The sequence below is a fragment of the Corallococcus caeni genome, assembly GCF_036245865.1.
Taxonomy (GTDB): domain Bacteria; phylum Myxococcota; class Myxococcia; order Myxococcales; family Myxococcaceae; genus Corallococcus; species Corallococcus caeni.
The window spans coordinates 1944449-2000670 of record NZ_BTTW01000001.1 but is presented as its reverse complement, the minus strand read 5'-3'; the positions used below and the strand labels follow the sequence as shown (position 1 = coordinate 2000670).

At 70.4% G+C, this 56222-nt stretch carries 49 protein-coding genes (2 of these 49 running past the window's edge); 14 read left to right on the top strand and 35 right to left on the bottom strand.

All coding sequences use genetic code 11. The features are described from left to right. From AABA78_RS07985 to AABA78_RS07975, 3 genes are all read right to left on the bottom strand, one after another. On the bottom strand, nucleotides 1-191 hold the start of the coding sequence (locus AABA78_RS07985) for a hypothetical protein (RefSeq protein ID WP_338262349.1). It extends 949 nt beyond the left edge of the window; 191 of the gene's 1140 nt are visible here — the first part of the coding sequence; the start codon lies at nucleotides 189-191; its stop codon lies beyond the left edge, outside the window. Nucleotides 192-323: 132 nt separating this feature from the next. Beyond that, entirely contained in the window at nucleotides 324-1280 is a 957-nt protein-coding gene (locus AABA78_RS07980; RefSeq protein WP_338262348.1) for a GNAT family N-acetyltransferase, read from the bottom strand. Nucleotides 1281-1323: 43 nt separating this feature from the next. After that, on the bottom strand, nucleotides 1324-1995 hold the full coding sequence (locus tag AABA78_RS07975) for a hypothetical protein (RefSeq protein ID WP_338262347.1): 672 nt from the start codon (nucleotides 1993-1995) through the stop codon (nucleotides 1324-1326). Nucleotides 1996-2163: 168 nt separating this feature from the next. On the opposite strand from AABA78_RS07975, the gene AABA78_RS07970 reads away from it, so the two are divergent. After that, nucleotides 2164-3219 carry a DUF481 domain-containing protein gene (locus tag AABA78_RS07970; RefSeq protein WP_338262346.1) on the top strand — a complete coding sequence of 352 codons (1056 nt, stop codon included), beginning with the start codon at nucleotides 2164-2166 and terminating at the stop codon, nucleotides 3217-3219. 89 nt (nucleotides 3220-3308) lie between these two features. Here AABA78_RS07970 and AABA78_RS07965 read toward each other — a convergent pair whose 3' ends face one another. The 17 genes from AABA78_RS07965 to AABA78_RS07885 all read right to left on the bottom strand — a co-directional run bounded on the left by AABA78_RS07965 (nucleotide 3309) and on the right by AABA78_RS07885 (nucleotide 22720). Next, nucleotides 3309-3749: a cytochrome C oxidase subunit IV family protein gene (locus AABA78_RS07965; RefSeq protein ID WP_338262345.1), complete on the bottom strand. Its 441-nt coding sequence runs from the start codon at nucleotides 3747-3749 to the stop codon at nucleotides 3309-3311. Between the two features lie 10 nt (nucleotides 3750-3759). Next, nucleotides 3760-4422 (bottom strand): cytochrome c oxidase subunit 3 family protein, encoded by a 663-nt coding sequence (locus AABA78_RS07960; protein WP_171421749.1) that lies wholly within the window; start codon nucleotides 4420-4422, stop codon nucleotides 3760-3762. Continuing rightward, nucleotides 4415-6091, bottom strand: a complete 1677-nt coding sequence (locus AABA78_RS07955; RefSeq protein WP_171421750.1) for a cytochrome c oxidase subunit I — start codon at nucleotides 6089-6091, stop codon at nucleotides 4415-4417. The genes AABA78_RS07960 and AABA78_RS07955 overlap by 8 nt, the downstream gene beginning before the upstream one ends. Continuing rightward, nucleotides 6075-7121, bottom strand: a complete 1047-nt coding sequence (gene coxB, locus AABA78_RS07950) for a cytochrome c oxidase subunit II (protein WP_120530157.1) — start codon at nucleotides 7119-7121, stop codon at nucleotides 6075-6077. Before coxB ends, AABA78_RS07955 begins: the two co-directional genes overlap by 17 nt. Next, nucleotides 7118-7993, bottom strand: a complete 876-nt coding sequence (locus tag AABA78_RS07945) for an SCO family protein (protein ID WP_338262344.1) — start codon at nucleotides 7991-7993, stop codon at nucleotides 7118-7120. The genes coxB and AABA78_RS07945 overlap by 4 nt, the downstream gene beginning before the upstream one ends. Before the next feature lie 40 nt (nucleotides 7994-8033). Beyond that, nucleotides 8034-8525 carry a hypothetical protein gene (locus tag AABA78_RS07940; RefSeq protein WP_338262343.1) on the bottom strand — a complete coding sequence of 164 codons (492 nt, stop codon included), beginning with the start codon at nucleotides 8523-8525 and terminating at the stop codon, nucleotides 8034-8036. Next, nucleotides 8522-9721, bottom strand: coding sequence for a hypothetical protein (locus AABA78_RS07935; protein WP_338262342.1), 1200 nt, complete (start codon nucleotides 9719-9721; stop codon nucleotides 8522-8524). The genes AABA78_RS07940 and AABA78_RS07935 overlap by 4 nt, the downstream gene beginning before the upstream one ends. Next, nucleotides 9718-10278: a c-type cytochrome gene (locus AABA78_RS07930; protein WP_338262341.1), complete on the bottom strand. Its 561-nt coding sequence runs from the start codon at nucleotides 10276-10278 to the stop codon at nucleotides 9718-9720. The genes AABA78_RS07935 and AABA78_RS07930 overlap by 4 nt, the downstream gene beginning before the upstream one ends. Then, nucleotides 10275-10820 carry a DUF3341 domain-containing protein gene (locus tag AABA78_RS07925; RefSeq protein ID WP_171421919.1) on the bottom strand — a complete coding sequence of 182 codons (546 nt, stop codon included), beginning with the start codon at nucleotides 10818-10820 and terminating at the stop codon, nucleotides 10275-10277. Before AABA78_RS07925 ends, AABA78_RS07930 begins: the two co-directional genes overlap by 4 nt. A 4-nt stretch (nucleotides 10821-10824) precedes the next feature. Further along, nucleotides 10825-12264, bottom strand: a complete 1440-nt coding sequence (nrfD, locus tag AABA78_RS07920; protein WP_171421920.1) for an NrfD/PsrC family molybdoenzyme membrane anchor subunit — start codon at nucleotides 12262-12264, stop codon at nucleotides 10825-10827. A 5-nt stretch (nucleotides 12265-12269) separates the two neighbouring features. After that, nucleotides 12270-15482, bottom strand: coding sequence for a TAT-variant-translocated molybdopterin oxidoreductase (locus tag AABA78_RS07915; RefSeq protein WP_338262389.1), 3213 nt, complete (start codon nucleotides 15480-15482; stop codon nucleotides 12270-12272). Continuing rightward, nucleotides 15479-16141: a cytochrome c3 family protein gene (locus AABA78_RS07910; protein ID WP_171414244.1), complete on the bottom strand. Its 663-nt coding sequence runs from the start codon at nucleotides 16139-16141 to the stop codon at nucleotides 15479-15481. Before AABA78_RS07910 ends, AABA78_RS07915 begins: the two co-directional genes overlap by 4 nt. A gap of 447 nt (nucleotides 16142-16588) precedes the next feature. Further along, nucleotides 16589-16954 (bottom strand): HNH endonuclease, encoded by a 366-nt coding sequence (locus AABA78_RS07905; protein WP_338262340.1) that lies wholly within the window; start codon nucleotides 16952-16954, stop codon nucleotides 16589-16591. A 6-nt stretch (nucleotides 16955-16960) separates the two neighbouring features. Continuing rightward, the gene (gene pdeM, locus AABA78_RS07900) at nucleotides 16961-17614 is read right to left on the bottom strand and encodes a ligase-associated DNA damage response endonuclease PdeM (protein ID WP_338262339.1); all 654 of its coding nucleotides are present in this window, start codon (nucleotides 17612-17614) and stop codon (nucleotides 16961-16963) included. Next, on the bottom strand, nucleotides 17584-20109 hold the full coding sequence (locus tag AABA78_RS07895) for a ligase-associated DNA damage response DEXH box helicase (RefSeq protein ID WP_338262388.1): 2526 nt from the start codon (nucleotides 20107-20109) through the stop codon (nucleotides 17584-17586). The genes pdeM and AABA78_RS07895 overlap by 31 nt, the downstream gene beginning before the upstream one ends. A 19-nt stretch (nucleotides 20110-20128) precedes the next feature. Then, on the bottom strand, nucleotides 20129-21727 hold the full coding sequence (locus tag AABA78_RS07890; protein WP_338262338.1) for an ATP-dependent DNA ligase: 1599 nt from the start codon (nucleotides 21725-21727) through the stop codon (nucleotides 20129-20131). A gap of 3 nt (nucleotides 21728-21730) precedes the next feature. Further along, nucleotides 21731-22720, bottom strand: a complete 990-nt coding sequence (locus AABA78_RS07885) for a ligase-associated DNA damage response exonuclease (protein WP_338262337.1) — start codon at nucleotides 22718-22720, stop codon at nucleotides 21731-21733. A gap of 238 nt (nucleotides 22721-22958) precedes the next feature. Here AABA78_RS07885 and AABA78_RS07880 point away from each other — a divergent pair, with 238 nt between their 5' ends. The 3 genes from AABA78_RS07880 to AABA78_RS07870 all read left to right on the top strand — a co-directional run bounded on the left by AABA78_RS07880 (nucleotide 22959) and on the right by AABA78_RS07870 (nucleotide 26001). After that, nucleotides 22959-23873, top strand: a complete 915-nt coding sequence (locus AABA78_RS07880; protein ID WP_338262387.1) for an SH3 domain-containing protein — start codon at nucleotides 22959-22961, stop codon at nucleotides 23871-23873. Between the two features lie 71 nt (nucleotides 23874-23944). Beyond that, nucleotides 23945-25441, top strand: a complete 1497-nt coding sequence (locus AABA78_RS07875) for an anthranilate synthase component I family protein (protein WP_171414249.1) — start codon at nucleotides 23945-23947, stop codon at nucleotides 25439-25441. Next, on the top strand, nucleotides 25438-26001 hold the full coding sequence (locus AABA78_RS07870) for an anthranilate synthase component II (RefSeq protein WP_120528103.1): 564 nt from the start codon (nucleotides 25438-25440) through the stop codon (nucleotides 25999-26001). Before AABA78_RS07875 ends, AABA78_RS07870 begins: the two co-directional genes overlap by 4 nt. A gap of 3 nt (nucleotides 26002-26004) precedes the next feature. Here AABA78_RS07870 and AABA78_RS07865 read toward each other — a convergent pair whose 3' ends face one another. The 8 genes from AABA78_RS07865 to aroF are packed head-to-tail and all read right to left on the bottom strand — an operon-like array spanning nucleotide 26005 to nucleotide 32746. Beyond that, the gene (locus AABA78_RS07865; protein ID WP_338262336.1) at nucleotides 26005-26601 is read right to left on the bottom strand and encodes a histidine phosphatase family protein; all 597 of its coding nucleotides are present in this window, start codon (nucleotides 26599-26601) and stop codon (nucleotides 26005-26007) included. A 46-nt stretch (nucleotides 26602-26647) separates the two neighbouring features. Further along, nucleotides 26648-27205 (bottom strand): GNAT family N-acetyltransferase, encoded by a 558-nt coding sequence (locus AABA78_RS07860; protein ID WP_338262335.1) that lies wholly within the window; start codon nucleotides 27203-27205, stop codon nucleotides 26648-26650. A 46-nt stretch (nucleotides 27206-27251) separates the two neighbouring features. Next, nucleotides 27252-28043 (bottom strand): tryptophan synthase subunit alpha, encoded by a 792-nt coding sequence (gene trpA, locus AABA78_RS07855; protein WP_171414253.1) that lies wholly within the window; start codon nucleotides 28041-28043, stop codon nucleotides 27252-27254. Continuing rightward, complete coding sequence (gene trpB / locus AABA78_RS07850) at nucleotides 28040-29245, bottom strand: tryptophan synthase subunit beta (protein ID WP_338262334.1); 1206 nt, start codon at nucleotides 29243-29245, stop codon at nucleotides 28040-28042. Before trpB ends, trpA begins: the two co-directional genes overlap by 4 nt. An 11-nt stretch (nucleotides 29246-29256) precedes the next feature. Further along, entirely contained in the window at nucleotides 29257-29889 is a 633-nt protein-coding gene (locus AABA78_RS07845; protein ID WP_338262333.1) for a phosphoribosylanthranilate isomerase, read from the bottom strand. After that, nucleotides 29886-30704, bottom strand: a complete 819-nt coding sequence (locus AABA78_RS07840) for an indole-3-glycerol phosphate synthase TrpC (protein WP_338262332.1) — start codon at nucleotides 30702-30704, stop codon at nucleotides 29886-29888. Before AABA78_RS07840 ends, AABA78_RS07845 begins: the two co-directional genes overlap by 4 nt. Further along, entirely contained in the window at nucleotides 30701-31717 is a 1017-nt protein-coding gene (trpD, locus tag AABA78_RS07835) for an anthranilate phosphoribosyltransferase (protein WP_338262331.1), read from the bottom strand. Before trpD ends, AABA78_RS07840 begins: the two co-directional genes overlap by 4 nt. Nucleotides 31718-31720: 3 nt before the next feature. Further along, complete coding sequence (gene aroF / locus AABA78_RS07830) at nucleotides 31721-32746, bottom strand: 3-deoxy-7-phosphoheptulonate synthase (protein WP_120528269.1); 1026 nt, start codon at nucleotides 32744-32746, stop codon at nucleotides 31721-31723. Nucleotides 32747-32935: 189 nt separating this feature from the next. Between aroF and AABA78_RS07825 the strand changes: the two genes are divergently transcribed. The 4 genes from AABA78_RS07825 to AABA78_RS07810 all read left to right on the top strand — a co-directional run bounded on the left by AABA78_RS07825 (nucleotide 32936) and on the right by AABA78_RS07810 (nucleotide 38648). Next, nucleotides 32936-34186, top strand: a complete 1251-nt coding sequence (locus AABA78_RS07825) for an NAD(P)/FAD-dependent oxidoreductase (RefSeq protein ID WP_338262330.1) — start codon at nucleotides 32936-32938, stop codon at nucleotides 34184-34186. Between the two features lie 193 nt (nucleotides 34187-34379). Further along, a complete protein-coding gene (locus AABA78_RS07820) occupies nucleotides 34380-36848 on the top strand; it encodes a S8 family peptidase (protein WP_338262329.1) in 2469 nt (822 codons plus the stop codon). A gap of 114 nt (nucleotides 36849-36962) precedes the next feature. Then, nucleotides 36963-37589: a CPBP family intramembrane glutamic endopeptidase gene (locus AABA78_RS07815; RefSeq protein ID WP_338262328.1), complete on the top strand. Its 627-nt coding sequence runs from the start codon at nucleotides 36963-36965 to the stop codon at nucleotides 37587-37589. A 24-nt stretch (nucleotides 37590-37613) separates the two neighbouring features. Beyond that, a complete protein-coding gene (locus AABA78_RS07810) occupies nucleotides 37614-38648 on the top strand; it encodes a 2-dehydropantoate 2-reductase (RefSeq protein ID WP_338262327.1) in 1035 nt (344 codons plus the stop codon). Between the two features lie 175 nt (nucleotides 38649-38823). Here the strand turns inward: AABA78_RS07810 and htpG are convergent, their stop codons facing one another. Next, on the bottom strand, nucleotides 38824-40797 hold the full coding sequence (htpG, locus tag AABA78_RS07805) for a molecular chaperone HtpG (RefSeq protein ID WP_338262326.1): 1974 nt from the start codon (nucleotides 40795-40797) through the stop codon (nucleotides 38824-38826). A gap of 133 nt (nucleotides 40798-40930) precedes the next feature. Between htpG and AABA78_RS07800 the strand changes: the two genes are divergently transcribed. From AABA78_RS07800 to msrQ, 4 genes are read left to right on the top strand one after another with little or no spacing between them, the layout of a single operon-like run. Next, nucleotides 40931-42649, top strand: coding sequence for a DUF8614 domain-containing protein (locus AABA78_RS07800; protein WP_338262325.1), 1719 nt, complete (start codon nucleotides 40931-40933; stop codon nucleotides 42647-42649). Nucleotides 42650-42706: 57 nt separating this feature from the next. After that, a complete protein-coding gene (locus AABA78_RS07795; protein WP_338262324.1) occupies nucleotides 42707-43450 on the top strand; it encodes a fatty acid desaturase in 744 nt (247 codons plus the stop codon). A gap of 34 nt (nucleotides 43451-43484) precedes the next feature. Next, nucleotides 43485-44474, top strand: coding sequence for a protein-methionine-sulfoxide reductase catalytic subunit MsrP (gene msrP, locus AABA78_RS07790; protein ID WP_338262323.1), 990 nt, complete (start codon nucleotides 43485-43487; stop codon nucleotides 44472-44474). 4 nt (nucleotides 44475-44478) lie between these two features. Then, nucleotides 44479-45096 (top strand): protein-methionine-sulfoxide reductase heme-binding subunit MsrQ, encoded by a 618-nt coding sequence (msrQ, locus tag AABA78_RS07785; protein ID WP_338262322.1) that lies wholly within the window; start codon nucleotides 44479-44481, stop codon nucleotides 45094-45096. A gap of 9 nt (nucleotides 45097-45105) precedes the next feature. On the opposite strand, the gene AABA78_RS07780 is transcribed toward msrQ, so the two are convergent. The 4 genes from AABA78_RS07780 to AABA78_RS07765 all read right to left on the bottom strand — a co-directional run bounded on the left by AABA78_RS07780 (nucleotide 45106) and on the right by AABA78_RS07765 (nucleotide 51132). Beyond that, nucleotides 45106-45588 (bottom strand): response regulator, encoded by a 483-nt coding sequence (locus tag AABA78_RS07780; RefSeq protein WP_338262321.1) that lies wholly within the window; start codon nucleotides 45586-45588, stop codon nucleotides 45106-45108. 125 nt (nucleotides 45589-45713) lie between these two features. Continuing rightward, complete coding sequence (locus AABA78_RS07775; protein ID WP_338262320.1) at nucleotides 45714-46952, bottom strand: hypothetical protein; 1239 nt, start codon at nucleotides 46950-46952, stop codon at nucleotides 45714-45716. Further along, complete coding sequence (locus AABA78_RS07770) at nucleotides 46949-49519, bottom strand: TonB-dependent receptor domain-containing protein (protein ID WP_338262319.1); 2571 nt, start codon at nucleotides 49517-49519, stop codon at nucleotides 46949-46951. Before AABA78_RS07770 ends, AABA78_RS07775 begins: the two co-directional genes overlap by 4 nt. Further along, nucleotides 49516-51132, bottom strand: coding sequence for a serine/threonine protein kinase (locus AABA78_RS07765; protein WP_338262318.1), 1617 nt, complete (start codon nucleotides 51130-51132; stop codon nucleotides 49516-49518). Before AABA78_RS07765 ends, AABA78_RS07770 begins: the two co-directional genes overlap by 4 nt. A 287-nt stretch (nucleotides 51133-51419) precedes the next feature. Between AABA78_RS07765 and AABA78_RS07760 the strand changes: the two genes are divergently transcribed. Together AABA78_RS07760 and AABA78_RS07755 are read left to right on the top strand one after the other, a co-directional pair. Continuing rightward, on the top strand, nucleotides 51420-52289 hold the full coding sequence (locus AABA78_RS07760) for a cobalamin-binding protein (protein ID WP_338262317.1): 870 nt from the start codon (nucleotides 51420-51422) through the stop codon (nucleotides 52287-52289). Between the two features lie 42 nt (nucleotides 52290-52331). Then, nucleotides 52332-54254, top strand: a complete 1923-nt coding sequence (locus AABA78_RS07755; RefSeq protein WP_338262316.1) for a BamA/TamA family outer membrane protein — start codon at nucleotides 52332-52334, stop codon at nucleotides 54252-54254. A gap of 60 nt (nucleotides 54255-54314) precedes the next feature. Here AABA78_RS07755 and AABA78_RS07750 read toward each other — a convergent pair whose 3' ends face one another. After that, nucleotides 54315-54896, bottom strand: a complete 582-nt coding sequence (locus tag AABA78_RS07750; protein WP_338262315.1) for an imm11 family protein — start codon at nucleotides 54894-54896, stop codon at nucleotides 54315-54317. Between the two features lie 14 nt (nucleotides 54897-54910). Next, a protein-coding gene (locus AABA78_RS07745) for an AHH domain-containing protein (RefSeq protein WP_338262314.1) crosses the window boundary here: on the bottom strand, nucleotides 54911-56222 show its 3' portion. It continues 20 nt past the right edge of the window; 1312 of the gene's 1332 nt are visible here — the last part of the coding sequence; the start codon falls outside the window, past its right edge — the gene reads right to left on this strand; the stop codon is at nucleotides 54911-54913.

The window sequence follows — 56222 nt, the reverse complement described above, 5'->3', positions numbered from 1 at the left end:
TCGCTGACGCCTTCACGGGTGGACTTGCCAGAGGCCGCGTCCACGTCACCGAAGTCGAACTCGGACTCCTTGCCGCTGAGCTCCCGCGGGTTGTTGCAGGAGGGGCAGTTCTTGTGACGGGCGGGGATGTTCCTGGCGCCGCAGGACGTGCAGTTCCAGGAGCCCTCGATGATGCGCCTTCGCTCGGCCATGGGCGCATCCTAGGGGACCTGTCGCCGCCTGACACATCCGGGTTGAGGTCGCCGTCCCACCGGGCCGGCGCCACGAGCCTGCCCTCGTGCGAGCGGCCCCGCTCCAGGCGCTCACCGGGCTGGCCGCACGGCTCACACCCAGAGGGCGCGAGGGAAGGGGACCTCCGGCGCGGGAGGCAGGCCCGGGCGCAGCGGGCGCAGCATGGGCAGCGACCCGTCCCGCTGCACGCGCACCGCGCCGGGCACCCCCGTGAGCAGGGGCGCCGTCGCGGGCTCCTCCCACCACACCACGCGCTTGAGCCCCGCGTGATGCGCCACGCCGCGCGCCTCCGTGAGCAGCGCCTCCGCCGAGGAGGCGTCCCGCGCATCCATCAGCAACACCACCAGCTCGCCGTAGCGCGCGTTCATCACCCACAGCGCCGTGGACTCGCCCACCACCGCGCCGCACGTCCGCGGCCGGGGCCGCGCCAGCAGCTCCGCGTAGATGCGCTCCCGCTCCAGGTGCCAGTCCACCTGCGCGGCGCTGGGCCACAGGAAGAAGGGCACGTCCGGCTGGCGCATCCGCGCGAGCGCCGCCGCCACGTCCGTCTCCTGGAGCCCGCCGTCCACGGGCCGTCCCCCAGGCGCGTCGACCGCGTCCAGGTGCCAGTCCCACGCGGGCACCTCCACGTAGCCAGACCGGCGGTACAGCGGCGCCCCCACGTCGGAGAAGAGGACCACCGAGTGCGGACGCGGTGACACCTGCTCCAGCTCCGCGGCCACGGCGTCCATCAACCGCGTGGCGTGTCCCCGGCCGCGCAGGTGCTCCTCGGTGAAGACGCTGGCGATGGCGTAGCTGTCCCCCGGCGTGGGCTGTCCCTCCGCGCCCCGGAGGAAGCTGTCCGTGTGGAAGGTCTCGCACGACGCCAGCACCCGGCCGTCGTCCGCCAGCCACAGCCAGGTGTTCATGCCCTCGCGGCACCACGGGTGCGCGCGCAGCCGCGCTTCGCGCTCCTGGTACTGCGGCACGCTCAGGGGCGAACCCCACGCGGCATGGGTGACGGCGTCGCGCTGTGCCTTCTGTGCGTCGGTGGCGAGGACGAGGGACATGGTGCCGCGCACGCTAGACGCGCGTCCCGCCTTCGCGCGAGCGCTACAGCGTCGTGGTGTATGGGAACCGGAAGTGCAGCTGCAGGTACGCCTGCCCCACGTGGAAGATGCCGTCCCCCAGCGAGTCCGGCAGTCCCAGCCCGCCCAGCTCCTGCGGCACGTAGAAGGTGGACTCCCAGCCCACGCTGACGAGGAAGCTCTTCGCCAGTTGGAACTCCAGGTCCGCGCCCAGGCTGGCCCCGGGCCGCAGGAAGTGCGTGTCCGGCAGCGTGTCGGAGAAGATGTACGCGTACGTCAACACCAGCCCCACGCCCAGCTTGAAGCGCACCGGGCTGGACGACAGCGGCAGCCCCAGCCCCAGCGGCTTGAACGTCACGCCGTACATCCCCGTGTCGCGATACTTCGGCGAGATGATGAACGAGTCCGGGATGAAGATGGACGGAGAGATGCGGATCTCGTCCATCTGCTTCGCCTGCTTGCGGTAGCGCGCGGGGATGGCGCGCTGGTTCTTGCGCAGCCACTCCCTGTCCAGCACAGCGTCCACCGACAGCTTCAGCCCCGTGTGCAGGAGCTGGTCGTCCGCGATGGGACCGGAGAAGACGAACACCGCCGGCCCCACGCCCACGTCCACCGGCACGGTGACCTTCTGCGCCGCCGGGGTGACGGCGGGCCACAACGACAGCGCGAACAACAGCGGCAGCAGGGTGGGCCTCAAGGGCGGGTCCTCACGTACCGGGTCCAGGGACGACCCGCACTTCGAGCCTAGAAGGTCAGGACGCTCCCTGTCCCGCATGCGCTAAGAAGTTCGCGCCGGAATGGGAGCCGGCCCTCCACGCTCCCTTGCAGGTCCGTTGCCGCACCTGCCTCACCTCAAGGAACCTCGATGCTCCCCGTTGCACTGCTGCTCGCCTCGTCACTGCAATCCCAGACGCCGGCGCCCGCCCCGCGTCCCGCCGCCCCCCCGCCTCCGGCCTCCGCGCGCGCTCCGGCGCCGCCCGCGCCGCCCGCGCTCCCCGCGGACGCCCCCGCCGCCGAGCGCGCCGCCGTGGCAGCGGAGCGCGCCGCCGTCGCCGCCGAGCGCGCCGCCGAGGCCAGCGCCCGGCTCGCGGAGGCCATCGAGCGCCTGGCCGAAGTGACCGCGCGCGCGCCCATCGCCCCGCCGCCGCCCCCCGCGCCCGCTCCCGAAGTCGCTGCCGCGGCCCCGGCGAAGCCCAGCGTCTGGGACGTCAGCGTGGGCTTGAGCCTCATCTCCCTCACGGGCAACGCGTCCACGCTGACGGTGAGTGGCCTGGCGAGCGCGCTGCGCAAGACGGAGCACTGGATCTACTCCGTGAAGGCCTACGGTGCGTACGGCCGCAGCCGCCCGCCCGAGGTGGAGGGGGAGGTGGAGTCCCTGTCCCAGGTGGTGGCCCTCAACGCCGGCATCGAGCTGCGCGGGGACCGCCGCTTCACGCAGGAGATCAGCGGCTACCTGCTGACCGGCGTCGACACGGACCACATCAAGAGCATCGAGGCGCGGCCCTACGGTGAAGCCGGCGCCAGCATCTTCTGGTTCGACACCAAGCGGGACGAGAAGACCAGCGTGCGCGAGACCGTCCTGCGCACCGACTTCGCCTTCCGCTACGCACGCGAGCTGCGCTTCCAGTACTACCCCAATCGCGTGGACCTGCCGAACGTGGACCTGGGCGGTCCGCGCTTCGGCGCCCTGTTCCGCTACGGCGTCTCCAAGGACATCACCTTCCAGGAAGAGGCGGAGATCCTGGTCAGCGTCATCAGCGACTCGCGCATCCTCTTCAGCAGCCAGACGCAGGTGATGGCGAACCTCACCGACGCGCTGGCGTTGGGCGTGGGCTTCCTCGTGAAGACCGACAGCGCGCCGCCCCCGGGCAAGGTGTCCACCGACACGGCGCTCTCCTTCAACCTGACCGTCGCCCTGTAGTCTCCACACCGCCCGCAAAAGCGACGCGGCGCCAGGGAAGAAACCCGGGCGCCGCGTTCGTGCTTCAGGGGACCGCGAGGAAGCGGGGACTACTCGTGCGTTTCGTGTCCCTGCTTCTGGATCTGCTGGTGCCCACCCGTGCGGCCTTCCGTCGGGTTCGCGCCGATGTCCACCGCCTGGAGGTCGCTGTACTGCGACCCCGGGGGGTTGGCCAGCCGGAAGCGGGTGCCGAAGTCCATCAGCGTGAAGCCGATGAGCAGCACCACGAACACGATGGACACGCCGAAGACCAGGCGGTTGGCGCCCTGGTGCTCCGACAGGTGCATGAAGTACAGCGCGACGAGCGTGCCCTTCACGCTGGCGATGACGAGCGCCAGCAGCAGGCCGAAGCTGGGCAGGTGCATGCGGCCGGTGAAGACCGTGACGAGCGTGAGCACCAGCAGGACGACCCAGATGACCACGTAGCGCCCGGCGCCGTGGTGCTCCTGCATGTTGTGCTCTTCCTGATGCGATTCGTTGGCGATGGCCATGTCGTAACCCTCAGACCAGGTACAGCATCGGGAAGAGGAAGATCCACACCAGGTCGACGAGGTGCCAGTACATGGAGCCCAGCTCGACCTGCGTGTAGTTGTTCGCGCTGAAGTCCCCGACGCGGTACGCGCGCACCGTGGCGAACGCGAGCACCGTCATGCCGATGACGACGTGCAGCGCGTGCAGCGCGGTGGAGGCGAAGTACACCGTGAAGTACAGCGGCGCGCCCGGCAGCTGGATGCCTTCGTAGAAGTAGTAGCGGCCCGGCAGCGTCCCGATGTGGAACTTGTGCTTGTACTCGAAGAACTTGATGACGAGGAAGCCCATCGCCATCAGGAGGGTGAGCACGTTCATGTGCCCCACCATCTTGTTCTTCCCCTCCTTGGCGTAGTGCACCGCCATGGCGGCGGTGAACGAGGAGGTGATGAGGACCACCGTGTTGATGGTGCCCATCGTCAGGTCAAGGCTGCGGCTGGAGGCCGCCCACGCTTCCGGGAACAGGAAGCGGTAGGCCGCGTAGCACGCGAACAGACCCGCGAAGAGCAGGATTTCCGTGGCGAGGAACAGCCACATGCCCAGCCGCGCCGCGTGCTTCTGGACCTCCAGCGACGCGAAGTGGGCGGCCAGCTTGGGACCGGGCACCGAGCCCGGCGTCACGTGCGCGCTAGACATCCGACACCTCGCCCTCGGCCTTCTTCGGATCCACGTAGAAGTGCGGCTCCTCGGGATACGTCGGCTGCGGGCCAATGAAGTTGTGCGTGGGCGGAGGGGACAGCGTCAGCCACTCGTAGCCCTTGCTGTTCCACGGGTTGTCCACGCGCTCGCCGTAGATGAGCGCGTACGTCAGGTACACCGCGATGATGATGAACCCGAACGCGAGCAGCGACGCACCGGCCGTGGACGCCACGTTCAGCGCCTGGAAGCGCTCCGGGTACTCGTAGTAGCGGCGCGGCATGCCCGCGTTGCCCACGAGGAACTGGGGGATGAACGTCGCGTTGAAGCCCAGGATGATGAGCGCCGCGGACACCAGGCCCCACCCCTCGTGGTACATCTTCCCGAACATCTTCGGGAACCAGTAGTGGAGCGCGGCCAGGAAGGCCATGATCGTCGCGCCCACCATGATGAAGTGGAAGTGCGCCACGACGAAGTAGGTGTCGTGCCAGGGCACGTCCAGCGACACCGTCGCCACCGCGATGCCCGTCATGCCACCGAACACGGTGAAGAACAGGAAGCCGCAGAAGTAGGCGAACGGGGTGCTGAACTCCACCGCGCCCTTGTAGACCGTGCCCACCCAGTTGAAGACCTTGATGGCCGTGAACACGCCCACCAGCATCGACAGCACGCCGAACACGCCGGCGTTGAAGGTGGACTGGCCGGACACGAACATGTGGTGGCCCCAGGCGAAGAAGCCCACGAACGCGATGCCCACGCTCGAGTACGCCACCGCGCGGTAGCCGAAGATGTTCTTGCGGCTGAAGGCGGAGACGATCTCGCTCATCACGCCGAACGCCGGCAGCACCATGATGTACACGGCCGGGTGGCTGTAGAACCAGAACAGGTGCTGGAAGAGCACCGGGTCACCGCCGCGGGCCACGTCGAACATGCCCAGGCTGAACAGGTTCTCCGCCGTCACCAGCAGGAGCAGCAGGCCAATCACCGGCGTCGCCAGCACCTGGATGCAGCTGGTGGCGTAGAGCGCCCACACCATCAGCGGCATCTTGAACCAGGTGATGCCCGGCGCGCGCATGGTGTGCGTGGTGACGATGAAGTTCATGCCCGTGAGGATGGAGCTGAACCCGATGATGAACGCGCCGAAGAGCACCGGCGCCACCGTGGTCGTCGTGTGCGCGCTGTACGGCGTGTAGAAGGTCCAGCCCGTGTCCAGGCCGCCGTTGAGCATGCCCCAGAGCGCGAAGCCCGCGCCGGCCAAGTACACGTAGAGCGACAGCAGGTTCAGGCGGGGGAAGGCCACGTCCTTGGCGCCCAGCATCAGCGGCAGGAGGAAGTTGCCGAAGATGGCCGGGATGGCAGGGATCATGAACAAGAAGATCATGACGATGCCATGCAGCGTGAAGACGCGATTGTACGTCATCGCGTCCATGATGGTCGGGCCCGGCGTGAGCAGCTCGATCCGGATGAGCAGCGCGAAGATGCCGCCCACCAGGAAGAAGAGCAGGATCCACGCCATGTACATGATGCCGATGCGCTTGTGGTCCACCGTCAGCAGCCACGACTTCACCGTGGTGCCGTCCGTCAGATAGCTCGGGTGGTGGCCGTGGTCGTCGGTCGCCTCATGGCCGGGAACGGCCCCCGGCGCGGCGATGCTACTGGATGGGGTCATAGGCGGGGCCCTCGGAAGCGGTCTCGCGCACGTTCGCGGTGCGCAGCGTCTTGATGTACTCGACGATGGCGGCCGACTCGGGGCCCTGCAGCTTGCCCTGGTAGGTCGGCATCACGTTCTGGTAGCCGGCGACGATGTGCGCGCCCGGGTCCATCATCGACTGGGTGATGTAGGCTTCATCCACGCGGATGTTCTGGCCGTCCTCGAGCTTCTCGTTGCGCTCGTAGAGACCCAGGAAGGTGGGGCCGATGTGCTTCGAGCCGTCCACCGAGTGGCACTTGAGGCAGCCCTGCGTGCCCACCAGCTTCTGGCCCTGCTCGGCCATGCGGGCGGCGGGCGGCACGAGCGACGTGTCCGCCAGCGCGTCCTGCCGGTCCTGCAGGCGGCCGCGCTGCTGCTCCTTCAGCCAGTTCTCGTAGTCCTCCGGCGCGAGCACGACGACCTCCGCCAGCATCTTCGAGTGCGACAGGCCGCAGTACTCGGTGCAGAGCACCTGGTACGTGCCGGGCTTCGTCGCCTCGAACCAGGCCTGCGTGTAGCGGCCCGGCAGCGCGTCCATCTTGATGCGGAAGGACGGGACGAAGAAGGAGTGGATGACGTCGCGGGACGTGATGAGCAGGCGCACCGGGCGGTGTGCCGGCACGTGCAACACGTTCACGCCGTTGGGGCCCTCCGGGTAGGAGAACTTCCACATCCACTGCTTGCCCATGACGTAGACATCCATCGAGTCCTTGGGCGGGGTGGTGTACCAGGTGAAGTCCCGGAACCCGATGGCGAACCACGCCAGGAAGAACACCAGCGGGACGGACACGAAGAGGAACTCCGTCTTCAGGTCCGGCACCACGTATTCCGTGTGCTGGTGGGCCTCCCGCCGACGGTAGCGGAAGAACATGAAGAGCGCCGCGAGGCCGACGCCCGCGGACATCACCATCGTCGTGCCGACGACGAAGTAGTGCAGGAAGTCGACCCGTTCCGCGAACGTGGACGCGCGCTCCGGGAGGAACAGGAATTGGTTGGCCAGGTCGCTCATGTAGTCGCGCCTTTCTTCAGCTCGCGCCTCCAGAAATAGATCAGCATCGTGGCCAGGGCGCCAAAGACAGCCAGGGAGCCCAGGCGGATGAACCCGAAGATGTAGAAACCGTACCGCCGCGTGGCGGTGTCATACTTGAAACAGGACATGACGATGCGATCGACGCTCGTCCCGACCCGACCGCCCGCTGCTTCCAGCAGCGAAAGCTTCACGTCCTTGCGGTCGAACGACGTGCCGTAGAGGTAGCGGGAGATGCTCCCCTCCGGGGTGAGCACGGTGACCACCGCGGGGTGGGCGTACTGCTTCGTGCTCGGTTCATACGTGTACTTGAAGCCCACGGCGTCGGCGAGCTTGTGGATGTTCTCGTCGGTGCCGGTGAGGAAGTGCCAGGGGGCCGTCTCCGGCTTGCCCATGGACTGCAGATACTTGCGACGCCGCTCGGCGCTCTGCGCCGGGGTGTCCTTGGGGTCGATGCTGACGGTGACGGCCTCGTAGTCCTTGCCCAGCTCCAGGCCCAGCTCGCGCATCACGCGGACCTGCTCGTTGATGACGAGGTTACAGAGCATGGGGCACTCGTAATAGACGAGCGTGAGCAGGGTGGGGCGCGTCTTGGACAGCAGCGTGCCCAGCCGCACCTCCTCCCCATTGGAGTCCACCAGGCGCGTCTCCAGGGGGAGCGGCTCCCCCAGGTGCTCCTCCACGTCCACGCCCGTCACCGGCGGGGGCAGGTCGGAGTCCGCCTCCACGATGGCGCGGGGCGTCTTGCCTCCACCCGGCAGGGCGAACGCGGGCGTGGCGCTGGTGAGCACCAGCGCGAGCGCCGCGAGGAGCCCGGCGGCGCGGGCGGAGCAATGCGGGAAGAGGGACGGCATGGGGCGGGACAGCTCGGGGGCAGGAGGAGCGGGTGGGAGCCTACTTCTTCGGGGCCGGGGCCGGGGGCGCCGCGTGGGGCGCGGGCGCCGGGGCCTGCTGCGGGGCGGGAGCGGGGGCCGGAGCCGGCTCGCGGGCCTTCTGGGCCTCGGTCGCGATGACCTGGTCCATGGCCTGCTCCAGCGGCTTGTGGGCGGCGACGCCCGGCTGGTCACCCCAGCCGTTCTTCAGCGCCTGGTGCTGGCCACCCAGCTTCTCCGTCGCGCGCCAGTCCTGTTCGAACAGGCGCTGGTTCACGATGCCGACCTCGTACTGGCCCACCGCGGCGGGGCGGGGAGGAGGCCCGTCCGGCTGCGCGTCCTCCATGGTGACGACCTGGATGCGCCAGGCCCACACCGCGCCCACGAGGAAGAGGACCATGGCGCCCACGCCGACGCCGACGACCTTCCCCATGACGAGGTGGTCTTCCTCGGCCGCGACGCCATGCGCGCCGACGATGACCCGCGATTCGACTTCGGACTGGGTCTTCTTCATGGCTGCACGTACCTCAGGGACTCCGCGATGTAGGGGTCCTTCACCGGGAAGGTGTACCGACCGCGCGCCCGGAACAGGGCGTAGCCCACCGAGACCCCGCCCACGCCCACGAAGGCCGTGAGAATCGTCCAGTGGAAGGTCGGACCGGCCTCACCGGAGAACGCCGGCCAGATGAGCCAATACAGGTCCACGGCGTGCATGAGAAGCAGGTAGGTGGCGGCCACCGCCAGGGTCCCCGGCTTCTCCTTCAGCTTGCGTGACAGCAGCGTGAAGAACGGCAGCACGAAGTGGCCGAAGAAGATGACGTAGGAGACGCCGCGCCACGGGCCGTACATGCGCAGGCCGTACCAGGGGGCCTCTTCCGGGATGTTGGCGATCCACACCAGCAGGAACTGGGAGAAGCCGATGTAGGCCCAGAACGCCGTGAAGGCGAAGATGAGCTTGCCCAGGTTGTGGTAGTGCGGCGTCTTCACCAGGCTGCCGTACAGGTCCTTGCCCTGGGCCCGCACCGTGGCCAGCGCGAGCACGCAGAAGGCGGCCAGGAAGCTGCCGGCGAAGTAGTAGGCGCCGAAGATGGTGGACTGCCACAGCGGGGTGAGGCTCATCAGCCAGTCGAAGGCGGCGAAGGTGATGGTCAGCGCCAGGAAGGGCAGGGCGCCCGGGGAGAACTTGCGCTGCTTGACGGTCAGCTCCAACTCGCCCGTCTCATCCTGCTTCGTGCTCCAGCCGTACAGCCGGTGCGAGACGAAGATCCACACCGCGAAGTAGATGACCTGGCGGACGGCGAAGAAGCCCAGGTTCAGGTAGTGGGCCTTCTTGTGCGCCAGGTGCTCCACCTCCACGCCGTGGATGTGGGCGGCCAGCGGCGAGCCATCCACCCAGGGGTAGAGGTACTTCATCATCGGGATGAGGGCGAGGATGAGCACCGCGAAGACGGGCACCGCGATGGACATCGTCTCCATGGCGCGGCGCAGGACGATGGGCCACTTCGCCTTGGCCGTGTGGAAGATGGCCAGCATGATGAGGGCGGACACGCTGATGCCGACCCAGTAGGTGAAGCCCAAGAGGTAGCTGAAGCTGGTCGCCTCGGGGTTCATGAAGAAGCCCACGGCGGTGAGCACGAGGCCCACCACGCCCAGGCCGAACGCGGGCACCATCAGCTTGGGCGTGCCGGTGTAGCGCTCCATGGCAATCATCGGTTCTCCTGCGGGACGGGCTGCGTCCCGGCGGTGCTCCGGGCGGCCTGCAGCGCGCGCACATAGGCGACGACGGCCCAGCGCTCACGCGTGTCGAGCTCACCCGAGAAGGACGGCATGATGCCGTAGCCCTCGTTGATGGCGGTGTAGAAGTGGCCGGCCGGCTTGTCCGCGAGCTCCAGCAGGGACGGCGGCAGGCGCAGCGCCATGTTCTCCGCCACGACGCTGTTGCCGTCGCCGAGCACGCCATGGCACTGCGAGCAGACGATGTTGTACTTCTTCTGGCCCAGCGCCAGCAGCTGCTTGTCCACCGGCAGCGGGATGGCGCTCACGGCGACGCCATTGGCGCGGCCCGTGGAGATGCCCGGGTTGCCCACCGGCCGCTCGCGCGGGACGGTGCCGGCGGGGGGCACGCGCATGGCGCGGCCGTCCGGCCAGAACTCGGACGTCTCGTAGTACTCGTACTTCGCCTGGGACTCCATGCGCTGGAGGAACTCCGAGCTGACGTTGCAGCCCGTGAGCGCGGCGAGCCCGGCGGCGGGGATGAGCCACCTCATTCGTTCTCTCCCGACACGACGGTCACGTGGGTCGCGCCCAGGGCCGTCAGCTGGTTCTTGACGTCCGCGGCGTCCGTCCCCGTGGGGTGCGGGATGCTCAGCCAATAGCCGTGCGTGGACGCGCTGCGGAACTCTTCCGACTCGAAGGCCGGGTGGTAGGGCTGCGGCAGCTTGCTGAGGCCCAGGAGGCCAAAGAAGATGCCGAACGCGGCGAACAGCACGCTCAATTCGAACGTGATGGGCACCCAGGCCGGGAGGCTCAGCAACGGACGACCGCCGACGTTGAGCGGGTAGTCGATGGTGTTCATCCACGTCTGCATCGTGAGGGCGGTCACCATGCCGGTGAGGCCGCCGCCCAGGGCGATGAAGGGCATGCGCGAGGGCGGCAGACCGAGGGCCTCCGACCCGCCGTGGAGCGGGTAGGGAGAGTAGGTGTCCATCCCCTGGAAGCCCTTCTCGCGCATCTGCTGCGTCGCGGAGACGAGGGCTTCCGGGGTGGCGAACTCGGCCAACACCCAGGAATCAAGGACCTTGGCTTCCATGATGCTAGTGCGCTCCGTGGGTGGCCGCGGCGTCCGAGCCGTGGTGTCCGTTGCCATGGGCGGCGTGGGCGGCGTGCTTGAGCTCCAGCTGGAGCTCCTTCACCTCGCTCACCGCGACGGCGGGAACGAACTTGAGGAACAGGAGGAACAGGGTGCCGAACAGGCCCAGGGTGCCGATGTAGATGCACCAGTCCACCCAGGTCGGCGTGTAGATGTCCCACGACGAGGGCAGGAAGTCCTGCGACAGCGACGTCACGATGATGATGAAGCGCTCGCACCACATGCCGATGTTCACCGCGATGGACGCCACCCACATGATGGGGATGCTGGTGCGGGCCTTCTTGAACCAGAAGATGTTCGGGGTGACCACGTTGCAGGTGATCATCAGCCAGTACACGCCGGCGTAGGGGCCCGTGGCGCGGTTCACGTAGAAGGTCCAGAACTCGTACTGGTTCATGGAGTACCAGGCGATGAAGTGCTCCATCAGGTACCCGTAGGACACGAGCAGGCCCGTCGCCAGGATGACCTTGTTCATGTTCTCCAGGTGGCGGTCCGTGATGACGTCCCGGAGGCCCAGGTACTTGCGGGCGGGCACGATGAGGGTGATCACCATCGCGAAGCCGCTGAACACGGCGCCGGCCACGAAGTAGGGCGGGAAGATGGTCGCGTGCCAGCCCGGAATCTGGGAGACGGCGAAGTCGAACGACACGATGGTGTGCACGGACACCACGAGCGGCGTGGAGAGGCCGGCGAGCAGCAGGTAGCCGACCTTGTAGTTGTGCCAGTGACGGCCGGAGCCGCGCCAGCCCAGGGCGAACAGGCCGTAGATGGTGCGCTGCAGCTTCGTCTTGGACGAGTCACGCAGGGCGGCCAGGTCCGGGATGAGGCCCACGAACCAGAAGAGGGCGGACACCGTGAGGTACGTGGAGATGGCGAACACGTCCCACACGAGCGGCGAGCGGAACTGCGCCCAGGCGCCCAGGGTGCTGGGGTAGGGGAACAGCCAGAAGGCGAACCAGGGACGGCCCGTGTGGAGCAGCGGGAACAGACCCGCGCACATGACCGCGAACAGCGTCATGGCTTCCGCGAAGCGGTTGATGCTCGTGCGCCACTTCTGCTGGAAGAGCAGGAGGATGGCGGAGATGAGCGTACCGGCGTGGCCGATACCGACCCACCAGACGAAGTTGATGATGTCGAACGCCCAGCCCACCGGCTGGTTGTTGCCCCACACGCCGATGCCGCGCGCGAGGGTGTAGGTGACGCCGATGACCAGGAGGCCCAGGGCGGCGGACGTCATGCCCAGGAGCATGAACCAGCCCTTGCCCGGCTTGCGCCAGACATGGTCCAGCAGCGTCTCATTGAGGGACTTGTCGTCGTGGTGCGGCGCGACGAGGTCCCGAGGCTCGAGGGGGTCGAGCGGGAGTGCGTGTGCGGTCTCGGCCATGACGGTCAGTGACCTCCTTCGTGCGCCGGCGCGGCTTCAGCAGGGGCGGCGGGCACGAGGGCAGGGTTGGGGTTGCGCAAGCGGATGAGGTGGGCGGTGCGGGGGCGGGTGCCCAGCTCGTGCAGCAGCCGGTAGGCACGCTCGTCCTCGTGGAGCTGGGTGACGCGCTGGGCGGGGTCCGCGAGCGAGCCGAAGGCGATGGCCTGCGTGGGGCAGGTCTGCTGGCACGCCGTCTGGAGCTCCTTCTCCTGGATGAGGCGCTTCTCGACGCGGGCGTTGATGCGGACCCGCTCGATGCGCTGCACGCAGTAGGTGCACTTCTCCATGACGCCGCGGTTGCGCACCGTGACGTCCGGGTTCATCAGCATCTTCTCGGTCGGCGTCTTGCCCTGCGTGTAGTGCAGGTAGTTGAAGCGGCGGACCTTGTAGGGGCAGTTGTTGGAGCAGTACCGCGTGCCGATGCAGCGGTTGTACACCATGTCGTTGAGGCCCTCGTCCGAGTGCACGGTGGCGTTCACCGGGCAGACGTACTCGCAGGGGGCCTTCTCGCAGTGCACGCACGCGACGGGCTGCATGACCATGGTGGGGTCGTTCTCATCGCCCTGGAAGTAGCGGTCGATGCGCAGCCAGTGCATCTCACGGCCGACGCCCACCTGCTGCTTGCCGACGACGGGGATGTTGTTCTCCGCCTGGCACGCCACGACGCACGCGTTGCAGCCCGTGCAGCGCGACAGGTCGATGGACATGCCCCACTTGTAGCCCTCCTGCGGCGTCTTCGCGTACTCGAAGTCGGGGAGGTTGTTCTGCTTGCCCAGCTCGTACTTGGCCTGGACGCGCTCCAGCGTGTGCTCCGTCTCCTTCGACGGGTGCGCCAGCTCGCTGACGGACATGTCCAGGGCCAGCGGGCGGCCCTCCATGCGCCAGTGGTACTGGGTGCGGGCGAACTTGTGGCTGCCGCGGGCCTTGGTCAGCTTCGCGCCGCCGTCGAACCAGGGGGCGTTCGTCGTGCGCAGCAGGTTGGCGTTGAAGCCCACGCCCTTGGCGACGACCTCATGCAGGCCGGTGCGGCCGTAGCCCAGGGCGACGGTGACGGTGTCGTCCGCGTGGCCGGGGAGGACGGTGACGGGGACCTGCAGCTTGCGCCCGCCGTACTCCAGCTCCGCGACGTGGTTGTTCTCAAGGCCCAGCCGCTTGGCGGTGGCGGGGCTGAGGATGGCGGCGTTCTCCCAGACGATCTTCGTGATGGGGTCCGGCAGCTCCTGGAGCCACGCGTTGTTCGCGAAGCGGCCGTCCAGGACCTTGTAGTCATGGACGAAGTTGATCTCCAGCTCACCGGCGGCGGGCGGCTGGTACCCGGAGACCAGCGTGGAGGCGGCGTCCAGGTTCGGCGTGGCCGTCAGCGCGGCGGAGATGCTGCCGGGGACGATGCCCTCGGAGACCCAGGTCTCCCAGCGGGTCTCGAAGTCGGCGCGGCCGGCCTCGCCACCCTGCGCGGTCCAGTAGTCGCGCAGCATCTGGTAGGCGGGGCGGAAGGGCTCGTCGAGGAACAGCGCGAACAGCTCCGCTTCCGGCACGCCGTTGAAGAGCGGCTGGATGAGGGGCTGCGCGATGCTGACGGTGCCGTCCACCGCGCGGCCGTCGCTCCAGGTCTCCAGCTGGTGCGCCAGGGGCACGAACCAGTCGGCGAACTTGGAGGTCTCGTCCTCGTAGTGGCCCGCGTACAGGACGGACAGCGCCTTGCGGTTGGCGTTCTGCTTCGGGTCCAGCACCTCCGCCAGGCCCGCGTCCACCGGCAGGGCGTAGAGGGGGTTGGTGGCGGTGATGATCAGCGTGTCCACGCGGCCGGCCTTGATGTCCTCCACCAGGGCGCGCACTTCCGCGAGGCCGGAGGCTTCCGGGGCGGCGGCCGGGACGACCTGCACGGTCGTGCCCACGTTGCCCAGCGCGACGTTGATGGCCTGGGCCAGCGCGTGCACGGCGGCGGGCTGGCGCTCACCGGCGATGACCACGCTGCGGCCGGACTTGGACTTCAGGTCCTGGGCCACGGCCTGCACCCACGAGGAGACCTTCGGGTCCAGCGTGCCGGCCTTGCCGGACGCGGCGGCGCCCAGGCTGGCGGCGGGGCCACCCACGGCCTGCGCCAGCGCGGCGGCGATGCCGAACACCTCGGCGGACTTCACGCGCAGGCGGTGGTCCGCCATGCCGCCGGTGATGGACAGGCGGGCTTCGGCGACGTACAGGCGGTTGAGCTCGCCGTTCTTCGGGTCGCGGCGGTCCGCGAACTGGCGGTTGAGGCCCAGGTTCTCCGGGCGGCTCTCCAGGAAGTCCGCGTCCAGGGAGACGATGACGTCCGCGCGGGTCAGGTCGTAGACGGCCTGCACGGGCTGGCCGAACAGGGCGCGGTGCGCCTCCGCGGCGGCGGAGTCGGAGATGGAGGAGAACGCGTGGAAGCGCGCGTTGGGCAGCTTCTTCTGGATGCGGCCCGTCACGTCGCGCAGCATCGGGGAGCTGATGGGCTCCGTGAGGAAGCGCAGGCGGCTGCCACCGTCGGCCGCGGCCTTCTGGCCGACGAGGGCGGAGACCTCCTCGGCCAGCACGCGCAGCGAGCGGGGGTTGTTGCCCTGGCGCAGCACGCGGGCGCGCTGCGGGTCATAGAGGGAGAGCAGGAACGCCTGCTCGAAGACGCCCGCGGAGCCCTTGTTGATGGGGTGCTGGGGGTTGCCCTCGACCTTGACCGGACGGCCTTCGCGCGCGGTGATGAGCAGGCCGGAGGTGTGGCCCCCGAGCGTCATGCCGGACGCGTAGTGCAGCGGGTTGCCCGGGGTGACTTCCGGCGGCGTCTTCGTGTACGCGACCAGCCGCTCGTCCTGGGGACGGGTGCTGCACGCGGTGGCGCCGGCCAGGGCGAGCGACGCGCCCAGGAGCTGCATGAACTCGCGGCGGGCGAAGCCGGTGGGGGGCAGGTCCGCGCCGACGGGGAACTCCGGGCGGGTCTCCTCCAGGAACTCCGGCGTGGCGAGCTTCTCCTCCAGGCCGAGCCAGTACGTCTTGCCGTACGCGCCCTCCGCCGGGACGGCGCGGGTGGAGGCGTGCTCCAGGGCTTCCGTCACGACGTCGTCGTGGGCGTGGGGGGCGGCCTCGTTGCGGCCCGAGACGACCGGGAGCGCGAACGACGAGGGGGTTTCCTGCGCGGGCGCGCTGTCAGGCTTGGTGTTCATCGGTGGCATGTGGAGCAGCTCGTGCGCGAGTGAACGTCGTATTCCTTGGAGAGCTTCTCAGCGAGGGCCGTGGCCTCCGCCTTCTCCGTGGGGGGCGCCCAGGTCATGCTGGTGATGAACTCCTGGGGGCGGAGGTTGGGGCCGGGGTTGCGGTGGCAGTCCAGGCACCAGCTCATCGTCAGCGGGGCGGACTGCTCGATGGCGCCCATCTGGTCCACGCGGCCGTGGCAGGTGGCGCAGCCGACGCCCTTGCCCACGTGGATGGAGTGGTTGAAGTAGACGAAGTCCGGCAGGTTGTGGACGCGAACCCAGGGGATGGGCTGGTCGGCGAAGAACGCCTTGCGGACCTCGGTGAGGTACGGGCTCTTGTTCCACACCTGGGCGTGGCAGGACATGCACACCGTGGTGGAGGGGATGCCCGCCGACGGGGACTTCTCCACCGTCCAGTGGCAGTAGCGACAGTCGATCTGCTCGTCACCGGCGTGGTGCCGGTGGTCGAACTCGATGGGCTGTTCCACCGGGTGCGCCTGATTGGTCACGTGCGGGGAGCGCACGTAGGCCAGCAGGCCACCGATGGCGATGGCGGGCACGGCGAGGAGCATCGCGGCCGACAGGCGCGACACCGTATTCGTCCAGCGTGGGAAGAGAGGGCCGCTCATACCAGGACCAGGGTCAAGAGGACTGAAGGCGACATGGAAGCAGGAGTGGACGCGGGGAAACCGTTCGGCGCGGAAGTCAGGGGGGCCGTCCCGGTCCCGGTGGACCGGGCGGGCGGTGGCTCCTGGCGCTCAGACGGCAAGGCAGTCACGTCCAACGAACCTCTAGGATGGTGCCGTGGGCGCGGGTCCCTCATGCATTTCCCGACCCAATGCGGCGCGGGACCATCAACCATGAACACGGCAGTGTCAACCATTCTGTGGGGAGTGGGAATAAGGATCGCTTAGCACTTCCCGGGGCGGTTGCGACAAGTTGCCCGCGCGGGGTGATGAATCCCGCTTCTGGCGATCGGAAGGGGGCTTTGCGCGAGGAGCGCCGCCCTCGGGGAGCAATCCCTCTCAGGGTGCGCGCTACAAGGTGCGACGGCGCGCGCCACGCCTGAAGCGGGGCTACTCGGAGTCCGGGTCACCGGGGTCGCGCCAGCGATCGCGGCGCTTCTGGAGCAGGCGGTCCACCAGCTCGCGCACGCGGGCGTCGCGGTGGAAGTGGGCGTCGTGGCGGCTGCCCTTGCCCTGGTTGCAGCGGGCGCAGGCGAGGCCCAGGTTCTCCAGCGCGTCGGTGCCGCCGGCGGTCCGGGGCACGATGTGCTCGATGGTGGCGCGGCTGATGGGCTCGCCGTCCAGGCCGACGGCGAGGTGGGCGTTGCAGTGCAGGCACTTGCCCATCCACACCTCGGCGCCCCGGTGGGGGACGCGCTCGAAGGTGGCGTCGGTGGCGATGATCGCCAGCACGCGGCGGCGCCTGGCCTGGCTCATGGCTCGCTAGACCTCCACCACCGCGGTGCCGGCGACGGCGTAGACGCGGTCCTTCCTGCCCCGCCGCACGTCGAGCCCCCCGGTGAAGGCGCTGAACGCGGGCAGCACGCCCACCCCGGGGCGCAGGTGGAAGCACGGCAGCCGCAGCCGGTCCGCCCCGCCCGTCAGGCGCACCATGGGGTGGAGATGACCGGCCCACACGTAGCGGCCTGTAGCGGGCTCCGGGTGGTGGGCGAAGCGGAACGGGCCTTCATCCCATGCGTCCTCGCGATCCTCCATCCGCCAGGTGGGGGGCAGGGTCCGGACGTGGCGGTCGTGATTGCCGCGTATCAGTACGACTTCTAATGAAGCATGGTTTTCGCGCCAGGCATTCACGCGGCTGATGACATCGGCGGTGAGCCCCTGTTTCGAATGCACGAGGTCCCCCACCAGGAGGAGGCGCCGGGCGCCGGTGGCGGTGAGGGCGGAGGAGAGGCGGGCCAGGTCATCCTCCAGGACGCCCAGGGGCAGGGGGATGCCGTGCTGCTGGAACGACTCGGTCTTGCCCCAGTGCAGGTCGGCCACGGCGAGCACGCCGGCTTCAGGCCAGTGCAGGGCCCGCTCCGGGAGCAGCTCCACGTCCGCGTCCGCTACGCGGGTCTGGCATCGGCCTGGGACCATCGCTCCTTGAGTCGCTCCACGCGGTCCAGCAGGGATTCGTTGGACACGCTCGCGCTGATGCGCTCGACGACGAGCGGGAAGGCCAGCGGCGAGGGCCGGTGGACGTGGACGACCTCGACGGGGTTCGCCTCCAGGCGCTGTAGGGTGCGCGCGAGCCGGCCCTGTTCGAACTGGTGCTCCAGCACCTCGCGTCGCGCCTGGCGCAGCAGGAGGTTGTCCGGGTCGTACTTCACGAAGACGTCGTAGAGGAGCGCGGAGCTGGCCTGGACCTGGCGGGTGGACTTGCGCGCTCCGGGCAGGCCCGGCATCACCAGCCCGGCCACGCGGGCGATGTCGCGGAACTGCCGGCGCGCGAGCTCGCTCAGGTTCACGCTCTCCAGGATGTCCTCCACCAGCCGCTCGCGGGTGAAGAGGGCCGGGCGCAGGGCCTCGTCGAAGGGGAAGGGCGTGGGGGTGAGCAGCTCCAGGCCGTAGTCGTTCACCGACAGGCTGAAGGTGGCCTTCTGCAGGCGCGTGAGGCGCAGGGCGAGGAGCGCCGCCAGGCCCTCGTGCACGAGCCTTCCTTCAAAGGGATAGAGGAAGAGGTGGTGGCCGTCGCGGGTGCGGCAGGTCTCCGCCAGACAGCGGCCGTCGCCGGGGATGCGGGACAGGCGGGCCTGCGCGTCGAGGATGGGCCACGCGGCGGCGATCTCGTCTCGCGTCACGTCGCCCTGGCGCGCGGCCTCCAGCGTGCGGCGCATCGCGGAGGCGAGCGACGTGGAGAGGGGCAGGCGGCTGCCGCCCCAGCGCGGCGTCTGCGTGGCCTTGGCCTTCGCGGGCTTCACGTACGCCGTCATGTCCTTGAAGCGGCTGAACTCCAGCCGGCGGCCCGCGAAGAGGAAGGTGTCTCCGGGCTTCAGGCGGCTGACGTAGGACTCCTCCACGGTGCCCAGGTTGCCGCCGCTCCAGTAGCGCAGCTGCACGGACGCGTCCGAGGTGATGGTGCCGATGTTGAGCCGGTGCAGCCTCGCGAGGCGCACGTCGGGGACGCGGAAGCGGCCGTCCACTTCGACCACGCGGCGGAACTCCGGGTAGGCGCGCAGCGTGGGGCCACCCTCGCGCACCAGGGCGAGCGCCCAGTCGAACTCCTCGTCGGTGAGGGACGCGTAGCTCGTGGCGGTGCGGACCTCGTCGCGCAGGGCTTCGCGGGTGAAGCCTCCTCCCAGCGCGCACGTCACCAGGTGCTGGGCCAGCACGTCGAGCGGCTTGGACAGCGGCGTGCGCGGCTCCACCTCGCGGCTCGCGATGGCGTCCCGGGCGGCGGCCATCTCCACCAGTTCGAGCGCGTGCGTGGGGACGAAGAGGATGCGACAGGTGGCGCCGGGGCGGTGCGCGCTGCGGCCCGCGCGCTGGAGGGTGCGACCGATGCCCTTGGGACTGCCTATCTGGATGACGCGCTCCACCGGGCCGAAGTCCACGCCCAGGTCCAGCGAGGACGTGCACACGACGAGGCGCAGGCTGCCGTCCTTGAGGCCGCCCTCCACGCGCTCGCGCTCCTCGCGGTCGATGGAGCCGTGGTGTAGCGCGAGCAGGTGCTCCCATTCCGGGCGCAGGAAACGCAGCCCTTCGAACCAGCGCTCCGCTTGTGAACGCGTGTTGGTGAAGAGGAGCGTGGACTGCGTGGGGTCCAGCCACTCGGCCACGCGCGGGAGCATGGAGAATCCCAGGTGGCCCGACCACGGGAAGGTGTCCACCTCCGCGGGGAGCAGCGTCTCCACGTCCACGGGACGCTGGAGATCCGCGCTGACCAGCGTGGGCTCGCGGTCCGTGCCGACGACGGTGCGCGCGGCCTCCTCCAGGTTGGCGAGCGTGGCGGACAGCGCCCAGATGCGCAGGCCCGGGGCGAAGTGGCGCAGGCGCGCCAGGGCCAGCTCCACCTGCGTGCCTCGCTTGGAGGCGAGCAGTTCGTGCCACTCGTCCACGATGACGGCGCGCAGTGAGGCGAAGTTCTCCGCTGCCTGCTCCTGGGTCAGCAGCAGTGACAGGGACTCCGGCGTGGTGATGAGGACCTGGGGCAGGCGCTCGCGCTGACGCTGTCGCACGGAGGCGGACGTGTCGCCCGTGCGGCTCTCCACCTCCAGGTCCGCGTCCAGGGCCATCAGTGGTTCGCGCAGGGCCTGCTCCACGTCACGCGACACTGCTCGCAGCGGCGTGAGGTAGAGGATCTGAAGGCCCTTCTCGTTGCGCTCCGCCGCGTCCGCCAGCGGGCCGATATAGGCCGCGTAGGTCTTTCCCGCGCCGGTGGGCACGTGGATGAGGCCGCTGTCTCCGCGCGCGTAGGCCGCCCAGGCCTCCTCCTGGAAGGCGTACGGCGTCCAGCCCTTGGCGGCGAACCACTGGCGGAGTTGATCCAGCGGCGCGCCTTGGTACGGGGAAGGGCTGCGGGGAACGGGACGCTTTGCGCGGGTGCGCTTCGGTGCTTCGGTCTGATTCTCCGGCGCGTGCTTGCCTCGCATGCGATTGCGGCGGCGCGGCTTAGTGGGCTGCATGGAGCAGCCCCTTCAGCGAGTCGAGCGTGTCCGCGTCCCTCGCCGTCTTGTCCGCGCGCCAGCGGGCGATGCGGGGGAAGCGCAAGGCGATGCCCGACTTGTGTCGCGGGGACGGGGCGATGGCTTCGAAGTGCAGCTCGAACACCTGCTCTGGATCCACCGAGCGCACTGGACCGAACTTCTCCCGCGTGTGGGCGCGGATCCACCGGTCCAGCCGGCCAATCTCCTCATCGGTGAGACCCGAGTAGGCCTTCGTCACCGGCAGCAGGTCCTCGCCGTTCCACACCGCGAAGGTGTAGTCCGTGTAGAGCGACGAGCGCCGGCCGTGGCCCGGGTGCGCGTAGAGCAACACCGCGTCCACCGTGTACGGGTCGATCTTCCACTTCCACCAATCGCCGCGCTTGCGCCCCGTCTGGTACACGGAGTCCAGGCGCTTGATCATCAGGCCTTCGACGTTGCGCTCGCGGGACTCCTTGCGCAGCTCCGCCAATGCCTCCCACGACGGCGCCGTCACCGAAGGCGAGATGGGGAAGCGCGGGTGGTCCTTGAGCAGGGCCTCCAGCCTCGCGCGGCGCTCGCGCAGGGGCAGCTCGCGCACGTCCTTGCCGTCCTGCTCCAGCAGGTCGTAGACGACGAACGCGGCGGGGGCCTCCGCCAGCACCTTGGGCGTGAGCTTCTGTCTGCCAATGCGGCGCTGGAGCCGGGCGAAGGGCAGGGGCGTCCCGTCCTCGTAGGCCATCACCTCGCCGTCGAGCACCGTGCCCTCGGGCAGGGCCCGGGCGGCCTCGGTGATTTCAGGGAAGCGTTCGGTGATCAGCTCCTCGCCGCGGCTCCAGAGGAACACGTCGCCCTGTCGGCGGATGAGCTGGCCCCGGATGCCGTCCCACTTCCACTCGACCAGCCAGTCACTCACCTCACCCAGCGACTCCGCGGGCTGTTCCAGCGGTGACGCGAGGTAGTACGGATACGGGCGCGACACGTGGCCGTCCGACACATCCGGCGCGACGAGCTGTTCGAAGAACGCCTTCGTCGGCGTCCACGTCCCCATCAGCCGGTGCGCCACGCTGGGCGGCGGCAGCCCCGTGACCTGCGCGATGGCGCGCACCACCAACGTGTTGGACACGCCCACGCGCAGCTCGCCGGTGAGCATCTTGTTGAGCAGGAACAGCTCGCGGCGGGGCATGGACCTCCACCAGCCCACCACGCGCTCGCGCTGCTCCGCCGCTTCCAGGCCGCGCAGCGGCAACAGGCGCTCCTCCAGCCATCGGGAGAGAGGGAGTTCCTCGGCGTGCTCGGGCGGGAAGTTCGCGCCGTCGAGCAGCAGGGCAATCACCTCCGCCAGGTCTCCCACCGACGCGTAGACTTCATCGAAGAGCCAGTCCGGGATGCCCGTCAGCTCCTGCGTCCAGCCCACCAGCAGCTTCGACGTGAGCAGCCGCTTGAGCTTCTGGCCCGTGAGGAAGAACAGACCCCAGGCCGCGTCCTCCGGTGGCGTCTTCCGGAAGTATTGCGCCATCGCCTCCACCTTCGCGTTGGTGGAGGTCGTCTGGTCGAGCGTGTCGTACAGGTCGGCCAGTGCTCGCACGGGTCAGTCCTCCGCTTCGCCCTCGAAGGGCGTGGCGAGCGGCGAGGCATCCACGCCCCGCTCCCGCAGGTAGTGCGACAAAGGGTCGGTGTAGCCGTGCGTCACGAGCACCTTCTCCGCCTGCGTGTCCGCCACCGTGCGCAAGAGGTCCGGCCAGTCCGCGTGGTCCGACAGCACGAAGCCCCGGTCGTAGCCACGGCGGCGCCGGTTGCCGCGCACGCGCATCCACCCCGACGCGAAGCCCGTCTCCGCTTCACCGAAGCGGCGCATCCACGTGGAGCCGGCCGCGCTCGGCGGCGCCAGCACCAGCGCTCCCGCGAAGGACGTGCCCTTCTCCGTCTCCGACACCAGCTGCGTGGGCAGCATCGGGATGCCCGCCTCGCGGTACGCGGTGACGAGCCCGTTCACCGCGCCGTGCACGTAGGCCGGCCGGTCCGTCAGCTTGCCCAGCTCCGCCAGCAGCCGCTGCGCCTTGCCCAGCGCGTAGCAGAACAGCACCGCCGAGCGCCCCGCCTCGCGGTTCGCGTCCCACCAGCGCAGGATGTCCTGGGCCACGAGGCCCGTGTCATCCCAGCGGTAGATGGGCAGACCGAACGTCGCCTCGGTGATGAAGGTGTGGCAGCGCACCACCTCGAAGGGCGTGCACGTGGGGTCCGGCGTGCGCTTGTAGTCACCGGAGATGATCCACACCTCGCCCCGGTGCTCGACGCGGATCTGCGCGCTGCCCAGCACGTGGCCCGCGGGGTGGAAGCTCACGGTGGTGTCGCCCACCTTCAGCGTCTCGCCGTACTCCAGCGTGTCGATGACCGCGTCCGCGCCCAGCCGCCGTTGCAGCAGGCCCAGCCCGGCGCGGGCCCCCAGGTAGCGTTTGCTGCCGCTCCGGGCGTGGTCGCCGTGCGCGTGCGTCACGAGCGCCCGCTCCACCGGACGCCAGGGGTCGATGTGGAAGTTCCCCGCCTGGCAGTACAGCCCCTGCGGCGTCACGGAAACCAACGGCGGTCGGTCCTGATGGGTCGTCGCGGTGGCCACGGTCCTGTAGAGGTAACGAGGCCTTGGAACAGGGGCCACCCACGGTCCAACCTCCCGGGGCGCTCCGCTGACAAGGGGGCGGGCGTGCGTCCGGGCCCTGCTTGCGATCCAAACGACGAAGCCAGGGACCGGAGGGCCCCTTGGATGGTGGGCGGGGACGGGGGATAAACCCGGGAACCTCCCACTTCCGGACCCTTTCGTGATGCTGACGCCCGCGCTCCTCCTGTCCCTCACCCTGGCGCAGTCCACCCCTGCTTCGGACGCGGTGCTCGAATACAGCGCGCCGCTGGCGGAGGCGGGCGCGCCGGCTCCGGAGGACTTCGAGTTCACCGCGTTCACCGCGGGGCAGCAGGTCTACCTGGGTGTGGATGAGGCGAACCTGCGCGCGAGCGCGGCGGCGGAGGCGGGCGTCGTGAAGACGCTGATGCTGGGAACCCCCGTGCGCGTGCTGAAGGTGGGGACGCGCGCGAGGGTCGGCGAGTACGTCAACACCTGGTACCAGGTGGCCGTCGTGGATGCGAAGGCGGCTCCGGGCTCGGCGCCTGTGTCCGGCTGGGTCTTCGGCAACACGCTCACGCCGTTCCGCTTCGAGGCCGACCTCGACGGGGACGGCGAGATGGAAGTGGCCACGGTGGTGATGAGCAACGAGTTCAAGGCGCGCGTGCGCGTGCTGGAGCCGAACGTGAAGCCGCCCCGCCGCGTGAGCAGCGTGGACGTGGCGGTGGCGTCCACGAACTACGGCAGCGGTCAGGGCGGCCCGGTGAAGGTGACGCTCGTCCCCGCGAAGCAGGCGGGCGTGACGCTGCTGCAGCTGGACTCCACGCCGGAGCGTTGCGGCGACTACGTCACGTCCTACGTGAGCTACACCGGCTCGAATGGGAAGCCGGGCGTGCTGGGCAAGGCGAAGCTGGCGCTGGAACTGGGCGGGCTGATGGACCCGCCGAACATGAGCTCGTTCGAGGTCTCCTTCCAGCCGGCCGCGAAGCGCGCGCTGGTGGTGCGCACGAACGAGGAGGAGGCGGAGGAAGAAGGCGAGCCGCGGAAGGTTACGGAGCGCGAGGTCTATCAGTGGAAGGACGGCGTGTTCGCCCAGGCGAAGCCCGTCGCGAAACCGTAGTCGCAGGGCCCGGAAGGCCGGGCACCCGGGCGCCCCTCCGGGAAGTGGCAGAGGGGTCAGGGCAATAGACCATGGATGCGCAGGAGCGGAAGGCAGCCTACCGGCAGCGCGCGGAAGCAGGCCAGGCGGTGCCGGTGTCGGTGGAGTTGCCGGCGGACCTGGATACGCCGCTGTCGGCATACCTGAAGCTGGGCGGCGGCAGCCGCGGCTTCATCCTCGAGTCGTGCTACGGCGGCGAGCGCTTCGGGCGCTACAGCCACGTGGGCGTGAACCCGGCGGGCCGCGTGCGGCTGGACCGGGACGGGCTCACGTTGTGGCGCGGCTCGCACGAGGAGCGCCGCGAGGGCCGCCCGCTGGACGTGCTGCGCACGCTGTGGCGCGAGCTGTCCGTGGCGACGCTGCCGGGCGAGGCGCCCTTCCTGGGCGGGCTCGTGGGCTACCTGGGCTACAACGCCACGTCCTGGTTCGAGCCGAGCGTGCCGGACCGCCACCCGCGTGACACGGGCTTCCCGGACTCCGAGTGGCTCGTGGCCGAGGACTTCGTCACCCACGACACGCGCACCCAGACGCTCAAGGCCATCGCCATCGCGCGGCCCGCGCTGCACGGCAGCGTCGCGCAGGCGCTGAAGGACGCGGAAGGACGCGCGGAGGCGATGGCGGAGAAGCTGCGCCGTCCGCTGCCGCCGGAGGCCTACGCGCCCGCGCCCTCGCAGAAGAACGCGCCGGCCCCCGTCGCGTGCTGGGACCGCGAGGGCTACGCGCGGGCGGTGGAGAAGGTGCAGGAGTACGTGCGCGCGGGGGACTGCTTCCAGGCGGTGCTCGCGCGCAGGTTCGAGGCGAAGGGCGCCATCCCGCCGCTGTCGCTCTACCGGGCGCTGCGGCGGGTGAACCCGTCGCCGTACCTGTTCCTGGTGGACCTGGGCGAGGCGCGGGCGCTGGTGGGCGCGTCGCCGGAGCTGCTGGTGCAGGTGCGCGACGGGGACGTGGTGGTGCGGCCCATCGCGGGCACGCGGCGCCGGGGCGGCTCCGAGGCCGAGGACCTGCGGCTGGAGAAGGAGCTGCTCGCGGACGAGAAGGAGCGCGCCGAGCACATCATGCTGGTGGACCTGGGGCGCAACGACGTGGGCCGGGTGGCCGCCCCGGGCACCGTGCGCATCGAGGACCTGATGATCATCGAGCGCTACAGCCACGTGATGCACATCGTGTCCCAGGTGCGCGGCAAGCTGGACACCACGCGCTTCGACGCGCTGGACGCGCTGGCGAGCACCTTCCCGGCGGGCACCGTGTCGGGGGCGCCCAAGATTCGCGCGATGCAGATCATCGACGAGCTGGAGCCCATGCGGCGCGGGCCCTATGCCGGCGCGGTGGGCTACCTGTCCTTCTGCGGCACGCTGGACGTGGCCATCGCGCTGCGCACCTTCTTCGTGGATGGCGACCGCACGATGTGGACCGCCGGCGCGGGGCTGGTGGCGGACTCGGACCCCATGAAGGAAGCGGACGAGACGGAAGCGAAGGCGGGCGCCATGGCCGCCGCGCTGCGGCTGGCGCGCGAAGGAGGTGGGCGGTGATCCTCGTCATCGACAACTACGACTCGTTCACCTTCAACCTGGTGCAGCTGCTCTACACGCTGGGCGCGGAGGTGAAGGTCGTGCGCAACGACGCGCTGGATGCCGCGGGCGTCGCGGCTTCGGGCGCGTCACACCTGGTGGTGTCTCCGGGGCCGTGCACGCCGCACGAGGCCGGGGTGAGCGTGGCGGCCATCTCCCAGTCGCGCGTGCCGGTGCTGGGCGTGTGCCTGGGGCACCAGTCCATTGGCGCGGCGTTCGGCGGCCAGGTGGTGCGCGCGCCGGAGCCCGTGCACGGCAAGGCGGCGCTCATCCGGCACGAAGGCACCGGCGTCTTCACGGGCGTGCGGCAGGGCTTCCAGGCGGCGCGCTACCACTCGCTGGTGGTGGCCGCGGACTCCATGCCCGCGGAGCTGGAGGCCACGGCGTGGAGCCAGGACGGCCTGGTGATGGCGCTGCGGCACCGCACGCGGCCGGTGGTGGGCCTGCAGTTCCATCCGGAGAGCGTGCTGACGCCGGAAGGCCCGTCGCTGGTGCGCAACTTCCTGGAGGGGAAGCTGTAGCGCTCAGCCCCGCAGGTGCGTGGTGTCGTTCCAGCTCACGAGGACCGGCTGCCTGCCGCCGGCCTCGGAGCCCAGCACGCTGATGGACGCCGTGCCCAGGTGGAACAGCCTGCCGCCATCCGGAGGCAGGCCCAGCCAGCGCGCGGCGAGGATGCGCAGCAGGTGCCCGTGGGAGAAGACGAGCACGTCGTCCTGGAGGGCGCGCGCCTCCGCGATGACGCGGTCCACGCGGGCGCCCACCTCCTCCAGCGTCTCCCCGTTGGGGACGCCGTCCGCCCACAGCGTCCAGCCCGGGCGCGTGGTGCGGATGTCCGCGCCGGTGCGGCCCTCGTAGTCGCCGTAGTTGAACTCCATCAGGTCGTCGCGCTTCTGGGCCACGTCGCCGTAGCCCGCGAGCACGCACGTCTCCAGGGCGCGCGACAGCGGGCTGGTCCACACGGCGGCGAAGCGCCACGCGCTCAGCGGCGCACGGAGCTGCTCCGCCATCTGGCGGCCCTCCTCCAACAGCGGCAGGTCCGTGCGGCCGGTGTGCTGGCTGCTGCGGCTCCACTCCGTCTCACCGTGACGGACGAGGACCAGCTGGGGCGCGCGTGAGTTCATGGCGCCAATCTGTGTCAGCCCGTGGCGGGACGGGAGGAAAAAAGTCTCAGGCCTGGCGCTTCCGTGTTCGCCACTCCTCACGGCTCTGGCCCCAGATTTCGACCTCGTGGTCGTTGTAGGGCGCCGGCAGCATGCCCATGCGCAGGAAGCGCGAGCCCAGCCGGCGGGCCACCTGCTTGGACGGCTCGTTCGGAGGGGAGATGGAGTGGATGACCTCCGTCCACCCGAGGTGCTCGAACGCCCAGTCGATGGTGGCCGCGGCTCCTTCCGTGGCGTAGCCCTTGCCCCACGCGTCGCGGGACAGGCCCCAGCCCACCTCCGGGCCCGGCCAGTCCGCGGGCATCCAGGGCCCGAGCCGGCCCACCCACTTCCCGGTGGACTTCTCGAACATGGAGAACATGGAGAAGCCCTGGAGGGCCCAGGAGCCGGCCATGGTGCAGACGGCGCGCCACACGTTGGAGCGCGGCTGGAGGCCGCCGATGTACCGCGCGGTCTCCTCGTCCGCCATCATCGCCACGAAGCCGTCCAGGTCCTGGAGCGTGGGCGGCTTGAGGATGAGGCGCGGTGTTTCGAGGGTGGGGCCCAGCGTTGGCGGGGTGTACATGTCCGGTCTCCGGGCGCCGGAAGACGTCCGGCGCGCGGAGGGGACCTTAGCGCTTCAGGCCGCGCTTGATGTCCGCGCAAAGCTGCTTCGCGGCGGCCGGGCCGTCCGCGTGGGCGGCCTTCACCAGGGCGCTGCCCACGACGACGCCGTCCGCGTGGGCCACCAGCGGCCGGGCCGTCTCCGCGTTGGAGATGCCGAAGCCCGCCACCACCGGCACGGACGCGGCGCGCTTCACCAGGTCCAGCCGCTGCGACAGGTCCGGCGGCAGCTCCGCGCGCATGCCGGTGACGCCCGCCACGGACACGCAGTAGACGAAGCCCCGCGCGTCCCTCGCGATGGCCTCCGCGCGCGCGGGCGGCGTCGTGGGCGCGCACAGGGGCACCAGGTCCACGCCCTCCTTGTCGAACGCGGCGCGGATGCCGGCGCTCTCCTCGGGCGGCAGGTCCGGGAGGATGGTGCCCACGATGCCCCGCTCGCGCGCGAGCTTCGCGTAGCGCTCCTCGCCCATGGCCATCACCACGTTGACGTACGTCATGATGACCAGCGGCGTCTCCGGACAGCGGCGGCGCACCTCCGGCACCACTTCATCCAGCACGCGGCGCAGCGTGGCGCCGGCCTTCAGCGCCCGCTCGGACGCGGCCTGGATGACGGGGCCGTCCGCGATGGGGTCGCTGAACGCCACGCCAATCTCCAGCACGTCCGCGCCGCCCTCCACCATCGCGGCGAACACGTCCACGGACCTGGGCAGGTCCGGGTCGCCCGCCATCGCGTACGCCACCAGCGCGCCTTCTCCCCGGGCCTTCGCCCGGGCGAACGCCTTGTCCAGCTCCGCGCTCATGACTTCACCCCCGTCGCCGGCGGCACTCCGCGCGCCGAGATGGTCGCCACGTCCTTGTCACCCCGGCCCGAGCAGTTGATGACCAGGTGCTTGCCCTTGCCCATGTCGCGGGCCAGCGAGCGCGCCGCCGCGAACGCGTGCGACGTCTCCAGCGCGGGGAGGATGCCCTCCGTGCGCGCGACCTCGTAGAAGGCCGCGAGCGCGTCGTCGTCCGTCGCGGTGCGTACCTCCATGCGGCCCGTCTTCGCCAGGTGCGCCAGCTCCGGCCCCACGCCCGGGTAGTCCAGGCCCGCGGAGATGCTGTGCGCCTCTTGAATCTGGCCGTGCTCGTCCTGGAGCACCAGCGAGCGCGAGCCGTGCAGCACGCCCTCCGTGCCCAGCGTCAGCGACGCGCCGTGCTGGCCGGATTCCAGGCCGTGGCCCGCCGCCTCCACGCCCACCAGCCGCACCGCCGTGTCCGGGATGAAGGGGTGCAGCGCGCCGATGGCGTTCGAGCCGCCGCCCACGCACGCGATGATGGCGTCCGGCAGCCGGCCAATGGTGGCCAGCGTCTGGGCGCGAATCTCCCGGCCGATGACGGATTGGAAGTCGCGCACGATGGTGGGGTAGGGGTGCGGGCCCGCCGCGCTGCCGATGACGTAGTAGGTGTCCTGCACCTGCGACACCCAGACGCGCATGGCCTCGTTCATCGCGTCCTTGAGCGTGCGCGAGCCCGACTCCACCGGCCGCACCACCGCGCCCAGGGCGCGCATGCGGAAGACGTTGAGCGCCTGGCGCTCCACGTCCAGCGCGCCCATGAACACCTCGCAGGGCAGGCCGAAGAGGGCGCACGCGGTGGCGGTGGCCACGCCGTGCTGGCCCGCGCCCGTCTCCGCGATGATGCGCTTCTTGCCCATGCGCCGGGCGAGCAGCACCTGGCCCACGGTGTTGTTGATTTTATGCGCGCCCGTGTGCGCCAGGTCCTCGCGCTTGAGCCACACCTGCGCGCCGCCCCAGGCCTCCGTGAGGCGGTGCGCGGGCGTGAGCGTCGTGGGGCGGCCCACGTACTCGCGCAGCACGCGCGTCACCTCTTCGCCGAAGGACGCGTCCTTCTGCGCCTTCGCGTACGCCTCTTCCAGCTCCAGCAGCGCCGGGACCAGGGTCTCCGGCACATAGCGTCCGCCGTAACGGCCGAAGCGGCCCACGGCAGTGTCCGTCGTCATGGCATGACTCCTCAAGGGTTGAGGGACCGGACCGTGCGCACGAAGGCGCGCACCGCGTCCAGGTCCTTGATGCCAGGGGAAGACTCCACCCCGCTGGCCACGTCCACACCGTAGGGCCGGGTGGCCCTCACGGCCTCGGCTACGTTCGAAGGCTTGAGCCCGCCCGCCACCAGCACCGGCAGGCCACAGTCCGCCAGCTGCTTGACCAGCGACCAGTCGAAGGTGACGCCGCCGCCGCCGTAGCCCGGGGCCGCGCCGTCCAGGAGCAGCCCCGCCACGTCGCCCACGCCCACGTAGCTCCGGGCCTTCGCCACGTCGTCCGGCCCGCGCACGCGCAGCGCCTTGATGACGGGCACGCCGTAGCCGGAGCAGGCCTCGGGGGGCTCGTCGCCGTGGAGCTGCACGGCGGTGAGGCCGCACTCGCGCACGCGCACGCGGATGTCCTCCGGCGTCGCGTTGACGAACACGCCCACCATGGCGGCCAGCGGGGGCCGCGTGCGCGCGAGCGTCGCCGCCGTGGACAGGTCCACGAAGCGGGGCGAGCCCGGATGGAAGTTGAGCCCCATCGCGTCCGCCCCCGCCGCCCAGACGCCCTTCGCGTCCGCGACGCGCGTCACGCCGCAGACCTTCACGAGGACGTTCATGTCCCGCCGCCTTCCAGGCCGAGCAGCCGGCGCAGGGCGCGGCCCGGGTCGGCGTCGCGCAGCAGGGACTCGCCCACGAGCACGGCGTTGGCGCCCGCGTCGCGCGCGGCGGTGAGGTCCGCCAGGTGCTTGAGGCCGCTCTCCGCCACCAGCGCGGTGGACCGGGAGCGCAGCGCGGGCATCACCCGGAGCGCCGTGCCGGTGTCCGTCTTCAGCGTGGCGAGGTTGCGGTTGTTGAGGCCGATGATGCTCGCGCCCGCGGCGAGCGCGCGTTCGGCGTGCGCCTCCGTGTGGGCTTCCACGAGCGCGGCCACGCGCACCTGCTTCGCGGCGGCGATCATCTCCCGGAGCTCCGCGTCCGTCAGCGCGTCCGCGATGAGCAGCACCGCGTCCGCGCCCCAGGCCGCGCTTTCTTCCACCTCGCTGGCGGCGACGAGGAAGTCCTTGCGCAGCACGGGGATGGAGACGGCGGCCCGGACCGCGACCAGGTCCTCCAGGCTGCCGCCGAAGTCCGGCCCGTCCGTGAGTACGCTGATGGCGCAGGCGCCGGCGGCTTCATAGGAACGGGCCACCGCGACGACGTCCGCGTGGGGGAAGGCGCCGCCCGAAGGGCTCTTGCGCTTCACCTCCGCGATGACGTTGACCGGATGTCCCAATGCGCGGCGGACCAGCGCCTGGGCGAAGTCCCGCGTGGGGGGATGCGCGCCGTGCGTGGGCGGAGGACGGGTCCCCAGCTCCCGGCGCTTGCGCGCCATGATGACGTCCAGCGTGCCGGGGGCTTCCGCGGGCTTCGCGGCCGAAGAGGAGGTCGTCATGCCGCGGCCTTCTGGATGAGCGCCGTGAGCTTGCGTTCGGCGGCCCCGGAGTCGATGGCGTGCTCGGCCCGCTTCACGCCCTCCTTCAGGTTGTCCACCAGTCCGACGATGAGCAGCGCGGCGGCCGCGTTGAGCAGCACCGCCGTGCGCACCCCGTCGCGCTCTCCGGCGAGCAGCGCGCGCAGGCGCTTCGCGTTCTCCTCCGCGTCGCCTCCCGCGATGGACTCGCGCGGCACGGTGGACAGGCCCGCGTCCTCCGGCGTCACCGTGAAGCGGCGCACGGTGCCGTCCGCGCACAGCTCCGCGACCTCCGTGGGCGCGCACGGCGAAATCTCATCCAGCCCGTCGTGCCCGTGCACCACCCAGGCGCGCCGGCTGCCCAGCCGCCCCAGCACGCGCGCGGTCTGCTCCACCCGCTGCCGGTCGAACGTGCCCAGCAGCTGGTAGCGCGCCCCCGCCGGGTTCGTCAGCGGCCCCAGCAGGTTGAACACGCTGTGGAAGCCCAGGTCCCTGCGCGCCTGCGCCACGTGCTTCAAGGCGCTGTGGTGCGAGGGCGCGAAGAGGAACCCCACCCCGTGCTCGTCGATGTCGCGCGCCACCTGCGCGTGCGCCCGCTCCATGGACACGCCCAGCGCCGCCAGCACGTCCGCGCTGCCGCAGCGGCTGGAGACCGCGCGGTTGCCGTGCTTGGCCACCGTCACCCCCGCCCCGGCGGCCACGAAGGCCACCGCGGTGGAGATGTTGAAGGTGTGCGCTCCATCACCCCCGGTCCCGCAGGTGTCGAGCACCACCTCCGCCAGGGGAGCAATCTTCGCCGCGCAGGCCCGCATGGCCTCCGCCGCGCCGAGGATTTCGTCCTCGGTCTCCCCCTTCATGCGCAGCGCGGCCGCCAGCGCACCGACCTGCGCGGCGGATGCCTCGCCCGCGAGCATCTGGCCCATGACAGAGGCCATCTCCTCGCGGGAGAGGTCGCGCCGGCCCACCACCTTGCCCAGCGCTTCCTTGAGCGTCATGGGCTAGCCCAGCCGGACCATTTCGCGGCCCATCGCGGCGGCGATGGCCCGCACCTCGCCCATGGCCTTCTCGAACTCGGAGAAGTCCAGCGACTGGAAGCCGTCCGACTTCGCGCGCGGCGGATCCGGGTGGACCTCCACGATGAGGCCGTCCGCGCCCGCGGCGACCGCGGCCCGCATCATCGCGGGGACGGCCTTGCGCACGCCGATGCCGTGCGAGGGGTCCACGAACACGGGCAGGTGCGTCAGCGCCTTGAGCATGGGCACCGCGTTCAGGTCCAGCGTGTTGCGCGTCATGTTCTCGAACGTGCGGATGCCGCGCTCGCAGAGGATGACCTGGGTGTTGCCGCGCGCGACGATGTACTCGGCCGCCATCAGGAGTTCCTTGATGGTGGCGCTGATGCCGCGCTTGAGCAGCACGGGCTTGCGCGTCTCACCCACCGCCTCCAGCAGGCTGAAGTTCTGCATGTTGCGCGCGCCCACCTGGAGGATGTCGGTGTGGTCCGCGACGGCGGCCAGCGTCGCCGTGTCCTTCACCTCCGTCGTCACCAGCAGGCCCGTCTCCTTGCGCGCCTCCGCCAGCAGCGCCAGTCCGTCGCCCTTGAGGCCCTGGAACTCATAGGGGCTGGTGCGCGGCTTGAATGCGCCGCCGCGCAGCATGGTGGCGCCGGCCTTCTTCACCGCCTGGGCGGTGGAGATGATCTGCTCGCGCGACTCCACGGAGCAGGGGCCCGCGATGACGTGGATGGCGGCGCCGCCGAGCGTGAGGTCGCCCACGCGCACCTGGCTGTCCTCCTGCTTCACCTCGCGGCTGACCAGCTTGAACGGCTGGGAGATGGGGATGGCGTCCGCGACGCCGGGCAGCACGCGGAAGGGCTCCGGCTCCACCGCGCCCGGGTTGCCCGTGATGCCGATGGCGGTGCGAGAGCCCCCTGGAATCGCGTGCGGATGCCAGCCACGGCGGCGGATCTCATCGTTCACTCGCTCGATGTCCTGGGCCGTCGCGTCTGGGCGCATCACGATCAACATGGGGGACTCCTGCTCTTTCTCTCCAAAGGACACACCGGCGGATGCCGGCGTGGGCGTGCTTGGGGGCATCGGGCACACGGGAAACGTTTGCCGTAACTGTCGGATGCCCGCAACCGAACCAGAGTCTTGCTTGCACGTTGTGGTGTTATCAAGCCAGCTTCCGCCCGCTCGCTGGACGGGAGGCGGACCATGGCGAAGCGGCCCGGGGTCATCGTCGTGGGAGGAGGGCTCTCAGGCCTGGCGTGCGCGACGGCGCTGCTCGAAGCCCGGGTGGACGCGCACGTGCTGGAAGCAGGGGACGCGCCAGGCGGAAGGGTGCGCACCGACTCGCACGAGGGGTTCCTGCTGGACCGGGGCTTCCAGGTGTACCTCACGGCCTACCCCGAGGGCCGGCGCGTGCTGGACCTCAAGGCCCTGTCGCTCCAGCGCTTCATCCCAGGCGCGAAGGTGTGGCGGGGTGGGCGGCTGCACACGCTGGCGGACCCGCTGCGGCAGCCTGTCACGGCGGCGTCACATCTGTTCGACGCGCCGGGAGGGCTGGCGGACAAGCTGCGCGTGCTGGAGCTGCGGCAGCTCTCCACGTCCGGCGAGCTGGGGGACCTGTGGCAGCGGCCGCAGCAGGAGTCGCGGCACCTGCTGCGCGACCTGGGCTTCTCCGAGGAGATGCTCGAGGCGTTCTTCACGCCCTTCTTCGGAGGCATCTTCCTGGAGCGCGGGCTGACGACGTCCAGCCGGATGCTGGAGTTCGTCTTCCGGATGTTCGCGAAGGGCCACGCGGCCGTGCCGGCGAACGGGATGGAGGCCATCCCGGAACAGCTGGCGGCGAAGCTGCCGTCGGCCGCGCTGCGGATGTGCGTGCGCGTGGAGGAGGTGTGGGGCCACCGCGTGCGCCTGCCGGGCGGGGAGATGCTGCACGCGGACGCCGTGGTGGTGGCGACGGACCCCTCCACCGCGGCGTCGCTGCTCGTGGGCATGCCGGCGCCCCGGATGAACCGCGTGACGTGCCTGTACTTCGCCGCGCCGGAGCCGCCGGTGGAGGGGCCCTGGCTCACGCTCAACGGCGAGGGGCGCGGGCCGGTGAACAACGTGGCGGTGATGAGCGAGGTGTCCGCCGCGTACGCGCCCCCGGGGCAGGCGCTGGTGTCCGTGTCGGTGGTGGAAGACGCGGGCGGCGCGGAGTCGCTGGAGGCGCGCGTGCGCGCGCAGCTCACGGAGTGGTTCGGCCCGGCGGTGTCCGCGTGGCGGCACCTGCGCACGTACGCCATCGCGGAGGCCCTGCCCGCGCAGCCTCCGTCCGCGCTGGTGGAGCCGCACCGGCCCGTGCGGCTGGCCGCGGGGCTCTACGTGTGCGGAGACCACCGCGAGAACGCGTCCATCGACGGGGCGCTCGCGTCCGGGCGCCGCGCGGCGGAGGCGGTGCTGCGCGACCTGGGCAGATAGTCCTCCCGAGGCTATCCGCCGCCGCGCGCCTCTTGTGGCCCGCGAAGCATCGCGTTGCCTCCCAGACAACACGTCGCACGCGAGCGGAAGCGCGAAGGGGGTGACCGGCCAGCCGGGCTCCTGACTCCTGGACGTGCTGCCCGCAGCGGACCTAGGGTCGGACACGCACACTCGTTCTCCAAGGAATCTGTTCATGCTCCGCCGCCTTGCCCTCCTGGGGTTGCTCGGTCTCGTGGCCTGTCCCGGCGACAACAGCAACGATGATGACGACGACACCACCTCCACCAAGGGGACCGTCACGGGCACCCTGCAGCCGTTCCAGGCGGGCTCCGCCGCCGCGAACGCGGGGTCGTCGCTGGATGCGTTCTTCTCCCTGCCGGGCGCGAAGGACCTGTCCCGGAAGGTCTCCAGCGCGCTGGCGGCGCGGGGCGTGTGGCGCACGGGCATCCCGTCCAAGCCGCTGACGCACGAGGCGTCGCTGCTGCCCGGGGAGATCATCGTCCACTTCGACACGCCGGGCCTGTCCGCCGAGGAGGCCGTCGCGCAGGCGCGCGTCGCGGGCTACCACGTCGTGCACCAGGCCTTCCTGAGCGACACGCAGCACCTGCTGCGCTACGAGGTCAGCCAGCCGCAGGCGATGTCGGGCGGCACGCCCAACGTGCGCGCCCTCACCGAGGCGGAGCACGTGCGCGTGCTCCACCAGGTGCAGGCCGTGCCGGGCGTGCAGAACGCGGAGAGCAACGTGCGGGTGCACGCGCTGGCCGTGCCCAATGATCCGCTCTACTCGCGGCAGTGGCACTACAAGAACATGAACCTGCCGGCGGCCTGGGACCTGGGCACGGGCAGCGAGTCCATCGTCGTGGCGGTGGTGGACACCGGCATCACGGCGCACCCGGACCTGAACTCGCGCGTGTTGCAGGGCGTGGACCTCATCTCCAGCAGCGCCAACGCGGGCGACGGTGACGGCGTGGACGCCGACCCGACGGACAACGGCAAGGACCTGCCCAACGGCGGCTCGTCGTACCACGGCACGCACGTGGCGGGGACCATCGGCGCGGCGTCCAACAACGGCGTGGGCGTGGCGGGCGTCACCTGGTCTGGGCGGAACATCCTGCCGGTGCGCGTGCTGGGCACGCAGGGCGGCTCGCTGGCGGACATCATCGCGGGCGTCACCTGGGCCAGCGGCGGCAACGTCACCGGCGTGCGGGCGAACACCACGCCCGCGCGGGTCATCAACATGAGCCTGGGCGGCAACGGTTCGCCGTCCGCGGAGATGCAGACCGCCATCAACGCGGCCACCGCGCGCGGCGCCATCCTGGTGGTGGCCGCGGGCAACGAGAACGCGAACACCTCCACCAGCTTCCCCTGCAACCAGCAGAACGTCATCTGCGTGGGCGCTGTGCGCTTCAACGGCAAGCGCGCCAGCTACTCCAACTTCGGCACGGCGGTGGACATCATGGCCACCGGCGGCCAGACGAGCGAGGACCGCAACGGCGACGGCTTCCCGGACGGCGTGCTGTCCACGCTGCCCAACAGCACCAACCAGCCCTCCTATGACTGGTACCAGGGCACCAGCATGGCCACCCCGCACGTGGCGGGCATCGTGGCGCTGATGCTGGCGCAGGACCCCACCCTCACGGTGACGGAGGTGGAGGGCATCCTGCGCGACACCGCGGACACGACGAGCCAGTGCTCCGAGGGCTGCGGCGCGGGCCTGGTGGACGCGTACGCCGCGGTGCTGCGCGCCAAGGGCGGTGGGGACACGTCGCTGCCCCCGAAGCTGGCCATCAGCACCACGCAGCTGTCCTTCACCGGCACGGCGTCCCAGGCGCTGACGGTGCGCAACAACGGCGGTGGCACGCTGCAGGTGGGCGTGACCGTCTCCGGCACCAACGCCTCCGCGGTGTCCGTCTCCAGTTCGTCGCTGTCCATCCCCGCGTACAAGTCCGGGTCGCTGAACGTGAGCGTCACCCCGGGCGCGCTGCCGGCGGGCAGCTACGTGGCGCAGATCGACCTGGCCGGCGCGTCCGGCGCGGGCAACGCGCAGGTGCTGGTGAAGTTCCGCGTGGGCGCCACCGATGACAAGGACGCGTACATCGCGTTCGCGTACCTGGACGCCGCGGGCGAGGTGCAGATCGACGACGAGGGCATCGCCCCGGTGTCCGCGTCCGGTGGGTACAACTACAGCCTGAAGATGACACCTCGGGACTACCTGGTGCTGGCGTCCATCGACGACACCGGCGACGGGAAGTACTTCGAGGACGGCGACCGCGTGGGCTTCTGGCGTGACACCACCCAGGTGGAGACCGTGACGGTCACCAAGAGCAAGACGACCAGCGACATCAGCTTCACGCTGGTTCCCTACCAGTCGGACGACGACCACACGCCGACGACGACCATCGGTGGGGCCTGCACCTCCGACGGCGCGTGCGGCACCGACGGCCTGTGCCTCACGGGCGCGAGCTTCCCGGGCGGCTACTGCACGCAGAACTGCGTGACGGACAGCTGCCCGTCGGGTTCGGCCTGCTACAGCAATGACCAGGGCGCCACCGCCTACTGCTTCGTGTCCTGCACGCCGTCGGGCAGCAACCCCCAGGGGACGTGCCGCACGGGCTACCGGTGCGTCGGCGACGGCGCGGGCAGCGGCGCGTGCCTCCCGTAGTGACGTGACGGTCCGGCTTGCCGCCGGCGGTGCACGCGTGAACGTGCCCGCCGGCGTCCATCGTGCCGGGGTACGCTGCCGCGCGCGATGACCGCTTCTCCCGTTGGACCGCCGTTGGCTGGTGACGCGGCCCTGCCTGTCTGGCGGGCCGCGGCCGCGGGCGGCGTGCTGGCCTGGACGGCGCTGGTGCACGTGCATCCGCCGCGCTTCTTCGCCGTCGCCTCCGTCTTCTGCGCCGTCTGGCTCGCGGTGACGTGGCGGGCGATGGGCCCCTGGCGAAGGCCGCCTCCCTCCCTGTCGCTTCCGGACGCCGCATGGGCGGGTGCCCAGGCGTGGGTGTTGTACGCGGGCGCGCGGGCCTTCCTGTGGGCCTTCTGTGGCGGCTTCACGGACGCGCTCTGCGGGCCGCTGCACTCCATCTACGCGACGTTCGGCACGGGGTCGCTGGGGACGGCGCTGGCCCTGGTGCTGGTGCTCGTTCCCGCGGAGGAGCTGTTCTGGCGCGGGTGGGTACAGGGCGCGCTGCGTCCCCGGCTGGGGCGGTGGGGCGCGGTCGCCGGGTCGGCGGTGCTGTCGAGCCTGGTGCTGCTGGGCTTCGGTGAGCCGTTGCTGGCGCTGGCCGCGCTGCCCACGTCGCTCGCCTGGGGCGCGCTGGCGGAGTGGCGCCGGACGCCCGTGGCGTCCTGGGTGAGCCATGCGTTGTGGGACGTGCTCATCGTCGTCGTGTGGCCCGCGACGTGAGCGTGCGTGCCACAATGCGCGCCCATGGTTTCGTCTCCTGAGATCTGCGTCTTCGGCGCGGGCAGCATCGGCTGTTACGTGGGTGGGCGGCTCGCCGCGACGGGCACGGCGGTGCGCTTCATCGGCCGCGAGCGGGTGGTGTCGGAGGTGCGTGCGCACGGCCTGCACCTGACGGACTGGCAGGGCGCGGACTTGAAGGTGCCCGCGGCGGACCTGCGCATCGACACGGAGCCGGAGGCGCTGGCCACGGCGGACCTGGTGCTCGTGACGGTGAAGTCCGCGGCGACGGAGGAGGCCGGGCGGACGCTCGCGTCGCGGCTCAAGCCCGGTGCCATCGTCATCAGCTTCCAGAACGGGCTGCACAACGCGGACGTGTTGCGGGGGCTGCTGCCCGGCCGCACGGTGCTCACGGGGATGGTGCCCTTCAACGTCGCGGCGCAGGGGCAGGGGCATTTCCACGCGGGTTCGGAGGGCACGCTGGAGGTCGCGCGGCACGCGGGGCTCGCGCCGTTCCTGGAGGCCTTCGTTCGCGCGGGGCTGCCGCTGAAGCAGCACTCGGACATCGTCGCTGTGCAGTGGGCGAAGCTGTTGTTCAACCTCAACAACGCGCTCAACGCGCTGGCGGACCTGCCGTTGAAGGAGGAGCTGTCGCAGCGCGCGTGGCGGCGGTGCCTGGCGCTCGCGCAGAAGGAGGCGCTGGCGGTGCTGGGCCGTGCCGGGGTGAAGCCCGCGAAGCTGACGCCGCTGCCGCCGGGGTGGATCCCCTTGCTGCTGGGCGCACCGGACGCGGTGTTCGGTGTGCTGGCGAAGAAGATGCTGGCCATCGACCCCAAGGCGCGCTCGTCCATGTGGGACGACCTGCACGCGGGGCGCAAGACGGAGGTGGACTACCTCAACGGCGAGGTCGTCCGTCTGGGCCAGCACCACGGCGTGCCCGTGTCCGTGAACTCACGGCTCGTGGAACTCATCCGCGAGGCGGAAGGGGGCCAGCGCCGCCAGTGGACCGGCGAGGCGCTGCTCGCGGACCTCAAGAAGGCGGAGTTCGCGAACCGGGCGTGAGGCCCATGGCCAAGGCGCGCCCGACATCCATGCGGTGCACCTGCCGTTCAGCGCAGCCCCCAACTGGTCCGACTGTCGGACCAGTTCGTGAGGTGCGCCGCGGACGGGGGGCTCGGGCGCTTCCCCCTGACGGGCGTGGCGGGTTCATCGCTCCCGCCACGCCGTACGTCTTCGCTCAGCTGGACTGCGTCTGCGTGGCCGTGGCCGTGGCGGCCGGCGGCACCGTGGCGGCGGCCGGGATGCCGTTGCCCGTGGCCACCTGCGTGAGCAGCGCCGTCATGCGCCGGGCGAAGCGGTTCGGGTCGCTCAGCGGGCTGCCTTCCGTGAGCAGGGCCTGGTCGTGGAGCAATTCAATCCACTCGCCCACCTGCGGCGCGGACGGGTTGCTCGCGATGAGGCCGCGCAGGTGCTCGATGACGGGGTGCTTGGGGTTGACCTCCAGGATGCGCTTGATGCGCGGCATCCCCTTGCCGCGCTCCTTGAGCAGGCGCTCCAGGTAGGCCGGCGTTCCGCCCTCCGACACGACGAGGCACACCGGCGAGTCCGTGAGGCGGTCCGACACACGCACCTCGCGCACGTCCTCCTTCAGCACGTCCTTCATCTTGTCCGTCAGGCCCTTGAGCCCCTCGGACTGCTGCTCCTTCGCCTTCTTCTCCTCCTCCGTGGACTGGAGCTTCAGGTCCGCGTTGAGCGCGGAGACCAGCGGCTTGCCCTGGAACTCGCGCAGGCCCTGCGCGGCCCACTCGTCCACCGGGTCCGTCATGAAGAGCACCTCGTAGCCGCGCTGCTTCAGCGCCTCCAGGTGCGGGCTGTCCGCCACCGCCTTCCGGCTCTCGCCGTAGACGTAATAGATGGCCTCCTGGCCCTCCTTCATCCGGCCCACGTAGTCCGCCAGCGACGTGAGGCCCTCTTCACGCGAGGACTCGTAGCGCACCAGCGCGCCCAGCTTCTCGCGGTACTCCGTCTCCAGCGTCAGGCCCTCCTTCACCACCGTGCCGAAGGACTCCCAGAACGCGCGGTAGTCGTCCGGCTTGTCCTTGGCCAGCTTCTCCAGGAGGTCCAGCGACTTCTTCACCACGTGCTTGCGGATGGCGCGCACCACCGCCGAGTCCTGCAACATCTCACGCGACACGTTGAGCGGCAGGTCGTCCGAGTCGATGACGCCGCGCACGAAGCGCAGCCACTGCGGCACCAGGTCCTCGCAGCGGTCCATGATGAACACGCGCTTGACGAACAGCCGCACGCCGCGCTGCTGCTGCGAGTTCAAGTCGAACGGCGGGTGCTTGGGCACGAAGAGCAGACCCGTGAACTGCTGCGTGCCGTCCGCCTTGAAGTGCGTCCACGCCAGCGGCTTGTCGAAGTCGTGCGTCAGGTGCTTGTAGAACTCCTGGTACTGCTCGTCCGTGATTTCACTCTTCGGACGCTGCCAGAGGGCGCTCGCCTTGTTCACCACCTCCAGCGCGGTCTCCGTGGCCTGCGTGTCCCCGCTGCCCACGTGCTTCGTCACCTGGAGCTTGATGGGGTGGCCCACGTAGTCCGAGTACTGGGTGATGAGCTGCTTGAGCTTCCACTCGTCCAGGAACTCCTTCTGGTCCGCCTTCAGGTGCAGCGTGATGGCCGTGCCGCGCGCGGCCCGCTCCGCCGGCTCCACCGTGAACGTGCCGTGCGCCTCCGACGCCCACTTCCACGCGGACGTCTCACCCGCGGCGCGGCTCACCACCTCCACGCGGTCCGCCACCAGGTAGGCGCTGTAGAAGCCCACGCCGAACTGGCCGATGAGCTGCATGTCCTTCTGGCCCTTCTGAGCCAGCGCCTGGAGGAACTCGCGCGACCCCGAGTGCGCGATGGTGCCCAGGTTCTTCACCAGCTCGTCGTGCGTCATGCCGATGCCGGTGTCCTCGATGGTGAGGGTGCCCTTGTCGGCGTCGGGGACGATGCGGAGCTCCAGGGCCGGCTCGTCCTTGAGCAGCTCCGGCTCCGTGATGGAGCGGAAGCGCAGCTTGTCCAGCGCGTCAGAGGCGTTGGACACCAGCTCACGCAGGAAGATCTCCTGGTGGCTGTAGAGCGAGTTGATGACCAGGCTCAGGAGCTGCTGGATCTCCGCCTGGAATGAATGGGTTTCCCGCTGGGGGTGGGTCTCTGCGGACATGAAGGCCTCCGGGCGCTGAGGGAAACGCGCCAATGCCCTTCCCCATAACCATGCCCGGCGACTTGTCGAGAAGAGGGAATCCGCCCCCACCCATTGTTGGGAGGGCGGGGCGGCTTGGGGTAGGGAAGGGGGCATGCCCAAGTCCAGAACCCTCCTGCCCCTGCTCGGGGCCCTGCTCCTGTCGGGCGCCGCGCCCGCCCAGGAGGCCCCCGCCCCCCTGCCCGACGCCCAGGCGCTGAAGCGGATGACCGCGCGCTTCGCCCCCGTGGACGTCAAGGTGGACGTGTCCAAGCTTCCGGACGCGGAGAAGCGCGCCCTGGCCAAGGTGCTCCAGGCCGCGAAGATCATGGACCCCCTGTTCCTGAGCCAGGCGTGGGCGGGCAACCAGACCCTGCTCCTGGACCTGGTGGAGGACACCACGCCCCTGGGCAAGGAGCGGCTGCACGCGTTCCTGCTCAACAAGGGCCCCTGGTCGCGCCTGGACGAGGCGAAGCCGTTCATCCCCGGCGTGCCGCCCAAGCCGGACGAGGGGAACTTCTATCCCGCAGGCGCCACCAAGGCGGAGGTGGAGGCGTGGGTGAAGAGCCTGCCGGAGGCGCAGCAGCACGCGGCCACGGGCTTCTTCACCACGCTGCGCCGCGGCCCGGACGGCAAGTTCATGAGCGTGCCCTACAGCGTGGAGTACCAGGGCGAGCTGGGCATGGCCGCGCAGCTGTTGCGTGAGGCGGCGGCGCTCACCCAGCAGCCCACGCTCAAGCGCTTCCTGGAGACGCGCGCGGCGGCGTTCCTGTCCAACGACTACTACGCGAGCGAGGTCGCGTGGATGGAGCTGGACGCGAGCGTGGAGCCCACCATCGGGCCCTACGAGGTCTACGAGGACGGCTGGTTCAACTACAAGGCCGCGTTCGAGGCCTTCATCGGCGTGCGCGACGACGCGGAGACGCAGAAGCTGGCGAAGTTCAGCGCGGAGCTCCAGGAGCTGGAGAACAACCTCCCCATCGACGCGGGCCTCCGCAACCCGAAGCTGGGCGCGCTGGCCCCCATCCGCGTCATCAACAGCCTGTACTCCTCCGGTGACGGCAACCGGGGCGTGCAGACGGCGGCCTTCAACCTGCCCAACGACGAGCGCGTGGCGGCGGAGAAGGGCACCAAGCGCGTGATGCTGAAGAACATCCAGGAGGCCAAGTTCCAGCGCGTGCTGGTGCCCATCGCGAAGGTGGCGCTGCCCGCGAAGGACCGCAAGGACGTGTCCTTCGACGCTTTCTTCACGCACATCCTCATGCACGAGCTGATGCACGGCCTGGGGCCCCACAACGTCACCGTGGCCGGGAAGCAGACGACGGTGCGTCAGGCGCTGCAGGCGTCCTCCAGCGCCATCGAGGAGGCCAAGGCGGACATCTCCGGCCTGTGGGCGCTCCAGCGGTTGGTGGACAAGGGCACGCTGGACAAGGACCTGCAGCGGACCATGTACACGACGTTCCTCGCGTCCGCGTTCCGCTCCATCCGCTTCGGCATCGACGAGGCGCACGGCAAGGGCATCGCGCTGCAGCTCAACCACTTCCTGGACACCGGCGCGGTGAAGGTGAACGCGGACGGCACGTTCGAGGTCGTCCCCGACAAGATGCAGGCGTCCGTCACGTCGCTGACGAACCAGCTCATGGCCCTCCAGGCCAAGGGCGACCGCACCGCCGCGGAGGCGCTACTCGCGAAGCAGGGCGTGGTGCGCCCCTCCGTGCAGAAGGTGCTGGAGCGGCTGAAGAACGTGCCGGTGGACATCGAGCCGCGCTACGTCACCGCCGAGTCGCTGGTGAAGGACTTCGGCGCCCCGGCCGCCGCGCCCGCGAAGAAGTAGCGTCCCGGCCACTCCCCGTCCCACGCGCGAGATTTTCCCGTGCGCGAGGGGCGGGGCATGGCCAGTAAGGGAACCATGCCGCCCGAGTCCCCCGCCCATCCCGTGCCACCCGACCCGTGGGGCGTCGTGCTCGCGCTCGCGGTGGTGGGCGCGTGGGGCGGGCACCTGGCGTGGATGCTGGCGGGGCCTGCCCTGCCGTGGGCCTCACCGCTCCCCTGGCTGCACGTCCTCGTCCAGATGTGGCTGTCCACCGGCCTCTTCATCACCGGGCATGACGCCATGCACGGCACCGTGTCCCTGCACCGCCGGGTGAACGGGGCGGTGGGCACGCTGGCCTGCTTCCTCTTCGCGGGGCTGTCCTACCGCCGGCTGGTGGTGAACCACCGCGCCCACCACGCGGACCCCACCGGCGACCACGACCCGGACTTCGCGGCCCGGGGCCTGGCTTTCTGGCCGTGGTTCGGGGCCTTCATGGCGCGCTACACGACGTGGCCCCAAATCGCGGTCATGGCGCTGAAGTTCAACGTGCTGCTCTGGCTGGGCGTGCCCCAGGCGCGCATCCTGGCCTTCTGGGTGCTGCCGTCCGTGCTGGCCACCGTGCAGCTCTTCTACTTCGGCACGTACCTGCCGCACCGGCGTCCGGAGACGGAAGGGATGGCGCCGCACCACGCGCGCACCCTGCCGCGCAACCACCTGTGGGCCCTGCTGTCGTGCTTCTTCTTCGGCTACCACTGGGAGCACCATCAGTCCCCCGGGACGCCCTGGTGGCGGCTGTGGCGGGTGAAGGACGCCCGGCGGTAACCGGAAAAGGCCCTGGGGCGTTATAGAGGGAGCCATGCGCGACAAGCTCCCTCCCGAGCCCCCCGGCTCCGAAGTGACGCCCGAGAAGCTCTACCTGCGCCGCCGCGAGTTCATCAAGAACGCGGGCCTGTTCGCGGGCACCGCCGCGGTGGTGGGAGGCGGGCTGTACCTGCTGGGCATGAAGCGCACCCGGCCCATGGACGGCTTCGTGCCGGACGCGGGCACGGTGGCGCAGCCGGTGGCCCCCGCCCAGGGCGTCTTCGTCACGGACGAGCCGCGCACGCCCTACGAGGACATCACCACCTACAACAACTTCTACGAGTTCGGCCTGGACAAGAACGACCCGGCCCGCCGCGCGCACACGCTGAAGACGCGGCCGTGGACCGTCGTCATCGACGGCGAAGTGCACAAGCCGTGGACGGTGGACGTGGATCAGCTCATCTCCGCCTTCCCGCTGGAGGAGCGCGTCTACCGGATGCGCTGCGTGGAGGCCTGGTCCATGGTGATTCCGTGGCTGGGCCTGCCCCTGGGCAAGCTGCTGGACCGCGTGCAGCCCACGTCCTTCGCGAAGTACGTGGCCTTCACCACGCTGGAGGACCCGGAGCAGATGCCCGGCCAGAAGAGCCCGGTGCTGGACTGGCCCTACGTGGAAGGGCTGCGCCTGGATGAGGCCCAGCACCCGCTGACGCTGCTGGCCACGGGCCTCTACGGCAAGCAGCTGCCGCCGCAGAACGGCGCCCCGCTGCGGCTGGTGGTGCCGTGGAAGTACGGCTTCAAGGGCATCAAGTCCATCGTCCGCATCACGCTCACGCGCGAGCAGCCGCCCACGACGTGGAACCTCGCCAACAAGCGCGAGTACGGCTTCTACGCCAACGTGAACCCGGCGGTGGACCACCCGCGCTGGAGCCAGGCCTCGGAGCGGCGCATCGGCGAAGGCGCGCGCCGGCCCACGCTGCCCTTCAACGGCTACGCGGACGCGGTGGCCGGCCTCTACCGCGGCATGGACCTGAAGCGGGACTTCTAAAACCATGGCCTCCTCCAAGCTCCCCTGGCTCAACCCCGCCATCGCCGTCGGAGGCCTGGCGCCGCTGCTGCAACTCGCGGTGCTGGGGGCGCAGGGGGAGCTGGGGGCCAACGGCATCGAGTTCGCCCTCAACCAGACGGGCCTCTTCGCGCTGGCGGTGCTGATTGCGTCGCTGGCGTGCACGCCCGTGCGGCTGGTGACGGGCTGGACGTGGCCCGCGCGCATCCGCCGCACGCTGGGCCTCCTGGCCTTCACCTACGCGGCGGCGCACTTCCTCACGTACTCCGTGCTGGATCAGGGCCTGGACGTGCGCGCCATGGCGGAGGACGTCTTCACCCGGCCCTTCATCACCGTGGGCTTCACCGCGCTCATGCTGCTGGTGCCGCTGGCCGTCACGTCCACGAACAAGTGGGTGCGGAGGCTGGGCTTTCCCAGGTGGCAGCGCCTGCACCGGCTGGCCTACGTGGCCGCGGTGCTGGGCGTGGTGCACTTCGTGTGGCGGGTGAAGAAGGACGTCACGGAGCCGGTGCTCTACGGGGCCGTCCTGGCGGTGCTGCTGGCCGTGCGCGTGGGAGAGGCCGTGCGCAAGCGGCGGGCGCTGGCGACGCAGCGCCCGGCCTGAGCCAGCGCGCTACTTCGCGGTGGCGCGGGGCAGCGGGAGGATGGTGTCCACCAGCGTCATCAGCTGCGCGCAGCTCACCGGCTTGCGCACGAAGGCGCTGATGCCGGCCTTCTGGCCCAGGGCGCGCACCTCCGCCACGTTCGGGTCGCCCGTCATCATCAGGATGGGGACCTTGGACAGCCTGGCGTTGGCGCTGGCGCGGATCTGCCCGGCGAAGTCCGCGCCGTTCATCCCGTCCATGTGGAAGTCGGTGAGGATGAGGTCCACCTGCTCGGCCTCGGCGATCTTGAGGCCTTCCTCGGCGGACTCGGCCTCCAGGAACTCGAAGCTGCGGGCCATGAGGTAGATCTTCAGCAGCGTCCGGATGGAGCGGCTGTCGTCCACCAGCAGCACGCGTTGCGGGCCCGTGCTCCCGGCCGGACGGACCGTGGGCGTGCTCCCCGTGGGGCGGGAGGGCGCGGATTCGGGGGCGGAGAGAGGGCCGGCCTTCATCGGAATCAAAACCTCACGGAGGGGGGAACGCCTCCAGCAGCTCCGCCCCATGGTCGCGGATGGGCCCTGCGAAGTCAAAGCAACCCAGGGCGCCACGCCGCGATTTCAGGAGGGCGGAACCGACCTCAGCGGACCTCCAGCACGAAGGCCTGGGACTGCACGCCCGGCAGCCCCACGGCCTCGGCGAGCGCCGGATCCAGCTCGTTGGGCAGCCGCCACGTCTGCCCCGTGGACTGCAGCAGGGTGACGCTGTAGCGCCCCGGGGGCACGGCCGCGAGCGGCGCGGGCGCGGCGGGGTCGCGCGCGTCCAGCGCCAGCGCGCGGACGGCCACCAGCAGCTGCGGGACGAAGACGGGCTGCGGGCGGGGCTTGCCTTCACCATCCAGCAGGACGGCGAGCAGGGGGTCTGGCACCAGGCCGGCCGCCAGCACCACCACGTCCGGCTTGCCGTCCAGGCCGCCGTTGGCGCGCGCGTAGTCCACGCCCTCCGCGTCCACCATGCCATCGCGGTTGAGGTCGTTCTCGTCCACGTAGCCCCTCACGCCCTCCGCCAGCTTGCGCACGATGACGCGCGGCCAGAAGTCCGGCACGCCGTCGCCGTTGGCGTCATCCGGGACGCCGTCCTTGTTGGCGTCCACGAGCTGCACCCAGAATCCGCCGGAGCCGGCTCCGGGCGCTCGCTGGTCCACCGCGCCGGTGAGGGTCTGCGGCGTGAGCGTCAGCAGCTTCGTGGGGGTGGTCGCGGGGGTGAACTCGCGCGCGTCCGCGGTCTGGAAGGCGGGCCGGTCGAAGGGCACGGTGGCCGAGTCCGCGAAGGACACGGAGACGCCGGTGAGCGGCTGGGGCCAGCCGTCCGCGTCCGTCGTCACCTCCAGGATGCGCGTGGCGCCGGTGGCCGGGTCCACGGCGCCGCCGCCCACGTCGCCCGCGTTGGGCTCGGAGGTGACGCCGTACCAGGGGTTGAAGTCGGACACGTGGCAGGGCTGCGGCACGTTGCGGCAGGTGTCCGCGTCGATGAAGCCGCGCAGCAGGTAGCGGCCCGGCTCCACGAGGCTCAGCGAGAACGGCGCGGTGAACGGGCCCGTGGAGTTGTCCCCCAGGGAAGCGCCGAACAGCTCCGCGGCGGTGACGACGGTGAAGGCCACCGGACGGCCGGAGCCCGCGGGCGGCGGCGGGTTGGCCGCGTCGTAGAGGAACACGATGGCGTTGCCGCGCGCGCGCGACTGCACCACGAGGCTGCCCTCGATGCGGGCCGAGCGCGTGTTCTGGCGGCCGTCCGCCGTGGGCACCACGTCCGGGGAATCACAGCCGCCGGACAGGAGCGACGCGAGCGCGAAGGCGAGGAAGGAGAGGGGGCGCTTCATGGGGTCACCGTCAGGTTGGCGAACACGCGCCGCTCGATGCGGTTGCCGAAGGGGTGCTCCGAGTGGCTGCCGCCGAGCTGGCTGCCCTGCAGCGCCACGGAGACGAAGTCCTTCACCACGGTGTAGCCCACGCGGGCGTTGACGACGGTGTACGCAGGGAGGTTGTTGGCGATGAGGTCCACGCGCGTCGGGTCGGACGCGGAGGGCTCGCGCTCCACCCAGGTGGTGGAGGTGGTGAACGCCGCTTCGATGCCGAACTCCAGGTCCGTGCGCGTGCGGTAGGTGACGCCGCCGAAGAGCCGGAACGCCGGCGCCTGGCTGCACGTGCCGCACTGGCCCTCCTCCTCCGGCAGGTCGGAGGAGACGTGCTGGTACGCGGCGCTCGCCTTCACGCCCAGGCCGTCGATGGGGGACACGTTGATGCCCGCCTCGACGCCGCGCGCGGTGTAGATGGCGGCCTCGTTGGTGAACAGCGAGCGGCCCAGGAGGTAGCTGCCGGTGCCGCTGTCGTAGGACTCGCCGGCGGGCAGGGGCTGCACGGGCGACAGGGCGATGAGGTCCTTCACCGTGTTCTGGTACAGGGCCACGTCCCAGTCCAGGCCCAGGCGCGGGGACTCACCGCGCCAGCCCAGCTCCAGCGCGTTGAGGCGCTCCGGGCGCAGCGTCCGGTTGCCGGTGGTCAAGAGGCTCACGCCGTTGACGCCCGGCACGGGCACGGGCAGCCGGGTGTAGCTCTCCAGGAACGTGGGCTCGCGGAAGGCGGTGGCCACGGACGCGCGGAAGGCGTGCCCTTCGATGGGCTGGAACACCGCGGACAGGCGCGGCGACTGCGCGATGCCCGGGTTGCCCTTGTCCAGGAGCGGGTGGCGGTCCACGCGGTAGCTCACCACCAGCCGCAGGGGCTGCACGATGCGCCACTCGTCCTGGACGAAGGCCGCCGCGTGGAACTCCTCGCGCAGGCCGTCCAGGTAGGTGAAGGCCACGCGCTTGAGGCGCCCCTCCACGCCGATGTTCACCTGGTGCTCACCGGCCAGTTCGAAGCTGCGCGCGTACAGCGCCTCGCCGTTGAAGACGTTGGACGCGACCTGGATGCCCAGCGAGCGCTGCCCGATGGCCTCGTACTGCGGCCCCGCGTCGCCGGACAGGTGGTTCCAGAACGCCTTGAGCTTCACCGCGCCCAGCTCCACGTCGGCCTTGGCGTACGCGCCCAGGCCGTCGATGTAGTAGTTGCGCAGCAGGCCCAGCGGATAGATCTCCGTGAGGTAGCGGTGCACGCCGCCGGAGAGGCCAATCGCGCGCCCCTCCTCGAACGAGTAGACGGTGGACAGGTTGGCGCGAGCCCCGCGCTGGCCCAGGTCTGGATCCGCCGGCCCTTCCAGGGCGAAGTCCGGGCGGCCGGACTCATAATCGCGGCTCCACTTGTCCTCCTGCCGGTAGGCGGCGGACGCGCGGTAGCGCAGGGCGCCGTTCTGGCCGTGGCTGACGAAGGAGCCCTGCACGGTGTTGCCGCCGCCCGCCATGGCGCCGAAGCGCGCGCGCCGACCGGTGCCGGGGGCCTGGGTGATGATGTTGATGACGCCCAGCATCGCGTTGGCGCCGTACAGCGCGCTGCCCGGACCGCGGATGACCTCGATGCGGTCAATCTCCTCCAGGCCAATGGGCAGCCCCGCCCACACCGTGAGGCCGAGGAAGTCCTGGTACTCGGTGCGACCGTCCACCAGCACCAGCACCTTGTTGGCCAGGCGCTGGTTGAAGCCGCGCAGGCTGACGTTGGCGCTGCCCACGCCCATGGCCATCACGTCCGCGCCGGGCACGCGGCGCAGCAGCTCCGGCAGCGTGGTGGCGCCGGACAGGCGGATGTCCTCCGCGGTGATGACGGTGGTGGCGTTGGGCGACTCCAGCGAGGACTGGGCGCGGCGGCTGGCCGTCACCACGCGCTCCTCGTAGGGCACCAGGCCCTGGTCGCCGGAGGTGTCACCGGACCCGGCGCTGTCGCTGGCGTTGGCGTCCGTGCCGGGCGTGGCCGCGGGCTGCTGCGGCGCCTGGGGCTGGGCGGTGAGCGACTCCGCGCGGTTGACGGCCTTCTCCAGCCGCTCCATGAGCGCGACCAGCTGCTGCTGGGCCTGGATGCTCGTGGGGGGCGGCGGGGGCATGGGCAGCCCGGTGGTGGAGCCCGTGCCGGACGTGCCGCCGGGTTGGGTGCCGGGAGCGGGGGCCTCCGCCTGCGCGGCCTGACGCGTGGCCTCCAGGCGCGTTATCTGGGCCTGCACGTTGGCGGCGTCCGGCGGGTTGGACGCGAGGTAGCGCTTGTAGCGGTCCAGCGCTTCGTCGAACCGGCCCGCGTCCTGGTACGCCCGGGCGATGTTGTAGAGGACGCTGGGGTGCGGCTTGATGTTGTAGGCCTCCTCCAGCTCGGCGATGCCCTCATCGAACTGCTTCTGCTCGATGAGGTTCATGCCATTGCGGAAGTGGCGGCGCGCTTCGAGGCGCGCGTCCGCCAGGGCCTCGGTCGCGCAAAGACACAGCGCGAGGAGCGCTCCACGTCGGAAGGCTGTCGGGGGATTCACTGGTACGGATCGTCCTTGTACGAGGAACTCGGAGCCTTGGGGGAAGGCTTCGGTGCCTGCTTCTTGATGCGCGGAAGCTTGATGGAGACGTTGACGGTGGTGCCCGGCTCGCCCGCGTACTTCTTGCTGACGGTCTGGTAGCCGTCCATGGCGAACGACACCTCCACGGACGCGAGGCCCGGGCCGTCAGGGGTGTGGTTGATGACCAGCGGCGTCGTGCCGCGCAGCTGGCCGTCGAGCATGACCTCCGCGCCCCGGGGGTCGCTGTCCAGGTCGAAGCGCACGGGCCGGGGGGGGGCGGGCGGCGGCGTGGCGGCGGGCTCCGCGACGGCGGCGGGCTCGCGGGAGGGCGGCGGCTGCGCGACGGGCGTGCGCGCCATGGGGGCGGACACGGCCGGCTCCTCCGCGGGCTTCTGGGTGCCGCGCAGCACGAAGAAGCCCGCCGCGCCCAGCCCCAGCAGCAGGGACGCCCCGAACAGGGCGATGCCCAGGCCCTTGTTGGACCTCTTCTGCGCGAGGCCGCCGGCCTCGTCCACGGAGATGTCCAGCGCCATGGTGTTGGGCGCGGGCGTGGGGCCGGAGCCCAGCGCGGGGTGGGCCCCCGAGTGGATGCCGCTGTGCGGACCGCTGTGGGGGCCGGAGCCCACCGCGTTGAGGCCGGTGCGCGTGGCGAAGACGCCGCTGACGCCGGACGCGGAGGCCGCGGTGCGCATGCCCTGGAGCACGGCGTCCATGGACGCGTAGCGGTCCACGGGGCGCTTGGCCAGGCACTTCATCACCAGCGCCTCCACCTCCGCGGGCACGTGGTGGTCCGGCCACACGGTGTGGAAGGGGGGCGGCGGGTCGTTGATGTGCTTGACGATGACGTCAATGCTCTGCGCCGCCTGGAAGGGCGGCCGGCCCATCAGCACCTGGTAGAGCACCACGCCCAGGCTGTACACGTCGCTGCGCGGATCCGCGATGTTGCGCGCCTGCTCCGGCGCCATGTACTGCGGCGAGCCCAGGATGACGCCCGCCTGCGTGAGGGTGGTGTCCTCCTTCATGGCGGCGTCCCCCACGAAGGACTTCACCAGGCCGAAGTCCAGGACCTTGACCACGTCGTGGTCCGCCTCCTGGTTGAGGATCATCACGTTGGCGGGCTTGAGGTCGCGGTGGATGAGGCCGACCTTGTGCGCCTCGCGCAGCGAGCGGGCCACCTGCTGCCCGATGGTGAGCGCGCGCTCCCACGGCAGCGGGCCTTCCTGGGTGAGCAGCTGCGACAGCGTCAGCCCCTCCAGGTACTCCATGGCGATGTAGTAGATGCCGTCTTCCGTCTTGCCGTAGTCGATGACGGTGACGGTGTTCGGATGGCGCAGCTTCGCGGTGACGCTGGCCTCCAGGAAGAAGCGCTTCTGGAAGCCCGGGTCCTTGCCCTCGCCGCTGTACTGAGGGTTGAGGACCTTGAGCGCCACCAGCCGGTCCAGCGGGGCCTGCATGGCCTTGTAGACGCGGCCCATGCCTCCGGCGCCAAGCGTCTCCAGGATGCGGAAGCGCTCGTTGAGGATCCGCCCGAGCAGGGGATCCGGCACGTCGGCGGGCGCGCCCTTGCTGCGGGGGGCATCGCTTTCGATCATGTGTTCCCCCAAGGCGTAGAGAAGGACCGCATACGTCGTTTCGGACCCGGCGGAGCCTAGCACCGCCTTGGAAAACCGCCCAAGAGACGTGCCGCTATCATCGCCACGCGCCGGCCCCGAGTTTCCGGCCCGCGCCGCGCGCTCGCACTCCCGCACTTCCCGTGCTGCCCCGTCCCCGGGTGCTTCGGAAATCGCGGAAATCAGCGTCCGTTGCCGCACAGTCCCCGGGCGCTGGTGCGTCGCGTCATTCCGAGTGGAGGCGGCGGGAGCGGGTTAGGGTTTCCCGCATGAATGCCCAGCTGTCCGCGCTGTTGTCGTCGGCGCCGCGCCATCCGCGGCGGGTGGTGTGCCTGACGGAGGAGACGACGGAGGTGCTCTACCGCATTGGCGCGGGGGACCTGGTCGTCGGCGTGTCGGGGTTCACGGTGCGGCCTCCGGAGGCGCGCAAGAAGCCCCGGGTCAGCTCGTTCCTGGACGCGAACTTCGAGCGGATATTGGAGCTCAAGCCGGACCTGGTGCTGGGCTTCAGCGACCTGCAGGCGGACATCGGCCGGGAGCTCTGCAAGCGCGGAGTGCCGGTGTACCTGTTCAACCAGCGCTCGCTCGCGGAGATCTTGCAGGCGGTGCGGCTGACCGGGGCGCTGGTGGGACGGGCGGAGCCCGCGGAGGCGCTCGCGGTGGAGCTGGAGAAGAACCTGGAGCGTCACTCGGACGCGGCGCAGTCGCTGCCGAAGCGGCCGCGCATCTTCTTCGAGGAGTGGCACGAGCCGCTCATCTCCGGCATCCGCTGGTGTTCGGAGCTGGTGGAGGTGGTGGGTGGGGTGGACGTGTGCCAGGAGTCGCGCGTGTCGCAGGGGGCCAAGGGCCGCATCTTCGAACCGGAGGAGGTGGCGAAGCGCGACCCGGAGGGCGTCATCGCCAGCTGGTGCGGGCGCAAGGCGAAGCGCGAGAAGATCGCCTCGCGGCCGGGCTGGGCGGGCGTGCGGGCCGTGCTGGATGATCAGCTCTACGAAGTGAGGAGCTCCTACATCCTCCAGCCGGGACCGGCGGCGCTGTCGGACGGCGTGGAGCAGTTGGCCCGCATCGTGGCGGCGGTCGCGAAGGGGGAGAAGCTGCCCATGGCCCGGCCGGGGGACCTGCGCACCGCGCTGACGTGAGCGGAGGCTGGCGGCAGGCCCAGCGCATGACAGGATGCGCGCGTGCCGCTCCCACTGCCCGTCCTGTTGATCACCGTGCTCGCCGCGACGGGCGGACAGACCGCGCCTGTCGGTCCGGGCAGGCCCCAGGACGTCGCGCCGCCGGATGCGCCCGTGCGCTCGCCGGACGTCGAGCCGTCGGGCGTGTCGAACACGGATGTCCCCGCGCCGCCGCGCGCGGAGCAGGTCCCGGTGGGTTCGGAGGGCACGCAGGTGCCCGCGCTCTCCAAGGACGAAGCGAGCACGAAGAACTACGAGGACGCGCTCATCGCCTGGGGCCTGGGCGAGGTCGAGCGCCAGGTGGAGCCCGCGCCCGAGGGCCAGGTGCTGGAGGAGGTGCTCGTCGCCGCGGAGGAGGTGGTCGCGCCGATGGATCCCTATCCATCGCTGCTCAACATCTTCCACGTCCGCACCCGCGACGACATCGTCCGCCAGGAGGTGCTGATTGCTCCGGGGCAGCCGTACTCGGAGGCGCTCGTCGCGGAGTCGGTGCGCAACCTGCGCAAGCTGGGGCTGTTCTCCGTCGTGCGCGCGGTGCCGGTGAAGGGCAGCGCGCCCGGCAAGGTGGCGCTGCTGCTGGTGACGAAGGACCTGTGGTCGCTGCGGCTCAACAACGAGTTCTCCGCCGTGGGCTCGCTGCTGCTCTACCTGCGGTTGCAGGGCACGGAGCAGAACTTCCTGGGGCGCGGCAAGAAGGTGGCGCTGGACTTCATCATGCGCCTGGACACGTTCAGCTTCGGCCAGAGCTACACGGACAAGCGCGTGCTCGGCAGCCGGTGGTCGCTGACGGAGTCCGCCGCGGTGCTCATCAACCGCGACACGGGCCGCGCGGAGGGCTCGCGCGGGAGCCTCGTCGTCAGCCGGCCGCTGTATTCGCTGGCCACGCCGTGGAGCCTGAGCACGTCCGTGGCGTGGAACGTGGAGACCGCGCGGCAGTTCCGGGGCGCGGACATCTGGCAGCTCCCGTTCCCGGACGGCGACCCCGTGCCGTACGTCTACAACACGCGCGAGGTGGCCGCGGGCGCCACGTACACGCGCTCCTACGGCCAGCGCTACAAGTGGAACGTGGGCATGGGCGCGGGGGCCTACCACTACGCCTACGCCGCGCCGCTGGCGTCCCAGCTCAGCGACGCGCAGGCGGACTGGTTCCGGCGCAACTACCTGCCGCGCGCGGAGGACGCGGGGTACGCGAACTTCTCCCTGAGCGCCTTCGAGGCCCGCTACGACGTGCTTCGCAACGTGGACTCGTACACGCTGTCGGAGGACTTCCAGCTGGGGCACTCGGTGCTGGCCACGCTGCGGTACGCGCCGCCGGTGTTCCCGTCCGCGGCGCACTTCGCGGAAGGGGGCCTGTCCCTGCGCTACCGCGTGCACTGGGGGGACGCGCTCACCACCGCGTCCGCGGCCGCGTCCATCCGCCAGCAGTTCAGCGCCCAGACGCCCGGCGCGAAGGAGGGCTGGACGAACCGCCGCTGGGCCGCGGAGCTGGTGCAGGTGTCGCCGCGCGTGCTTGGAGGGCGCTTCGTGGCGCGCGGCCTGCTGGACGTGAACATCGACGACCTGTCGGACCGCGTGAGCCTGCTGGGCGGCAGCAACGGCCTGCGCGGCGCGGCGGTGGATGCGTACTCCGGCAAGCGGCTGTTGCTGGTGAACCTGGAGTACCGGACCGCGCCGCTCGTCGTGCGCACGGTGCACCTGGGGGGGGTGTTCTTCCTCGACTCCGGCAGTGCCTTCAACCAGCGGCCGGAGATGGTGACCACCGTGGGCGTGGGCCTGCGGCTGCTGTTCCCCCAGTTCAACGTGTTCCCGTTCCGCATCGACTTCGGCTACGTGCTCAACGGCGACCGTCCTCCCGTGGGCAGCCGCCTGTCGCTGAGCAGCGGGCAGGTGACGGACTACCGGCCCTCGTTCCTCGATTCGCCCTGACGCGGCTTCGGAGGCGGCTCCGGAGCTTCACGGCGGCTCGACGCGCAGCAGCTCGCGGAATCAGCGCAGCGGGGACACGTCCTTGAACTGCACCCCCGTGGCGCCGATTGATTCCAGCGCGAGCTTGATGTCCTCGGAGACGATGAGCGCGATGAGCCAGCCCCAGGTGCGGAAGATCTTCGCGTCCCCTGCCTTGGCCGGGTCGATGCGCAGCCGATGAACCGCTTGATAGGTACCGACCCGCTCGGGCCTCCCATCCTCCGGCATCCAGTAGCGAACCTCACCTGAAGCTGTGTCGTCGATGCACTTCATGACGCGTACGACGTTGACGACGAAGTACGGATCCGCGGTGTCATCCAGCGCAACCGGAAACAGCTCCACGTCCCCGGGAGCCAGTCGGGACAGCAACTCCGCGACGCGCTGGGAAACGACGGGGACTGCACCGGCATCCGCGAGCGAGAAATCGAGCGCTCTTCCCTGCGCGTAGGTCGGAACGCGCAGCGTTCCCTCCACACGCGCGGGACTGCCTTGCATGAACAGCCAGGAGCCGTGGTCCTGCCCCTGGGCATCCACGGGCGTCCCAAGCTCCCATCGGCCAGGCATCGTCACATCGTCCGTGAGCTTGAAGTACCGAGGCGTCACACGGGCATCCTGCCTCATCCACCACTCCGGGTGACCAGCTTGTTGAGCAAGGTGTTCTCCGTGGCGAGTTCCTTCGCGAGGATCCTCAGCGCCTCCGTCAGGTCGACCCGGCACTGCTGAATCGTCCGGCATGTGCTGGTCGCCAGCCTCAACCGTTCGAAGACCTCCTCGTGGTACTCCTGCGGATGTGGCCCCTTGTGCCCCGGAACGTGAACCTGGTTCTCCGGATCATTCAGGGACATACCTGCCTTGTCGAAGAGTTGTTGGTAGCGCGGCGTCCACGGTCCCCCGTTCGCGGTCGAAGTGCTGAACTTATCCGACGCGATGTGGTGCTTCGGCCCAGGCACGTCCACGGGCCCACCCGCCGCCACCGCGCCTGGTGCCAGCGTGAGCAGGATGTCACCCGTCGTGGACACCGCGACGGAGTGCACCTGCGCGACCGACCCCAGCCGGAAGCCTCCTTGCGCTACGCCCACGAGCGACGCCTGCGCCGAACCGGGCAGCGTGGGCACCTTCGCGGCCAGTGTCTCCGCGGTGCTGCCCAGTGCCGCCGTGGCCAGAATGACGAAGGCCCGCGCGGCGTTCTCTCCCATCACCCTGCCGTACTGCTCACCCGCGTCCCGGAGGGCGTCGAAGGTCGTGGCCTCCGCCACCGCTTCCGTGAGCTGTATCCATCCGTGGATGAGGCTCCATACCGTGTCGACGCCCAGGTAGGCGATGAGCGCAGCCGTCAGGGTGGCGGCAACACCCTTGGATACCGGCTCCGGCAGCAGCCACAGGCCCAGGTACAGGGCACTCGTCGTGACGATCATCGAAAGCAGTGCCTCGCGATCCGTCATGCCTCGTAGCGCGCTCTCCGTTTCGTCCCACACCGAGTCCAATGCGATGGAGAAGGCCAGCGTGCGCTTGCCGTCCTCGTCCAGCGTAGGCCCACGCTCCAGCAGGTGAAGGCAGTCACCGGAGAGTTCCTTGCGCTTGCACCATCGGCCATACGCCGCCGTCAGCGCTTCAGCTGGAGCCTCGGTGAGCCGGAGGTGTCCTCGTCCTGGCGCCTGCACGGAGATGAGCCCCAGGTGTCCACGCACATGGGCATAGGGATGTGATGGGAGGGAGGCAGCCAGCAGCCGCAGAGCTGCTTCCCTCGGATGGGTGGAAACAGGCGCGGTGCGTGCGAGGTCCGCGACCGTGGCCCCGAAGGCGTCTTCATCCAGTGCCGGGGGCCGGACGTCCCGTTGCGGCGCGTGGAGACGGGTGGGGCCTCGGCCCGTGCTGAGCCGCACGCTCCGGGACGCCGCACAGCCTGTTCCCACAAGCAGTATCCACGCA

Excerpts from the sequence above, each read along its gene's own strand:
- AABA78_RS07980 (WP_338262348.1), bottom strand. The coding sequence starts at position 1,280 with ATGTCCCTCGTCCTCGCCACCGACGCACAGAAGGCACAGCGCGACGCC.
- AABA78_RS07970 (WP_338262346.1), top strand. The coding sequence starts at position 2,164 with ATGCTCCCCGTTGCACTGCTGCTCGCCTCGTCACTGCAATCCCAGACG.
- AABA78_RS07965 (WP_338262345.1), bottom strand. The coding sequence starts at position 3,749 with ATGGCCATCGCCAACGAATCGCATCAGGAAGAGCACAACATGCAGGAG.
- AABA78_RS07960 (WP_171421749.1), bottom strand. The coding sequence starts at position 4,422 with ATGTCTAGCGCGCACGTGACGCCGGGCTCGGTGCCCGGTCCCAAGCTG.
- AABA78_RS07955 (WP_171421750.1), bottom strand. The coding sequence starts at position 6,091 with ATGACCCCATCCAGTAGCATCGCCGCGCCGGGGGCCGTTCCCGGCCAT.
- coxB (WP_120530157.1), bottom strand. The coding sequence starts at position 7,121 with ATGAGCGACCTGGCCAACCAATTCCTGTTCCTCCCGGAGCGCGCGTCC.
- AABA78_RS07945 (WP_338262344.1), bottom strand. The coding sequence starts at position 7,993 with ATGCCGTCCCTCTTCCCGCATTGCTCCGCCCGCGCCGCCGGGCTCCTC.
- AABA78_RS07940 (WP_338262343.1), bottom strand. The coding sequence starts at position 8,525 with ATGAAGAAGACCCAGTCCGAAGTCGAATCGCGGGTCATCGTCGGCGCG.
- AABA78_RS07935 (WP_338262342.1), bottom strand. The coding sequence starts at position 9,721 with ATGATTGCCATGGAGCGCTACACCGGCACGCCCAAGCTGATGGTGCCC.
- AABA78_RS07930 (WP_338262341.1), bottom strand. The coding sequence starts at position 10,278 with ATGAGGTGGCTCATCCCCGCCGCCGGGCTCGCCGCGCTCACGGGCTGC.
- AABA78_RS07925 (WP_171421919.1), bottom strand. The coding sequence starts at position 10,820 with ATGGAAGCCAAGGTCCTTGATTCCTGGGTGTTGGCCGAGTTCGCCACC.
- nrfD (WP_171421920.1), bottom strand. The coding sequence starts at position 12,264 with ATGGCCGAGACCGCACACGCACTCCCGCTCGACCCCCTCGAGCCTCGG.
- AABA78_RS07915 (WP_338262389.1), bottom strand. The coding sequence starts at position 15,482 with ATGAACACCAAGCCTGACAGCGCGCCCGCGCAGGAAACCCCCTCGTCG.
- AABA78_RS07910 (WP_171414244.1), bottom strand. The coding sequence starts at position 16,141 with ATGAGCGGCCCTCTCTTCCCACGCTGGACGAATACGGTGTCGCGCCTG.
- AABA78_RS07905 (WP_338262340.1), bottom strand. The coding sequence starts at position 16,954 with ATGAGCCAGGCCAGGCGCCGCCGCGTGCTGGCGATCATCGCCACCGAC.
- pdeM (WP_338262339.1), bottom strand. The coding sequence starts at position 17,614 with ATGGTCCCAGGCCGATGCCAGACCCGCGTAGCGGACGCGGACGTGGAG.
- AABA78_RS07895 (WP_338262388.1), bottom strand. The coding sequence starts at position 20,109 with ATGCGAGGCAAGCACGCGCCGGAGAATCAGACCGAAGCACCGAAGCGC.
- AABA78_RS07880 (WP_338262387.1), top strand. The coding sequence starts at position 22,959 with ATGCTGACGCCCGCGCTCCTCCTGTCCCTCACCCTGGCGCAGTCCACC.
- AABA78_RS07875 (WP_171414249.1), top strand. The coding sequence starts at position 23,945 with ATGGATGCGCAGGAGCGGAAGGCAGCCTACCGGCAGCGCGCGGAAGCA.
- AABA78_RS07865 (WP_338262336.1), bottom strand. The coding sequence starts at position 26,601 with ATGAACTCACGCGCGCCCCAGCTGGTCCTCGTCCGTCACGGTGAGACG.
- AABA78_RS07860 (WP_338262335.1), bottom strand. The coding sequence starts at position 27,205 with ATGTACACCCCGCCAACGCTGGGCCCCACCCTCGAAACACCGCGCCTC.
- trpA (WP_171414253.1), bottom strand. The coding sequence starts at position 28,043 with ATGAGCGCGGAGCTGGACAAGGCGTTCGCCCGGGCGAAGGCCCGGGGA.
- trpB (WP_338262334.1), bottom strand. The coding sequence starts at position 29,245 with ATGACGACGGACACTGCCGTGGGCCGCTTCGGCCGTTACGGCGGACGC.
- AABA78_RS07845 (WP_338262333.1), bottom strand. The coding sequence starts at position 29,889 with ATGAACGTCCTCGTGAAGGTCTGCGGCGTGACGCGCGTCGCGGACGCG.
- AABA78_RS07840 (WP_338262332.1), bottom strand. The coding sequence starts at position 30,704 with ATGACGACCTCCTCTTCGGCCGCGAAGCCCGCGGAAGCCCCCGGCACG.
- trpD (WP_338262331.1), bottom strand. The coding sequence starts at position 31,717 with ATGACGCTCAAGGAAGCGCTGGGCAAGGTGGTGGGCCGGCGCGACCTC.
- aroF (WP_120528269.1), bottom strand. The coding sequence starts at position 32,746 with ATGTTGATCGTGATGCGCCCAGACGCGACGGCCCAGGACATCGAGCGA.
- AABA78_RS07825 (WP_338262330.1), top strand. The coding sequence starts at position 32,936 with ATGGCGAAGCGGCCCGGGGTCATCGTCGTGGGAGGAGGGCTCTCAGGC.
- AABA78_RS07820 (WP_338262329.1), top strand. The coding sequence starts at position 34,380 with ATGCTCCGCCGCCTTGCCCTCCTGGGGTTGCTCGGTCTCGTGGCCTGT.
- AABA78_RS07810 (WP_338262327.1), top strand. The coding sequence starts at position 37,614 with ATGGTTTCGTCTCCTGAGATCTGCGTCTTCGGCGCGGGCAGCATCGGC.
- htpG (WP_338262326.1), bottom strand. The coding sequence starts at position 40,797 with ATGTCCGCAGAGACCCACCCCCAGCGGGAAACCCATTCATTCCAGGCG.
- AABA78_RS07800 (WP_338262325.1), top strand. The coding sequence starts at position 40,931 with ATGCCCAAGTCCAGAACCCTCCTGCCCCTGCTCGGGGCCCTGCTCCTG.
- AABA78_RS07795 (WP_338262324.1), top strand. The coding sequence starts at position 42,707 with ATGGCCAGTAAGGGAACCATGCCGCCCGAGTCCCCCGCCCATCCCGTG.
- msrP (WP_338262323.1), top strand. The coding sequence starts at position 43,485 with ATGCGCGACAAGCTCCCTCCCGAGCCCCCCGGCTCCGAAGTGACGCCC.
- msrQ (WP_338262322.1), top strand. The coding sequence starts at position 44,479 with ATGGCCTCCTCCAAGCTCCCCTGGCTCAACCCCGCCATCGCCGTCGGA.
- AABA78_RS07780 (WP_338262321.1), bottom strand. The coding sequence starts at position 45,588 with ATGAAGGCCGGCCCTCTCTCCGCCCCCGAATCCGCGCCCTCCCGCCCC.
- AABA78_RS07775 (WP_338262320.1), bottom strand. The coding sequence starts at position 46,952 with ATGAAGCGCCCCCTCTCCTTCCTCGCCTTCGCGCTCGCGTCGCTCCTG.
- AABA78_RS07765 (WP_338262318.1), bottom strand. The coding sequence starts at position 51,132 with ATGATCGAAAGCGATGCCCCCCGCAGCAAGGGCGCGCCCGCCGACGTG.
- AABA78_RS07760 (WP_338262317.1), top strand. The coding sequence starts at position 51,420 with ATGAATGCCCAGCTGTCCGCGCTGTTGTCGTCGGCGCCGCGCCATCCG.